This is a genomic window from Delftia sp. JD2, from assembly GCF_001682645.1.
Taxonomy (GTDB): domain Bacteria; phylum Pseudomonadota; class Gammaproteobacteria; order Burkholderiales; family Burkholderiaceae_C; genus Comamonas; species Comamonas acidovorans.
Window position 1 is genome coordinate 1 of sequence record NZ_LFJT01000029.1, and the last position, 56441, is coordinate 56441.

Consider the following 56441-nt stretch of genomic DNA (forward strand, 5'->3'; position numbering starts at 1 on the left):
CGGCGCGCGGCGCTTCGCGGGCGGCAGCCGCTGGCGGGTTGCTCCCGTAGACCGCCGGGAACATGGCCTTGAGTTGCTCCGCTTCACGCCAGGCGCGGCCGACACCGTCCATGGCCTCGCGATGGGCCGGGTCCTGCGCCAGCCACTCGTCGAGAGCGCGCTCGTCCGCGCCCGACCAGCCGGGCTGCTGGCGACGCACATACCACTCGCCCGCGCGATGGTTGAGCCCAAGCACCTGCTCGGGCGGGAGGTCCTGCAACCGGGAATGGCCTGGCTCTGCGCTCATGCTCTTTTGCCCTGCGCCGGTGGGGCGGCGCATTCGTCGTCGTTGTCTTCTTCGGCGTCCAGTGTGCCCTGCAGGGCCTGCAGGCGCCTCATCTGAGTGGCACTTGCGAACAGGATGCGCGTCTCGCAATAGCCGACGGCCCGGCCCAGGTGCTTCACCACCATCCGTGTACTGATCCCCATGCAATCGGCGGTTTCCTCAACGGTGCGCCCCTCGATCCGTTGAAGAATGAAGGCTTCGCGCTGCCGCGGCGGCAGTTCCTGGATCGCCTCGTGCAGCCGCGTCAGCCGCTGGCGGCTCTCGGCTTGACGCTCGGTGTCTCCGAAGCCCTCGGCAGAGATGGCAAGCAGCTCTTGCTGGCAGTCGTCATACGGAACACTCTGGAGCCCGTGCGCCTCCGGGCCCTTTTCCCAGTCGCGTGCCGCCACGCTGCGCACGGTCTGCCGCAGATAGGGCTGCTCCTGCCCGGGCTCGAGATTCCTGCCCGTGGCGGCCACCCGCGCGAACACTTCCTGCGCCGCGTCCTCGACCGCTGCAGTGGTTCGAAAGTGTCGGCGCAACATGCGCATCACAGGCGTGCGCCAAAGCGTATAGAGCGCAACCAGGGGAGCCTCTGGAGTCTGGCGCCCAGGTATCGGCTCACCCCGCGCTGCGGAGACCGGATTGCGTTTCATCCCCTGGCCTTTGCGCCCGGGAGGAATGCAGCAGCCGACCGTGAACCCGCAAGGGCACTGCATTCGTCAGTGATGAAAGTCTGGAGGTGAGGCACAACGCGCAGATGGGCAACCGATCCGTGGCGCCGGGGGCCCCACGCATCGGATGGACAACGACGGGGAGGGGCGCCCTGAACATGTGCGCAGATCGCATGAATTGATGAATGAGATTCATTCCCATTCTAGCGCCTGGACATCCCTCAACCAAGACTCTGGCCCCCAGCGGCGCGCCGCAGGAACTCCATCGGCGCGGGCTCCGCAGATGCCACGTCTTGCCATAGTGCTGGCCGAGCGATGAGCCAACACCCACCGGGAATCCGTGGCGCAAAAGCATGTGAGGCGTCGTTACACACTGCGGCACATCGACCCTACCCCTTGAATCCTGGCCGAATTGCCTTATTATTAGCACTCGTTGGGTATGAGTGCTAACAGTCCTCTGTCCCACATTGCTTCGAATGCCGGCCCGCCGGGCCGGCAAGTCTTTGTTTCAACTTTGTTGATGATTTAGGAGTTGGTATGAACCTGCGTCCCCTGCACGATCGCGTGATCGTGAAGCGCCTCGAGAACGAAACCAAGACGGCTTCGGGCATCGTGATCCCCGAGAATGCCGCCGAGAAGCCCGACCAGGGCGAAGTGCTGGCAGTGGGCCCCGGCAAGAAGAACGACAAGGGCGAAGTGATCGCTCTGAACGTGAAGGTCGGCGACCGCGTTCTGTTCGGCAAGTACAGCGGCCAGACCGTCAAGGTCCATGGCGACGAACTGCTGGTGATGAAGGAAGACGACCTGTTCGCAGTCGTCGAAAAGTAATCCGCGCTTCGAAACCGCACTTTCCAACTGAATCCGGAGAATTGAAATGGCAGCAAAAGACGTAGTTTTCGGCGGCGAAGCACGCGCCCGCATGGTTGAAGGCGTGAACATCCTGGCCAACGCGGTCAAGGTCACCCTGGGTCCCAAGGGCCGCAACGTGGTGCTGGAGCGCTCCTTCGGCGCCCCCACCGTGACCAAGGACGGTGTCTCGGTCGCCAAGGAAATCGAACTCAAGGACAAGCTGCAGAACATGGGCGCCCAGCTCGTGAAGGAAGTGGCCTCCAAGACCAACGACATCGCCGGTGACGGCACGACCACCGCCACCGTGCTGGCACAGGCCATCGTCCGCGAAGGCACCAAGTACGTGGCCGCCGGCCTGAACCCCATGGACCTCAAGCGCGGCATCGACAAGGCTGTCGCCGCCCTGGTGGAAGAGCTGAAGAAGCAATCCAAGGCCACCACCACCTCCAAGGAAATCGCCCAGGTCGGCTCGATCTCCGCCAATTCCGACGAATCCGTGGGCAGCATCATTGCCGAAGCCATGGACAAGGTCGGCAAGGAAGGCGTGATCACCGTTGAAGAAGGCAAGTCGCTGGCCAACGAACTCGACGTCGTCGAGGGCATGCAGTTCGACCGCGGCTACCTGTCGCCCTACTTCATCAACAACCCTGAAAAGCAGGTTGCCCTGCTGGACAACCCCTTCGTGCTGCTGTTCGACAAGAAGATCAGCAACATCCGTGACCTGCTGCCCACGCTGGAAGCCGTGGCAAAGGCCGGCCGTCCCCTGCTGATCATTGCAGAAGACGTCGAAGGCGAAGCCCTGGCAACGCTGGTGGTCAACACCATCCGCGGCATCCTGAAGGTTGTGGCTGTCAAGGCTCCTGGCTTCGGCGACCGCCGCAAGGCCATGCTGGAAGACATCGCCATCCTGACGGGCGGCAAGGTCATCGCTGAAGAAGTGGGCCTGGCGCTGGACAAGGTGACCCTGGAAGACCTGGGCCAGGCAGTGCGCATCGAAATCGGCAAGGAAAACACCACCATCATCGACGGTGCTGGCCAAGCTGCTGAAATCGAAGCCCGCGTCAAGCAGATCCGCATCCAGATCGAAGAAGCCACCAGCGACTACGACCGCGAAAAGCTGCAAGAGCGCGTGGCCAAGCTGGCTGGCGGCGTTGCCGTGATCAAGGTTGGCGCTGCCACCGAAGTCGAAATGAAGGAAAAGAAGGCCCGCGTTGAAGACGCCCTGCACGCTACCCGCGCTGCTGTGGAAGAAGGCATCGTGGCCGGCGGCGGCGTGGCTCTGCTGCGTGCCAAGCAAGCCGTGGGCGACCTGAAGACCGGCGATGCCGAGCAAGACGCCGGCATCAAGCTGATCATGAAGGCCATCGAAGCGCCCCTGCGCGAAATCGTGGCCAACGCCGGTGGCGAGCCCTCGGTGGTGGTCAACGCCGTGCTGAACGGCTCGGGCAACTACGGCTTCAACGCTGCCAACGACACCTACGGCGACATGCTGGAAATGGGTATCCTGGACCCGACCAAGGTGACGCGTACGGCCCTGCAGAACGCCGCTTCCGTGGCATCGCTGCTGCTGACGACCGAAGCCATGATCGCCGAGTCTCCCAAGGCTGAAGGCGGCCCTGCCATGCCCGACATGGGCGGCATGGGTGGCATGGGCGGCATGGGCATGTAATTGCCCGCCGCAACCGGGCAGGCCTTGCGCCATGCCCGGTTTGCCCAGCAAGACAAAGGCCGCCCTCGGGCGGCCTTTGTCATTGCATGAACGCTTTTGCCTATGTCTTTCAGGACACGGCCTGGCCCCAGGCCCGGCCCAGGCGTGCCACGGCCTCGGTGATCTGGGGCACGGTGGGCGCCGCATACGACAGGCGCATGCACAGGCCGGCCTTGTCTGCCGCATCGGCCGGGAAGAAGGCCTTGCCCGGCACATAGAGCACGCCCTGCTCCACCGCTGCCGTGAACAGCGCACGGGCCAGGGCCTGGGAATCGCCCGCAAGCCGCTGCGGCGGCAGCAGCTGGGCCCACACGAACATACCGCCCGCAGGCCGCACGAAGCGGATCTGATCGCCCAGCGCCGACTGCATGCCAGAGCACAGCGCATCCATGCGCGCCGCGTACTCGGCGCAGGCCTGGGCCAGCTGGGGCGCATAGCGGCCCGAGCGCAGATAGTGCGCGGCGATCATCTGCGCCAGCGGCGAGGTGCACAGATCGGCCGTCTGCTTGGCGATGGTGCAGCGGCGCAGCAGTTGGGCGTCGGCCAGCATCCAGCCGATGCGCAGCGCAGGCGCCACGGTCTTGGACAGGCTGGACAGGTAGACCACGGGATTGGCCTGGGCGCCGCACAGCGCCAGGCCCGTTTCGTAGATCGACGGTTCGCGCTGGCCAGTAAAGCGCAGCTCGCCATAGGGGTCGTCCTCGACGATGACAAAGCCATGCTGGCGCGCCAGCTCCACCAGGGCCGTGCGCCGCGCCGCGGGCAGCAGGGTGCCGCCCGGGTTGGAGAAGTTGGGCACGGTATAGAGCAGCTTGGGGGCACGCGCATGGGGCCACTGCGCCAGCAGGCGGGCCAGGGCCTCCGTGTCCAGGCCCTGCTCGTCCGTGGGCACGGCAACGACCTGTGCCTGGGCCAGCTTCAGGGTCTGCAGCGTGGCCGGGTAGGCGGGCACTTCGACCAGCACCGGATCGCCGGGCTCGACCAGCACCTTGACCAGCAGGTCGAAGGCCTGCTGCGAGCCCGTGGTCACGATCATGTCGGCCGGCGTGCAGGCAATGCCGCGCGTGGCGCACAGCGCTGCCAGGGCTTCACGCAGCGGCAGCTGGCCTTCGCTGGCGCCGTACTGCAGGCTGGTGGCAGCATCCTGCTGCAGCGCGGCCATGGCGGCCTGCTGCAAACCTTCGGCATCGAACAGGGTGGGCGATGGATAGCCTCCGGCCAGCGAGAGCATGCCGGGACGGCTCAGGTAGGGAAACAGCTCGCGGATCGGCGAGCCTTCGGGCTGTGCGAACAGCGGGTTGAACAGATGGGCGGTGGGCGACGACGCGCCCTGGTCTGCGGTGCTCATGAAGGCCTCCGGCAAATGGCAAAAACAAAGGGGCGCACGCGCAGGCCTGGCGCCTGTGCATGCGCCCCGGGGAAGGGGATCAACGGTGGCGGGCTCAGCCCGGGTCGGCGCCTATGCGGCGACCTTGGTGGCCTGGCCGCGCAGCGCGCTGCGCAGCTGGTCGATGGAGCGCTGCTGGGCCTGCTCGTACAGCGCGATCTCGTCATGCACGCGGGCACCCAGGTCGGCCTCGAAGGCCTGCTGGGCCGCATGGGCCGCGTACTGCTTTTGCTCTTCGCCGCCCAGGTTGGACTGGAAGATGCCGGCCGCGCTCACGGGCAGGAAGTCTTCGTAGACGATGGGCTCGGCCTGGGCCAGGCCGCGGGCGATCAGGGCGTCCAGGTCCGAGGCGGCGGCCGCTGCGGCCTCGCCTGCGGCCAGGGCGGCTCCCTCGTCGCTCAGCGTGAAGCGGTAGAAGGCCAGGTCTTGCCGGCGCAGCTGCTCATGGGTGTCGGGGAAAGCCTCGAAGACCTGGGCCAGGCGGCTGCCGTAGTCGGGCGCGGCACTGCCTGCGCTGCCCATGTCGCGCACCTGGGCCAGCAGCTGGTCGTAGAGCGCGCGGCCCTTGCGCGTGAGCGCCACGCCGCGCTGCTCGATCTCGCCGAAGCGCGCCGTGTGCGAGCCCGCGCCCGTGGCATCGCCCGCAAAACGCACGGTCTCCTTGAGCGCCTTGAAGCTGGTCTGGCGCAGCAGGATGGGGCAGGCGCGGCGCGGCGGGCCTTCGACCACGTCCTTGGCGTCCATGCCGCGTGCGGGCATGGCGGCCTGGGCCGCGTCGATGTCCAGCGTGCGCGGCGTCAGGTGGTTGATGTGCGGGCCCTTGAAGCAGACCACGTCGGCGATCAGGCGGTGGGCCTTGTGCAGCGCGTCGTAGGTGGTGCCGTCCACGGTGGACTCGCTATGCCAGCGGAAGGTCTCCAGTGCCTCGCGCACGAATGCGTCGGCATCGGCGTCGGCCAGGCCGCCATGGGCTTCGGCCTGGGCGATCAGCGCCAGCGCGCGTTCGGTGAAGATGCTGCGTTGCGCCAGGATGGCGCCCGCCTGGGCCCGCAGCGCCTCGTCGGCAATCAGGTCCAGGCGCAGCAGCGAGGTGAAGACGCGGAAAGGGTTGGCCAGCAGCGCCGCATCGCCCACGGGGCGGAAGGCCGTGGAGTGCACGGGCACGCCGGCCACCGACAGGTCGTAGTAGCCCACGGGCTCCATGCCCATGATGGCGAACAGGCGGCGCAGCATGGACAGCTCGGCCGCCGTGCCCACGCGGATGGCGCCGTGGCGCTCCACGCCCAGGCGCGCCAGCTCGCCGCTGCGCTGCATCCGGGCCAGCAGCGCGGGCTCGGCCTGCAGGGTGCGCTGGTTGATGTCGGCCACGAGTTCGATGAGCGTGCCGTACTGGGGCACTTCATCGCGGTACATCTCGGACATGGCGCTGGAAAACCGTGCGCGGATCTCGTCGGAGGGCACGAAGGTGTGGGCAGGCGTAGAGGACATGGTGCTCGTGGGGACTGAAGTTGGAGCCACAGGGCAGCCCTGCGGCGGGGTGGATTCCTGGCACGCATGCTAGGTCTGCGCCTTGAGCCTGGTCAAACGATAATCAGGCCCATAGGTCATTCCCAAACAGAATGCCCCTCCCACGATTGCCCCACCGCCCTCTGCCATGCTGCTGTCCCGCCGTTTCCTGCCCCCCATGTCCCTGCTGTGCGCCTTCGAGGCGGCGGCCCGGCACCAGAGCTTCACGGCAGCTGCGGCCGAGCTGCACCTGACGCAAAGCGCCGTCAGCCGCCAGATCCGAGCGCTGGAGGAGCGGCTGGAGGCGGAGCTCTTTGTGCGCGAGCGCCAGACCGTGCGGCTCAGTCCGGCCGGCCAAGCCTATGCCCAGGAGATACGCGGCGCGCTGATGCGCATCTCCACCGCCACGCTGGGCTTTCGGGCCAACCCGCGCGGCGGCAGCCTGAACCTGGCCATCCTGCCTACCTTCGGCACGCGCTGGCTGGCGCCGCGCCTGCCGCAGTTCTTCAGCGCCCACCCGGGCATCACCATCAACCTGACGACGCGGCTGTCCCAGTTCGACTTCCAGCTCGAAGCCGTGGACGCCGCCATCCATTTCGGCCTGCCGCACTGGCCGGGCGCCGAGCTGGCCTTTCTGATGAGCGAGACCGTGGTGCCTGCCTGCAGCCCCGCCCTGCTGGCCCAGCATGGCTTTGCCCAGCCCCAGGACCTGCTGCAGGCGCCGCTGCTGCACCTGGCCTCGCGCCCCGATGCCTGGCAGCGCTGGCTGTCCGTGCACCATGCGCCCATGGCCGAGGGCCAGGGCATGCTGTTCGACCAGTTCGCCACCGCCGCCCAGGCCGCCATCGCCGGCGTGGGCGTGGCCTTGCTGCCGCGTTTTCTGATCGAGCGGGAACTGGCCCAGGGCGATCTGGTGCGTGCCCTGCCCCATCTGCCCGAGATGGAAAGCGCCGAGCGCTACTACCTGGCCTGGCCCACGAGCCGCGGCAACTACCCGCCGCTGCAAAGCCTGCGCGAGTGGCTGCAGCAGGCGGCCCAGGATTTCATGCGGGACGGCCCGCAGCCCTGACGCCCGCAGCGCCTGCCACCAGCGCCTGCAGCGCGGCCACCGGCAACTGCCCGGCCAGGCCGATGGCCACGATGGCGGGCACCTGCTGCTGCACGGGCGCTGATGCGGCGCGCAGCCGGCCGCTGCGCCCGGCAAATTGAAGCTCGCTCCAATGGCCCGCCCCGGTCTGCACCACGCCCTTGAGCCGCAGCACGCCAGCCGGCATGGCCTGCAGCCACGCCTGCAGGGCCGTCTCGGACAACGTCCCGGGCGGCTGGCAGGACCAGGTCTCGAACTGCCGGCCATGCATGGGGCGCGCAGTGCCGGCACCCCATGAGACCTCCCGCACGCCACGCAGCAGGGCTGCGCCGCTGAGCAGCCCCACGGGCACCCGGGCTTCGTGCACATCGCAGCGTTGCGCGGCTGGCGCGTGGCTGGCTATCCAGCCGTGCACGCGCTCCAGGGTCCGGGCATCGGCCAGATCGGTCTTGTTGACGATGACCAGATCGGCCCGGGCCACCTGGCGCTGCAGCGTGTCGGCCAGCAGCGGATCGGCCGCCTGCCCGGGCAGGGCAGCGGCATCGACGACCACGATGACGCCGTCCAGCGCCAGTGCGGGATCGGCCAGGCCCAGTTGGGCAATGCGCCAGGGATCGGAGACGCCGCTGGCCTCGACCACCACGGCGTCGAAGCGCTCGCGCTGCTGCAGCACGCCGATCAGGGCCATGGACAGGTCATCGCCGATCTGGCAGCACACGCAGCCATTGGTCAGCGCGATGGTGTCGCCGCTGTGGGCCTTGATCAGGCCTGCATCGATGTTGAGCGCACCGAAGTCGTTGACCAGCACGGCCAGCCGCTGGCCATCCGCATGGCGCAGCCAGTGGTTGAGCAGCGTGGTCTTGCCGGCGCCCAGGAAGCCGCCGATGACCGTGAACGGCAGCCGCTGTCCCATGTCATGCCGCCTTGAAGACGCGCCCCGACAGCACCGTGCCCCAGACCCGGAGGTCCTTGAGCACCATGGGGTCCAGGGACAGCGGATCGTCCTCCAGCACGCAGAAGTCGGCGCGCTTGCCGCATTCGATGCTGCCGATCTCGTGGTCCATCTTCAGTGTCCAGGCCGCGCCCAGCGTGACGGCATGCAGGGCCTGGGCCACGGTCAGGCGCTCGGCCGCGCCCAGCACGCGGCCCTTGGGCGTGATCCGGTGGACCGCGCACCAGGCGGTGAACAGCGGCCCCAGCGGCGTGACGGGCGCATCCGAATGGATGGCCAGCGGCACGCCGGCGGCCAGCGCGCTGGCGCAGGCATCGAGCCGCATGGCCCGGTCCGGCCCCATGGTCATCTCGTAGTGCTGGTCGCCCCAGTACCAGAGGTGGTTGGCGAACAGGTTGGCGCACAGGCCCAGCGCCGCCATGCGGCGAAACAGCGGCGCATCGATCATCTGGCCATGCTGCAGCGTGTGGCGGTGGTCGGGCCGGGGCGCGCGGGCCAGCACGCGGCCTATGGCGTCGATGGCGGCTTCGCTGGCCTCGTCGCCATTGGTGTGCGTATGGATGAGCAGGCCTGCGCGGTGGTAGGTCTCGAAATCGGCCTCGTACTGCGCGGGCGCCGTGACCCAGATGCCGTTGGGCGCCCCGTTGTAGTGACCGGGCCAGCGCAGCCGCGCCGAAAAGCCCTGGATGGAGCCGTCCAGCATCATCTTGACCAGGCCGTAGCGCAGGCGGTCGGTGTTGCGCGCCATGAGCGTGCGCACATGCTCGGCACCGGCCTCGGCGCCATGCGTGCCGTGAAACGCCTGGAAGGCGGGCAGGATGCGGATGGGCACCTGGTCATCGGCCAGCGTGGCCTCCAGCACGCGGCAGTCCTGCTCGCCCAGCCTGTTGACCAGGTCGGTGGCCGTGGTCACGCCCTGGCGGCAGGCCAGGCGCGCAAAGGAGCGCACGCCCGCCTCGGTCATGGGAGCCAGCAGGCCGGCGTTGCCGATCTTGCGCAGCACCAGAAACATGGCGGCCGGCTCCTGCAGCTCGCCCGTGGGCTCGCCGGCCAGGGAGTGGCCGGGCGCAAAGCGCACCACGCCCTCGACCTCGTTGTCGCGCGTAATCTCGGCCAGGCGCAGCATGGCGCTGTTGACGTTCATCAAATGGCCGTTGGCGTGCGAGATCACGATGGGACGGCCTCCTGCGGCCCGGTCCAGGTGCTTCACCGTCATGCGCTCGCCGCCAAAGTAGATGGGATCGAACCCCCAGGCGATCAGCGGCTGGCCGGGCGGCAGGCCCTGCGCATCCATGCGCGCCGCCACCTCGGCCAGGCGGTCCACCACGGCATCCATGGAGCGCAGGCCGGGCCAGGTCTTTCCATCGGGGTCGCGCCGGTCGAACCAGCCCGTGTATGTCCAATCCCACATGCTGCCTTCCTTGAGGTGGCAGTGGCCCTCCACCAGCCCGGGCAGCAGCACCTGGTCGGCAAAGCGCTCGTCGATGCGGCATTCGCCCCAGGCCGTGCAGCGCGCCAGGTCCCCGACCGCGAGGATGCGCCCATCGCGCACGGCCACGTGCGTGGCCTCGGGCTGCATGGGGTTCATGGTGATGATCTTGCGGGCGGCGTAGACAGTGATGCTCATGGTGGCGGGTGCTCCGGGTTCACAGGGCCAGCGGCGCGCGCGGCACGCCATCGATGTGGTCCACGCGGATGCAGCGCACCCAGTGGCCGGGGGCGGCTTCGCGCAGCGGGGGTGCCTCGGCCGAGCACGCAGGCACGGCCACGGGGCAGCGCCCGGCGAAGCGGCAGCCCACAGGCGGGTTGATGGGACTGGGCGGGTCGCCGGCCAGCCGGATGCGCCGCGCCGCGCGCTCGCGCCCGCCGCGCACCGTGGGCACGGCCGACATCAGGGCCACGCTGTAGGGATGCAGCGGCCGCGCGAAGAAGGCCTGGCGCGGTGCGCGCTCCACGATCTGGCCCAGGTACATGACGGCGATGTCGTCGCAGATGTGCTCGACCACGGCCATGTCGTGCGAGATGAACAGGTAGCTCAGGCCCAGCTCGCGCTGCAGCCGCGCCAGCAGGTTGAGGATCTGGGCGCGGATGGCGATGTCCAGCGCCGACACGGGTTCGTCGCAGACCACCAGTTCGGGCCGCGTGGCCAGGGCGCGCGCGATGTTGATGCGCTGGCGCTGGCCGCCCGAGAACTGGTGCGGGAACAGCTGGCGCTGCTCGGGCCGCAGGCCGACCTGGGTGAACAGCTCGGCCACGCGCGCCTCGCGCTCGGCCGGCGTGCCCACGTCCATCAGGTCCAGCGGAGCGCGCACCGCATCGCCCGCGCGCTGGCGCGGATTCAGCGAGGAGAACGGGTCCTGGAACACGATCTGCATGCGCCGCCTCGCCTGGCGCAGGGCCTCGCCCGACAGGCCGCCCAGGTCGGTATCGCCCAGCTGCATGCGGCCTGCCGTCACGGGCGCCAGGCGCATCACGGCCAGCGCCGTGGTCGTCTTGCCCGATCCCGACTCGCCCACCACGGCCAGCGTGCTGCCGCGCCGCAGGCTGAAGGACACGCCGTCCACGGCCTTGACCACCTCGGGCCTGCCGAACAGGCCCTTGCCCGGGCGCGGAAAGTGGACCTGGAGATCGTCCACCTGCAAGAGGGTATCGTCCATGCGTGCGTTCATGCCAGGGCCTCCGTGTGGGCGCGGATGCGGGAAGCGGGAGCGTGCAGCCAGCAGGCCACGCCGTGGGATGGATCATCCAGCGCGGTCAGCGGCGGCGCCTCGCTGGCGCAGCGCGGCTGGGCCTCACGGCAGCGCGCACGAAAGGCGCAGCCGCTGCCCAACTCCCAGATCGAGGGCACGACGCCGGGGATCTCGGGCAGCTCGGTGCGCCCGCCTGCCTGGCTGCTGCCCAGCTCGGGCAGGCAGGCGATCAGGCCGCGCGTGTACGGATGGGCGGGCGCCGACAGCACCTGCTCGCAGCGGCCCTGCTCGATCACGCGGCCCGCATACATGACCATGACGCGGTCGGCCATCTCGGCCACGGCCCCCATGTCGTGCGTGATCAGCACGATGGCCGTGCCCTTGTCGCGCTGCAGCTCGCGCAGCAGGTCGAAGATCTGGGCCTGCACAGTCACGTCCAGCGCCGTGGTGGGCTCGTCGGCGATCAGGATGTCGGGCCGGCAGGCCAGGGCCATGGCGATCATCACGCGCTGGCGCATGCCACCCGACAGCTGGTGCGGGTACTCGTGCACGCGCCGCTCGGGCGCGGGGATGCCGACCTGCCGGAGCATTTCCACGGCGCGCTGGCGCGCGGCGCCCGCGTCCAGGCCGGCGTGCAGGCGCAGCGGCTCGGCGATCTGCTCGCCCACGGTGAGCACCGGGTTCAGCGAGGTCATCGGCTCCTGGAAGATCATGGAGATGCGGTTGCCGCGCACCTGGCGCATATGGGCCTCGCCGGCGGCCACCAGGTCCTCGCCCTGGAAGCGCACCTGCCCGCCCGTGATGCGGCCCGGAGGCGAGGGAATGAGGCGCAGCAGCGCCAGCGCCGTCATGCTCTTGCCGCAGCCGGATTCGCCGACCACGCACAGGGTCTCGCCCGCGCGCAGATCGAAATCCACGCCGTTGAGCACCGTCGCCTGGCCGCGCCGGCCCTGGAAGGCCACGCGCAGGCCGCTGACTTGCAACAGGGGGGTGTCGGTGTCCATCAGCGCTCCCTCAGCTTGGGGTTGAGTGCATCGTTGAGGCCATCGCCGATCAGGCTGACGGCCAGCACGGTGACGAAGATGGCGGCACCGGGAAAGGCCACGGCCCACCAGCACGACAGCAGGTACTGGCGGGCCGACCCGATCATCAGGCCCCAGCTCATCTGGTTGGGGTCCCCCAGGCCCAGGAAGGACAGGCCGGCCTCGAACAGGATGGCGGCGCCCACGGCCAGCGTGGCCGACACCACCAGCGGCGGCAGCGCATTGGGCAGGATCACCTTCCAGATGATGCGGCCGTGGCGCGCGCCGATGGCGCTCTCCGCGCGCACGAATTCAAGCTGGCGGATGCGCATGAACTCGGCCCGCGTCAACCGCGCCGTGGCCGGCCAGCTGACGCTGCCGATGGCCAGCGTGACCGTCACCAGCGAGGGCGAGAAAAGCGTCACCACGACCATGGCGAACAGCAGTGCGGGCAGCACCTGGAAGAACTCGGTCACGCGCATCAGCAGGGCATCGACGCGGCCGCCGTAGTAGCCCGCCATCGCCCCCAGCGTCACGCCGATGCACACCGACAGCAAAGCCGCGAAGGCGCCCACCATCAGCGTGGCGCGGCCGCCGTGGATGATGCCCGTGAGCACGTCGCGCCCCAGCTGGTCGCTGCCCAGCCAGGCCTCCTCGCTGAACGGCGGGCTCAGCGGCATGGTGCGGATCTCGAACGGGTCCGCAGGCCAGATCCAGGGGCCGGCGATGGCCACCAGCAGCACGATGAGCAGCATGGCCATGCCGGCAATGGCCGAGGGATTGCGCAGGAACATGCGCAGCGCTTCGCGCGCCGGGTGCTCGGCATGGGCTGCGGCCTGCGGCGCGGCGACGCTCGGCACGGACACGGAAGGTGGTGTGATGGCATTCATGGTCTCAGGCCGCCTTGATGCGGGGATCGATCAGCCGGTAGCACAGGTCGGTGACGAGGTTCATCACGACCACGACGATGGAGGAGAACAGCAGCACGCCCAGGATGGTCGGGTAGTCGCGCCGCAGCACCGAGTCGAAGGCCAGCCGGCCCAGGCCCGGCCAGTTGAAGACCGTCTCGACGATGATGGCGCCGGCCATGACGTTGCCGAACTGCAGGCCCAGCATGGTCACCACGGGCAGCAGCGCGTTGCGCAGCGCATGGCGGTAGAGCACCACATGCTCAGCCAGGCCCTTGGCGCGCGCCGTGCGGATGTAGTCGGCGCCCAGCACGTCCAGCATGGACGAGCGCGACAGCCGGCTGTACTGCGCCAGGTAGACCAGGGCCAGTGTCAGCGCAGGCAGCACCAGGTGCCGGGCCACGTCCAGCAGGTCGGCAAGGCCTGCGCCGCCTGCGGCATCGGCCGAGCGCATGCCCGACACCGGCAGCACGGGCCACCAGGAGGCAAAGGCCAGCACCAGCAGCATGCCGGTCCAGAACACGGGCGCCGCAAAGCCCACCAGGGACAGCACGGTGATGCACTGCGACAGCAGGCCGTTGGGCCGGCGCGAGGACAGCACGCCCAGCAGCGTGCCCACCACGAAGGCCGTGAGCACGGCGGCCAGCACCAGCAGCAAGGTGGCGGGCACGCGCTCGGCAATCATCTGCGCCACCGGCAGGTTGAAGAAGTAGGAGTAGCCCAGATCACCACTGGCCACGCGCGCCAGGTAGATGCCCAGCTGCACGGGCAGCGGCCGGTCCAGCCCGTAGCGTGTGCGCAGCTCGGCCATGAGCTCGGGCTCCATGCCGCCGCTGGCGCCGGCAATGGTCTCCACGGGATCGCCGGGCGCCGCATGCACCAGCATGAAGTTCAGCACCACCACGGCCAGCACCAGCGCCAGGCCCTGCAGCAGCCGCTTGAGGAGTGTGCGAAGAAAAGCCATGGACTGCACCTCCCCGACTACTTCAGAAAGATCTCGTCATAGGGCGAGGCCGGCCCCCAGACCGTGGTCGGCAGGTTGCCCACGTTCTTGCGCGCGGCCGTGTGGTAGGGCGAGTTGTTGATGAAGATCACCGGCAGCTCGTCGGTCACGGTCTTCTGGAAGGCCGCATAGAGCTTCTTGCGCTCGGCCGTGTCCAGCGTGCTGCTGGCCGTGTTCAGCAGCTCGTCCACCTTGGGATTGCGGTAGGACTGGGTGTTGGTCCAGACCACGGGCTTGATGTTGGTGGACAGGTAGCTGCGGTGCACGCCGATGACCGGATCACCCCAGTTGAAGACGATGTCCATGGACAGGTCGAAGTCGTGCGTGGCCAGCCGCCGGGACCAGGCCGGGAAGTCGGCCGAGGCCCGCACATCGACGGCGATGCCGACCTTCTTGAGCTGGGCACGCACGTACTCGGCCACGTTCTTTTGCTGCTCGTCCGTGCCCGGCAGGTAGTCGATGGTGATCTTGAAGCGCTCTCCGTTGGCGCCGGGCTTGAGACCGGCCTCGTCCAGCAGGGCCGCCGACTTCTTGAGGTCCAGCGGATAGCGCACCAGGTCGGCCGAGGCAAAGGGGCTGGCCGCCACGATGGGGCCGTCGGCCACGGTGGCAAAGCCGCCCATCAGCGCCTTGGTGATGAAGTTCTTGTCGATGGCATGCGCAATGGCCTTGCGCACGCGCACATCGTCCAGCGGCTTCCTGTCGGTGTTGATGGCCAGCCAGTTGATCGAGCCTATGCCCTCGAAGCCCTTGCCGGTCAGCGTGATCTGGGGGTTGGTGGACAGGCGCTTCAGGTCGATGGAGGCCTGCAGGTAGGGCACCATCTGCACGTCGCCGCGCTCCAGGCTCAGCAGCAGGCTGGAGGAGTCGGGCACGATGTTGAAGACCAGCTTGTCCAGGTAGGGGCGGCCCGGCAGGAAGAACTTGTCGAAGCGCTCCATCACGATGCGCTGGCCCGCGCGGAACTCGGTCAGCTTGAACGGCCCCGAGCCCACCACGTCGGCGCTGTTGCGCGCATGCGTCTTGAGGTCGGCACCGTCGCCATAGATGTGCCTGGGCAGTATGGGCGCCAGCGCCGGGCTCATGGCCAGCAGGATGGCCGGATGCGGCGCGTTCATGCGGATGATGGCCGTGTAAGGGTCGGGCGTGTCCACCTTCTCCACGGGCCCCAGCATGGTCTGGAACGGATGGTTGGCCTTGATGGCCATGATGGAGAAGGCCACGTCGGCCGAGGTGATGGGCTTGCCATCGTGGAACACGGCATTCCTGCGCAGGTTCAGGGTCAGCGACTTGCCGTCCTCGGCCAGCTTCCAGGACTCGGCCAGGTAGGGCTGGGGCTTCCACTGGTCATCGAAGCGCAGCGGGCTGGCGAACAGCTGGGTGGAAGGCATGGCCGTGGCAATGCCCGATTGCACGGCGCCGTTCAGGTGCCGTGGCACCTGGGTGCTGCCCACGATCAGGGTGCCGCCGCGCTGCGGCTCCTGAGCCTGGGCCTGCAGCGGCGTGGCCGCCAGGCCCGCCAGCGCGCCGGCCAGGGCCAGGGCCGCCAGGGCGCGGCGTCGGAAAGTGATGGTGTGCATGGACTGTCTCCCTCGTTGGATCGCCAGGCCGCGCGGCTCGCTGCCTTCAATCCAGAATACGCAACAAGGGCGCGGGCCGCGGGGGCCACAGCCGTCCAAACGTAGGAGCCAGAGGCCCGGTGTTTACCCGCGTCGGCCGGCCCAAACCTTTACTTGCCCGCACCCGCACCGCAACATGGCGCCGACCGCGCGCCCTCTGCCCGGCCGCGCCAAGAACGCCCCCCGATTGCCTCCGTTGCGCCATGAGCACCCCTTCCGCCACAGACCCACGCCACCAGTGGGCCCGCCTGTTCGCGCTGCCCGAGCAGCCCGGCCTTCCCCTGAAGGACCGCCTGCGCCTGGCCCTGGTCCAGCCCATCCTCGAAGGCCGCCTGCCGCCCGGCGCGGCCATGCCGCCCTCGCGCGAGCTGTCGCGCCTGCTGGAGGTGTCGCGCAATACCGTGACCACGGTCTACGAGCAGCTCGTGGATGAAGGCTTTCTGGAAGCCCGCCCGCGCAGCGGCGTGTTCGTGGCCCGGGATTCGCGCCTGGCTGGTGTGGACGGCGCCCTGGCCCTGCCTGCGACAAGTCCCGGGGAGCCCGCACCGGACTGGTCTGCACGCGTGCTGCGCTCGCTGACGGACAGGCATACGCTGTCCAAGCCGCTGCAGTGGCGCGAGTACCCCTACCCCTTCGTCTACGGCATGCACGATCCCGCGCTGTTTCCCACCGAAGGCTTCCGGGAATGCTGCACGCGCAGCCTGGCGCGCGCCCAGCTGCCCCACTGGACGCCGGACTTCGAGACCGACGACGTGCCCGACCTGATCGAGCAGATCCGCCTGCGCCTGCTGCCCCGGCGCGGCGTGTTCGCGCTCAAGGAAGAGATCCTGGTCACCGTGGGCGCGCAGCAGGCCTTCTACCTGCTGGCCGACGCGCTGCTGGACCCCTCGCAGCGCCTGGGCTTCGAGGAGCCCGGCCACCCGCATGCGCGCAACACCTTTTCGCTGCGCCGCCCCCATTGGGTGCCCGTGGCCGTGGACGAGGAAGGCGTGGTGGTCGATGGCCTGCCGCCGCTGGACTATCTGTTCGTCACGCCCTCGCACCAGAGCCCCACCACCGTGACGCTGAGCCTGCAGCGGCGCGAGCAGCTGCTGCGCCGCGCCGAGCAGGGCGATTTCGTGATCATCGAGGACGACTACGAGGCCGAGAACCTCTACCAGGGCACGCCCATGCCCGCGCTCAAGAGCCTGGACAAGAGCGGGCGTGTGATCTATGTGGGTTCGCTGTCCAAGAGCCTGTCGCCCGCGCTGCGGCTGGGCTATATCGTCGCGCCGCGCGCGCTGATCGACGAGTTGCGCGTGCTGCGCCATGCCATGGTGCGCCACCCCAGCGCCTTTCTGCAGCACGCCTATGCGCTGTTCCTGTCGCTGGGCCACCATGAGGCCCATGCGCGCCGCGTGAACCAGGCCATGCTGGAACGCGTGGCGCAGGTGGACCGCTCGCTGCGCGCGCACCTGCCGGATTTCATCTTCCGCCAGCCCCAGGGCGGCGCATCGCTGTGGGTGCAGGCACCGCCGTGGCTGGACGCCGATGCGCTGGCCGCCGTGGCGCGCCGCCACGGCGTGCTGATCGAGGCAGGCAGCGCGTTCTTTGCGACGCCGCGCCAGCCCTGCCCCTTTTTCCGGCTGCGCCTGTCCTCCATTGCCATCGATCAGATCGATGCCGGCATCCAGGCGCTGGCGCGGGCGGTGATGGAGCTGGACTCAGCCCGCAATCACTGCTGCGCGTAGGATTCCAGCGGCTTGTCGTTGGGCTTTTGCAGCAGCTGCTTGAGCAGGTCGCTCATGGGCAGGTTCAGCGGGGCATTCTTGGGCGGAATGGGCTGCACGAACCACTTGTCGTAGATCTTCGCCACTTCGCCCGAGGCCATCATGCCCACCAGCACGTCGTCCACGGCCTTCTTGAAGGCGGGGTCATCGCGGCGGAACAGGATGGCGATGGGCTCGGAGCCCAGCACCTCGCCCACGATCTTGAAGCCTGCAGGGTTCTTGGAGTTGGCGATGACGCCGGCCAGCAGGTTATCGTCCAGCACGAAGGCATCGGCACGGCCCGATTCGAGCATCAGAAAGCTCTCGAAATGGTCCTTGCCCAGCGAGGTGGGCAGGTTCACGCCATTGTCGCGCCCGTATTTGCGCAGCAGCTGCACGGCGGTCGTGCCGGCCGAGGCCGCCACGGGCTTGCCGTCGAGCTGCTTGAAGGAGGTGATGCCCGAGTCGGCGCGCACGGCCATGCGCACCTGGCTCACGTAGGTGGTCACGGCAAAGGCCACCTGCTTTTGGCGCGCGAGGTTGTTCGTGGTCGGGCCGCAGCCGATGTCCACGGTGCCGTTCTGCACCAGGGGCATGGTGTTCTGCGAGGTCAGGGCCATGTACTCGATCTTGGCCTTGGGCACGATCTGCGCCAGCACCTTCTCGCACAGCTCCACGTGGTAGCCCACGTACTTCTGCGTGGTCCCGAAGGCATAGGCCATGGGCGCCGAGCTTTCGCGCACGCCCATCACCACCTTGCCTGTGCTCTGGATCTTGTCCAGCGTGCCGGCCGCCTCCTGTGCATGGGCAGCGCCAGTTGCCGCCACCACACATGCCATCGCCACATGGGCCAGTACGAATCGCATCGAGGGTCTCCTTGGATAGTTGTTGCAGGTCCGAAGGCGCACTGCGCCTCCACCCTGCCGTGCCGCCGTCACCGGCTGCCTCCAGGCAGGGCCGCCGTCAAGGCGATTGCATCAACTATCGAGCAATCAGGCGCCTGTGCATAACGATGAAATGGAAGAAGGTCATGCTCCACCCACATGACCCGGCACCCTGCTGGTGCGCCGCGGTGGCCCCAGGCCCGCCGCGCCCAGTCAGCCGGCCGACCCTGCCGCAAGCCGGTGCATGAGGCCCTGCGTCGAGGCATCGACGCCCTGCCAGTCGCCACTGTCCTGGCGCGCATGCAGCTGGCGCGCCAGGTGCTTGCCCAGTTCCACGCCCCACTGGTCGAAGCTGTTGATGCCCCAGACCGCACCTGCGGAAAAGACACGGTGCTCGTACAGCGCGATCAGGGCGCCCAGCGATGCCGGGTCCAGCTGCTGCAGCAGCAGGAAGCTGCTGGGCCGGTTGCCCGCGCAATGGCGCTCTGCCCCTTCTTCGCCGTGGCGCCCCTCCATCAGGGCCTGGGCCTGGGCAATGGCGTTGACGACCAGGCTCTGGTGGTGGGCGCCCAGGTATTTGCCGCCGTCGCGCAGCGCGATGAACTCCACGGGAATCACGTCCTGGCCCTGGTGCAGCATCTGGAAGAAGGCATGCTGGCCATTGGTGCCGGGCTCGCCCCAGATCACGGGTGCCGTGCGCACGGGCAGTGTCTGCCCGTCGCGCGTCACGCCCTTGCCGTTGCTCTCCATCTCCAGCTGCTGCAGGTAGGCGGTCAGCCGCCGCAGGCCATGGCTGTAGGGGGCAATGCAGCGGCTGGACAAGCCGCAGAAATCGCGGTACCAGACGTCCAGCAGGCCCAGGCGCAGCGGCAGGTTGCCCTCCACGCCCGAGGAAAAGAAATGCGCATCCATGGCATGGGCGCCACCCAGCAGCGCACGGAACTGCGCCGCTCCGATGGCAATGGCCACGGGCAGGCCGATGGCCGACCACAGCGAAAAACGCCCGCCCACCCAGTCCCAGAATCCCAGCGTGCGGCGGATGCCGAAGTCGGCTGCGGCCTGCACATTGGTGGTGAGCGCCACGAAGTGCCGGTCGATGGAGCACGCGGCCTGCGGGTCCTCGCTACCGCCCTGCTCCAGGAACCACCGGCGCGCCGAGTGCGCGTTGAGCATGGTCTCGGCCGTGGTGAAGGATTTGGAGGCGATCAGGAACAGCGTGCTGTGCGGGCGCACGCGGCGCAGCACATGGCCGAGCTCATGGCCATCGACGTTGGAGACGAAATGGAAATTCTTGCCCGCATCGACCCAGTCCTCCAGCGCATTGACCACCACTTCGGGGCCCAGGTGCGAGCCGCCGATGCCGATGTTCACAATGTCGGTGATGCCCTCGTCGCCACGCACCTGCTCGGCCAGGGCCAGCATGGCGTCCAGCGTCTCGTGCACCTGGCCCAGCGCCTCGTGCATGGCCGGCTGCCACTGCTGCACGGTGGCACAGTGGCGCAGCTGGCCGCCGTCGCGCGGCATGCGCAGCAGCCAGTGCATGACGGCACGGCCCTCGGTGCAGTTGACGGGCTCGCCGGCCAGCATGGCGTCGCGCTGGGCCAGCACGCCGGCCTGCTGCGCCAGCTCGCGCAGCAGCTCTTCGGTGCGCTCGGTCCAGAGGTTCTTGGACAGGTCGGCAAAGACATGGGGCGCCTGCTGGCTCAGCGCGTCCAGCCGGCCCGCGTCCGCGGCAAAGGCCTGGCGCAGATCCAGGGTCTGGATGTCTTCGTGGAAATGGCTTTCAAGTGCCGGCCATGCCGGCAAGGTATTGCACAGAACGGGCAAGGTCTTCATCCAATCAGTCTGCGGCCTGCTGCATCAATGCTTCGAGCTTGCGCGTGTCGGCAGCAAAGGCGCGGATGCCTTCGGCCAGCTTTTCGGTTCCCATGGCGTCTTCGTTGAGGGCCAGGCGGAACCCGGCCTCGTCGTAGTGCACGGGATCGAGCTCCAGGGTCCGCGCCGCCTCGGGGTCCAGGGCGCGCGCCAGCGGCGCATCGCTGGCGCCCAGCTGGGCCAGCAGTTCGGGGGCGATGGTCAACAGGTCACAGCCGGCCAGTGCCACGATCTGGCCCGTGTTGCGAAAGCTCGCGCCCATGACCTCGGTGGCGATGCCGAAGTGCTTGTAGTGCTCGTAGATGGCGCGCACGGAACGCACGCCGGGGTCGTTGGCGCCGGCCATGGCGACCTCGTCCCACTGAGCGCCGGCCTGCTTCTTGTACCAGTCGTAGATGCGGCCCACGAAGGGAGAGATCAGCTGCACCTTGGCCTGTCCGCAGGCCACGGCCTGGCAGAACGAGAACAGCAGCGTGAGGTTGGTGTGAATGCCGCGCAGCTCCAGCTGGCGCGCCGCCTCGATGCCTTCCCAGGTGGAGGCGATCTTGATGAGCACGCGGTCGATGTGCACGCCTTCGGCCTGGTACAGCTCGATCAGGCGCTCGGCACGTGCCACGGTGGCCGAGGTATTGAAGGACAGGCGCGCATCGACTTCAGTGGAGACACGGCCCGGAATGGTGTTCAGGATCTCGCAGCCGAAGCGCACCAGCATGCGGTCCATGACCTCGTCGAGGCTGCGGCCCTTGTACTGGGCCACGGTGGCACGCATCAGCGGTGCGTACTCGGGCTTTTGCACCGCCTTGAGGATGAGCGAGGGATTGGTGGTCGCATCCCGCGGCTGGAACTGGGCCAGTTGGTGGAAGTCGCCGGTATCGGCCACCACGGTCGTGTACTGTCGAAGCGCATCAAGCTGGTTCATGGAACATCCTTTGGGCGGGAGCCTGGCGAGGGGCGGCATCGCACCAGGGCGGTGCGGTTGTACCGGCAAATCCTCCGAGTGTATGCGCGCGCATGGTTTGCATCGGCGTCAGGAAAGTAAGCGAAGGCTGCCGCTCATGCAAAATGCGCGCTGGACCTGCCTTGCGGCAACCGCTTCCCTTCACCCACAGAACAACGCCCACCGCCTAATGCTGGACCGCATCACCGCCTCGCTGCCCTCGCTTGCTCCCGCCGAACAACGCGTGGCCCGCCTGGTGCTGGCCGATCCACGGGCCTTCGCACGGCAGCCGGTGCGCGAACTGGCCGAGCGCGCCCATGTCAGCAAGCCGACGGTGGTGCGCTTTTGCCGCAGCATGGGCTACGACGGCCTGGCCGATTTCAAGCTCAAGCTGGCCGGCAGCGTCAGCGAGGGCGTGCCCTTCATCCACCGCAGCGTGGACACCGACGACAAGACCAGCGACGTGATGGTCAAGGTGGTGGACAACGCCGTGGCCGCCTTCCTGCAGTACCGCAATGCAGCCAGCACCACGGCCATAGAGCAGGCGGCGCAGGCCATCGCCTCGACCTGGCAGACGGGCCGGCGCATCGAGTTCTACGGCGCAGGCAACTCGGGCATCGTGGCGCAGGACGCGCAGCACAAGTTCTTTCGCCTGGGCGTGACCAGCCTGGCCACCAGCGACGGCCACATGCAGGTGATGAGCGCCACCCTGCTGGGGCCCGGCGACTGCGCGGTGATCATCTCCAACTCGGGCCGCACGCGCGACCTGATGGACGCCGCCGACATCGCGCGCAAGAACGGCGCCACCACGATTGCCATCACCGCCAGCGGCTCGCCCCTGGCCTCGGCCTGCCACATCCATCTGGCCGCCGACCATCCCGAGGGCTACGACCGCTACAGCCCCATGGTGTCGCGCCTGCTGCACCTGCTGGTCATCGACGTGCTGGCCACCTGCGTGGCGCTGCGCATCGGCCCGGCCCTGCAGCCTGCGCTGGAGCAGATGAAGAACAACCTGCGGGCCAAGCGCTACACGTAGCACCGGCCCCCAGACCCACCCTCCTCGCTCAGCCCTGCCAGCGCCTGAGCACCAGCGAGGCGTTGACGCCACCAAAGCCGAAACCGTTGACCAGGGCATGCTCCATGGCCCAGGGCCTTGCCGCGCCGGCGATCAGGTCCAGCCCCTGGGCCAGGGGATCGGGCTCCACGAGATTGCGCGTGGCCGGCGCCATCTGGTCGCGCAGCGCCAGCACCGTGAAGATGGCCGCCACCGCGCCCGCCGCGCCCAGCAAATGGCCCGTGGCCGACTTGGTGGAGCTGATCGCCACGCCGCTGCCCTCGCCAAACAGGGAGCGCATGGCCGCCAGCTCGCCGCGGTCGCCCACGGGCGTGGAGGTGGCGTGGGCATTGAGGTACTGCAGCTGATCCGGCGACAGCCCCGCCATGGCCAGCGCCTGCGCCATGCTGCGGCGCGCGCCGTCGCCATCCTCCGGGCCAGAGGTGATGTGATAGGCATCGGCGCTGGTGCCGTAGCCCACGACTTCGGCCAGCGGCACGGCGCCGCGCGCCAGGGCGTGGTCCAGCCCCTCCAGCACCAGGGCGCCCGCGCCCTCGCCCATGACAAAGCCGTCGCGGCCTGTGTCGAAGGGGCGCGAGGCCTCTTCGGGGCGGTCGTTGTATCCCGTGGAAAGGGCCTTGGCCGCCGCGAACGCACCCAGGCTCACGCGGTCGATGGCAGCCTCGGCGCCGCCGCACAGCGCCACATCGGCCTCGCCCGAACGGATCATGCGCAGGCCGTCGCCCATCGCCTGAACGCTGGCCGCGCAGGCCGTGACCGGCGCACCCAGCGGGCCCTTGAGTCCATGGCGTATCGACACATGGCCGGCCGCGAGATTCACCAGGAAAGACGGCACGGTGAAGGGCGACAGGCGCGACACCCCCCGGCTGTCCGTGGTGCGCACGGCCTGGGCAATGGCGCCAAAGCCGCCGATGCCCGAGGCAATGATGCAGGCCGTGCGCGTGCGTTCCTGCTCGCTGGCCGGCTGCCAGCCGGCCTGGGCCAGGGCCTGGTCCGAAGCGTCCAGCGCCAGCGGAATGAAGCGGTCCATCTTGCGCTGGTCCTTGGGCGAGACCACGGCATCGATGTCCCAGCCGCCTTCCGGGTCCCGGGCCAGGTCGGGCACCTGGCCTGCCACCTGGCCCGGCACATCGGGCGCCAGATCCTCGGGCAGCCGGCTCAGGCCCGATGCGCCGGACAGCAGCCGGCGCCAGGCCAATTCAGTGCCGCGCCCCAGCGGCGAGACCATGCCCATGCCCGTGATGACCACGCGGCGAGGCAGGTGGGCAGCCGTATGGGCCGTATTCATGAGCCGCTCCTGGCACACCGTACGGAGGTCGGAGCGGGCCCAGGCAGCAGGCTGCGCAGAAGTGAACAGGCATTCATCGGTTCTTCCCTGTAGAGTGCACAGCCCCTGCAGAACATGGCGCACAGGCCATGGCAGTGGCTGATTTATGATGATGGCCGTCATCATAAACGTGTTTTGATAACGACCACAATCATTGGACAGCGCACATGAAAGTCACGAAAGCCCAGGCCGCGCAGAACCGGCAGGACATCCTCGAAGCCGCCGCGCGGCTGTACCGCGAGCACGGGCTGGACGGCGTCGGCGTGGCCGAGGTGACGCGCGGCGCGGGGCTCACGCACGGCGGGCTCTATCGCCACTTCGAATCCAAGGATGCGCTGGTGCGCGAGGCCTGCGCACGCGCCTTCGACTGGTCCATCGCGCCGCTGGACGGCCTGCAGGGTGAACAGGCCGGCAGCCTTGCCGCGCGCGTGCAGTCCTATCTGTCGCCGCAGCACCGCGACAGCCCCGGCGAGGGCTGCCCCGCTGCCGCGCTGGCCGTGGACGTGGCCCGGGCAGGCGGCGATCTTTCAGCGGTGTTCGCCGAAGGGGTGGAACGCAACATCGGCAGATTTGCGCGCGTGATCGGCACACTTGGCGACGATCAGGCACCCGATGCCGCACAGCGCGCCCAGGCCATGGCCATGCTCAGCAGCATGGTGGGCGCCCTGGTCCTGGCACGCGCCACGGTCGCGGCCAATCCAGCCTTGTCCGACGAGATTCTGAAAACGGTGCAGGCCCACCTTCTTGCGCCCGAGGGCCAGGCCCGTTGACCCGCTCCGCCTGCGCTAGACGTCCTGCGAATGCAGCGGCATGGCCTGCTCGATCAGGCTGGCGTGCAGGGCAGCGCCCAGCGGCAGCACTTCGTCGTTGAAGTCATACCGGCTGCTGTGCAGCGGCACCCCGGGCTGGGCGCCCGTGGATTGCCCCAGGCGCAGGTAGGCACCGGGCTTGTGCTGCAGCATGAACGAAAAGTCCTCGGCCCCCATGCTGGGTTCCAGCTGCCGGTCCAGGTTCTCCACCCCCACCAGCGACTGGGCCACATCAGCAGCAAAGGCAGCCTCCGTGGGGGAGTTGATGGTGGCGGGATAGATGCGCTCGTAGTTGACCTTGGCCGTGGCACCCAGCCCCAGCGCCACCGCGCTGCACAACTCCTGCAGGCGCTGCTCGACACGGTCCTGCACGGCGGGGTCGAAGGTCCGCACGGTTCCCACCAGCGTTGCCGTGCCCGGCATCACGCTGAAGGCACCCAGGTCCCCGGCATGCACGGCGCACAGGCTGATGACGGCACTGTCGATGGCGCGCACATTGCGCGAGACGATGCTCTGCACCGCCGTGGTGATGTGCGCGGCCGCCAGCACCACGTCCACCGTCTGGTAGGGATGCGCACCATGGCCGCCGCGCCCCGTGATCTCGATGGTGATGCGGTCGGCAGCCGCCATCATCGCGCCCATGTTGATGCCCACCGTGCCCGCACGCATGGCGGGCCAGTTGTGCATGGCGTACACGGCCTGCATCGGAAAACGGTCGAAAAGACCATCGGCAATCATGGCCCGCGCGCCGCCGCGCCCTTCCTCGGCAGGCTGAAAGACCAGCACGGCCGAGCCGTCGAAGCGCCGCGTCGCTGCCAGGTAGCGGGCGGCGCCCACCAGCATGGTCGTATGGCCGTCATGCCCGCAGCCGTGCATCAGCCCCTGCTTGCCGGACTTCCAGGGAAATTCGTTGTGCTCGACCATGGGCAGTGCGTCCATGTCGGCACGCAGGCCCACCATGGCACCCGAACTGTGGCCCTGCCCGCGGATCACGGCCACCAGGCCCGTGGTGCCCAGGCCTTCATGGATCTCGTCCACACCGCACTGGCGCAAGGCCTCCTTGACGCGCGCCGCCGTGAAGCGCTCCTCGAATCCCAGTTCCGGATGCGCATGCAGCTCGCGGCGCAGCGCCGTCAGCTCCGGGTGGTACTGGGCGATCTGGGCAAAGGCCCGACCGCCTGCCTTGTATCGAGTGGCTTCCATAGCCTTGGTTCTTTCGCTTCGTTGGCCTGCGCATTACCTTAACGCAGGAAATCGCGCCCGCCCACCGTCAGCCCATCGACAGGAAGCAAAAAGGCCTCCCGAAGGAGGCCATTCGTTGCGCAGACGCCGCGTGCTCAGAAGCGATGGCGCAGGCCGACGGTGAAGCCCGTGCGCTTGGTAGCGCCATTGGCGTCCAGCATCACGCCCGAGCCACCGCTGGTCTTGGTGTGGTCCAGGGCCACATAGGCATCGGTACGCTTGGAGAAGGCGTAGTCGACCACCGCCACCAGGAAGTCTGCCTTGCCATTGAAATTACCCGTGCCCGAGCCCGACTGCTTGGCATGGTAGTAATGCGCGCCCACATTGATCTGGGGCGTGATCTGGTAGCCGAAGCCCATCTTGTACATCTGGCGCTTGTTGGCGTCGCCGGCCACGAAGCCGCCGTTGGACGAGCCTGTCCAGAAGGAGTTGAGGATGGCCTGGTCGAATCCACCGCCTGCGGTTGCCGCCGGGAACGCGTCCTTGCGCTTGTTCAGGCCGTAGCCCAGGTTGACGTACCAGGGGCCCACACGGTACGAGCCGCCCAGGGTATAGGCATCGACCTTGGTGCCGGCCGGCAGCGTGGTGCCCAGGTAGCCGGCGCCTGCGGAGATGCCGCTTTGCGAATAACGCAGATAGCCGCCGGCCGTCTTGATGGCGCCACCAGGGGCCACGCCGGTGCCGACCTTGTCGAAGGTGTTGTTCTCGTCGAACGAATACTGCAGGGCGCCGCGCACGGGGCCGAACTCGGCCAGGTACTTGACCATGTTGCTGGCGCGCGCGCCCATGGACATGCCGATTTCAGGCTTGTAGGCCTCCATGTACGGCGAGTACGGGAAGGAGGCATAGGTGGAGGTCACCAGGTCGAACAGCATGTTGTACTGGCGGCCCAGGGTGACCTGGCCAAAGCTCTTGCTGCGCAGGCCCACCCAGGATTGCTGGAAGTAGCTGGCTGCAGCCTGCTCGCCGGTGTCGGTGAGGAAACGGGCTTCCAGGTTGGCAATGGCTGCCAGACCGCCGCCCAGATCCTCGGTGATGTTGATGCCCCAGCGGCTTTGCGACATGCCGCCGCCGATCATCTGGGTCTTGCCGCTCTTGGTCGGGCCTTCATTGGTGGTGTGGCGCACGCCGGCATCGACGATGCCGTACAGCTGCACGCTGCTTTGCTGGGCGAATGCTGCCAAGGGTGCCGTTGCTGCCAACACCGCCAGTGCCACGCTCTTTTTCACGAATGAAGAATTCATTGTGTTGTCTCTCTCTTGTTAACGATTGGTTGGTGGAAATTTCATTCTAGAAACGCTTTTCCCGCCTCGTCACCGTTGGCACAAGCACAACACAGGTCTTTCCCTAGCACAAAACAAAAGAGCCAGTCCGAAGACTGGCTCTTTTTTGCTTCAAATGGCAACTGGCTTACGCCAGCCGTTCATTAGAAAGCGTGGCGGATGCCGACTTGCACGCCAGTCTGGCTTTCGCCAGCTTGCACGCCACCAGCGTACACGCCCTTGGCTTGCAGGCCCAGGGTCGACAGATCCTTGTTCTTCAGGAACGCCAGGTTGCCGTACAGAGCGGTGCGCTTGGACAGGTTGTGGACGTAGCCCAGAGTGATCTGGTGAGCCTTGGAGTCGATGGCCTTTTGGTCGTACAGAGCGTATTGCAGCTTGACTTCGCCCACGCCGCCGACGGGAGCCGAAGCACCCAGCATGTAGGAGTTGGTCTTGATGTCGCCGCCGATGTCACGCTTGAACTTGGTCTGTTGCAGCAGGCCGCTCAGCTTGGCAACGCCGAAGTTGTACGAAGCACCCAGGGTGATTTCGTCACGGTCGGTAGCCAGGCCGCCAACGGCAGTCTTTTGCTGGGCCAGGCCCAGGCTGGCGCTCAGGGGGCCGTTGTCGTATGCAACGTAACCGCCGATGTAACGGCCGACGCTGTCAGCAGTACCGATGGTTTGCTTTTCGTCGAAAGCGTAGCCAAAGCCGGCGTTGAAACCGCCGAAGTTGGGGGTGTAGTACGAGATCAGGTTGTTAGCGCGGATGCCGTTGTCGTCGGCGCCTTGGCCAGCTGCCCAGTTACGGAAGCCCATGAATTGGCCGATACCGGTGGCGCTGAACAGGTCGTAGGAGGTCAGCTTTTGGAAGGTCGGGACTTGGTCACGGCCCAGGCGCACTTCACCGAAGTTGCCCGACAGGCTCACGGTGGAACGACGCTTGAAGTTGAAGCCGCTGGCGTTGCCATCGTCACCGAAGATTTCGCCTTCCAGCCAGAAGCCAGCCTTCAGACCACCACCCAGGTCTTCCGTGCCGCGCAGGCCCAGACGGCTCGTGGAAGCGCCGCTGGTGCCCAGGCCGTAACGGCTGTCGCCAGCTGCGTCCTTGTTCACGTAGGCAACGCCAGTGTCGACGATACCGAACAGGGTCACGGAGGATTGAGCCATTGCGGCGCCGGAAGCAGCCAGCACTGCCAGGGCAATCAGAGATTTTTTCATTACGAGTTACTCCAAGGTTTAGAAGGGCGCCGGTCGTGAGGAAGAGAGGCTTGGCCTGATGCTCCACCGGTTTCCCGCGCCAACCTCCTGGTGGGGAAGTTAGGGCCTATTGCACCAGACCACCGCTGCCCATGCAAAGAAATTCACCCACAAACGGGCATTACCCCCCGTTTTTCGTTGCACTGCCGCAACAAACCTGCAAGCCAACACAATCAGGCCCAACCCGAACATCGCGCCGGCCTTGTTGCGCTTGCACAAAGAGAGGGCATGGCGTCCTGGTGTACCGTTCAGACCCTGAATTTGCCAAGATTTTCCGCTCTAGGGACCGCCCATGGACAAGATACTGACTGCCGCCGATGCGGCGCTTCGCACCCTGTTTGCACAGCCTTCCGCCGCCGAACGCTCCCCGGCCGCCGGCATCGCGGAGGGAGAGCTGACCGAGGCACAGCGTCGGCTGTCGGGCGCCTTGATGCGCGTCAATCACGTCGGAGAGGTCTGCGCCCAGGCGCTGTACAACGCCCAGGCCATGGTGACGCGCGACATGGTGCTGCGCGAGCACCTGCTGGAGGCGGCGCGCGAGGAGACCGACCACCTCGCATGGACCCGCGACCGGCTCAACGCCCTGGGCGACCGGCCCAGCCTGCTGAACCCGCTGTGGTTTGCCGGCGCCTTCGCCATTGGCGTGGTGGCGGCCAAGATCAGCGACGCGGCCAGCCTGGGGTTTGTAGTGGAGACGGAGGAGCAGGTGTCCGCCCATCTGGAAAGCCATCTGGGCCTGTTGCCCGAGGAAGACCGCGCCTCACTGGCCGTGGTGGCCCGCATGAAGTATGACGAGGAACGCCATGCCGCCGCTGCGCGCGAAGCTGGCGCCCTGCAATTGCCGCCCCCCGCCCGCGCCTTGATGCGCCTGGCAGCCAAGGTGATGACGACAACCGCCCACCGCATCTGAACCTTCAGAAACATCTGAAACAGCATTCCATCCAAAAAAAGCGGGCCTTGCCCGCTTTCTTCATTTCAGGAGGGCCGCGCCGAGGCGCAAGCCCGGCCATCGACGGCATCAGGCCTCGACGATGTCGAATCCCGTGGTGATCTCGGCCGTCTTGCCCAGCATGATGGTGGCCGAGCAGTATTTGTCATGGCTCATGGCGATGGCACGTTCCACCGCACCCGTGGGCAGACCCGTACCGCTGACGGTGAACTGCATGTGGATCTTGGTGAACACCTTGGGGTCCGCATCGGCGCGCTCCGAGGTGAGCTTGACGCTGCAGCCTTTGACGGCATGCCTGCCGCGCTTGAGGATCAGCACCACGTCATAGGCCGTGCAGCCACCGGCGCCGGCCAGCAGCATCTCCATGGGGCGGGGTGCCTGGTTCTGCCCTCCATTGGCGGGGTTGGCCGCATCCGGCGCCCCATCCATATTGACCACGTGGCCGCTGCCCGTTTCCGCCACGAAGCCCATGCCCGAGCGCATGCCGGTCGTGCCGCCTGTCCAACTCACTGTGCATTCCATTGTTGCGTCCTCAAAAAACTGTTGCTATTTTGCATCAACTACACAAAAACCCTGATTTTGTTGCAACGCAGCACCTGTCGTGCATACAATGCACCCAAGCGTTATCTGAAGGGTTAACCCGGACACCCCTCCAGATGGACTGCAGATTGTGAACCAACTTCGCTCTGCATCGCACCAGTTGTCTCCTCCACCTCCTCTATTGGTGGATTCAGCCCCCGGCTTTACAGCCTGGGGCTTTTTTTTGGTTTCGTCGCTCCCGGCCTGTGCAGGACGCTGCACTGCAGCATGATTCACAAGCGCCTATGATGGCCGCCTGACACCGACGGGCCGCCTCCCGGCCTGCTGCTCTCCAGCCTTTCGCCGACGATGAACCACCCCCTGACCCCTGCCGACTACCTGACCAAGATCCTTACCGCGCGCGTTTATGACGTGGCCGTGGAGTCGGACCTGGAGCCCGCCAAGGCGCTGAGCCGCCGCCTGCACAACAAGGTGCTGCTCAAGCGCGAGGACCAGCAGCCGGTGTTCAGCTTCAAACTGCGCGGCGCCTATAACAAGATGGCGCACCTGTCGGCCGAGCAGCTGGAAAAGGGCGTGATATGCGCCTCGGCCGGCAACCATGCGCAAGGCGTGGCCCTGGGCGCACGCAAGCTCGGCTGCCGTGCCGTGATCGTGATGCCGACCACCACGCCCCAGGTCAAGATCGATGCGGTGCAGGCGCTGGGCGGCGAGGTGGAACTGGCCGGTGAAAGCTATTCCGACGCCTACAAGCACGCCGTCAAGCTGCAAAAGGAAAAGGGCCTGACCTTTGTGCACCCCTTCGACGATCCCTACGTGATCGCCGGCCAGGGCACGATTGCCATGGAAATGCTGAGCCAGCTGCAAAAGCTGGGCAGCCCGCGCCTGGACGCGGTCTTTGTCGCCATCGGCGGCGGCGGCCTGATCTCGGGCGTGGCCAACTACATCAAGGCCGTGCGCCCCGACGTGAAGGTGATCGGCGTGCACACCAAGGATTCGGACGCCATGCTGCAGTCCGTGCGCGCCGGCCACCGCGTGGAACTGGCCGACGTGGGCCTGTTCGCCGACGGCACGGCCGTCAAGCTGGTGGGCGAGGAGACCTTCCGCATCGCCCAGGGCCTGGTGGACGACTACGTGGTGGTCGATACCGATGCCGTCTGCGCCGCGATCAAGGACATCTTCGTGGACACGCGCTCCATCGTCGAGCCGTCCGGCGCCCTGGCCGTGGCGGCCATCAAGCAGTACGTTGCCAAGCACAAGACCAAGGGCGAGACCTATGCCGCCATCCTGTGCGGCGCCAACATGAACTTCGACCGGCTGCGCTTCGTGGCCGAGCGGGCCGAGGTGGGCGAGGAGCGCGAGGCCCTGTTCGCCGTAACCATCCCAGAGGAACGCGGCAGCTTCAAGCGCTTTTGCGAAGCCGTGGGCAAGCTGCCCGGCGGCCCGCGCAACGTGACCGAATTCAACTACCGCATCAGCCACGAGAACAAGGCCCACGTCTTCGTGGGCCTGACCACGGCGGCACGCGGCGAGTCCGAGAAGATCGCCAGGAACTTCGAGAAGCAGGGCTTCGAGGCGCTGGACCTGACCTTCGACGACATGGCCAAGGAGCATCTGCGCCACATGGTCGGCGGCCATTCGCCGCTGGCGCAGGAAGAGCGCCTGCTGCGCTTCGTCTTCCCCGAACGCCCCGGCGCACTGTTCAAGTTCCTCAGCCTGATGGCGCCGACCTGGAACATCTCGCTGTTCCACTACCGCAACCAGGGCGCCGACTACGGCCGCATCCTGGTCGGCATGCAGGTGCCCGCCAAGGACGGCAAGAAATTCGACGCCTTCCTGAGCAATCTTGGCTACCCCTGGGTCGAGGAAACCGCCAACCCGGCCTACCAGCTTTTCCTCAAGTGACGGACCTGGCTGGCCGGCACTGACACGCCCATGCAGCCGCTTCGCCACTTTGTCCTGGCCGTCCAGTTCTTCAGCCGCATCCCGGTCACGGGGCGGCTGGCCGCCTGGGCTGGCTGGAGCCCCCAGCTGCAGCACGCCAGCGTTGCCCATCTGCCCGGCATCGGCTGGCTGGTGGGCGCATGGGGCGCAGCGTGCCTGATGGCAACGGGCTGGCTGCTGGCGCCCAGCCCCTGGATGCCGCTGGTTGCCGCCGTTCTTTCCACCGTGGCCACGCTGTGGCTGACCGGGGGACTGCACGAAGACGGATTGGCCGATGTGGCCGACGGCCTGGGCGGCTTTGTCCCGCCCGAGCGCGCGCTGGAAATCATGAAGGATTCGCGCCTGGGAGCCTACGGCGCCATGGCGCTGGTGATGACGCTGCTGGCCAAGCTATCCCTGGTCGCGCTGCTGGTCGACATCCGCGTGCAATGGGCGGCCTTGCTGCTGTGCAGCATCCATGTGCTGTCGCGCATGGCGCCGCTGGCCCTCATGCAATGCCTTCCCTATGTGGGCCAGGCCGCCCACTCCAAGGCCTTGCACGCCGCGGGTCGGCCATTGGCTGCCAGGGGCCTGGTCGCGGCAACCCTCTGGTGCCTGCCCGCCCTGGCGCTGACAGGCTGGCTGGCGGGCCTGCCGCTGGTCATCGGCCTGGTTCTGCCCGGAGCCCTGGCCACGGCCGCCATGGTGCGCTGGCTGCGCCGCCGGCTGGGCGGCATGACGGGGGATTGCCTGGGCGCTGCCCAGCAGGTCTGTGAACTGGCCATGCTGCTGGGGGCTGCCGCCGTACTGGTGCGCGTGCCATGAACTGCGCCTGCACCAACCCGGCACCACGCCTTTGGCTGGTACGCCATGCCCGCCCCCTGGTGGCGCCCGGCATCTGCTATGGCCGACTCGACATGCAAGCCGACGCCCAGGCCACGGCCGATGCGGCGCAGGCCCTGCATCTCGCCCTGCCTGCGGATTGCCTGCTGGTGCATTCGCCCCTGCGCCGATGCCGTCAATTGGCCCGGGCCCTGCAGGCACTGCGGCCCGGCCTGGCATCGGCAGTGGACAGCCGCCTGCTGGAGATGGATTTCGGCGAGTGGGAAGGCCAGCCCTGGGATGCGCTGGACCGCAGCGCCATCGATGCCTGGGCGGCAGACCTTGCCGGGCACGCGCCGGACCGGGGAGAGTCCCTGGCGACCATGCTGCGCAGGGTGGATGAGGCCTTGCAGCAGACGAGCAGGGGTTCGGTGGGCGATGGCGCCGCACGCGACACCGTCTGGATCACCCATGCCGGCGTGGCGCGCTGCGTGCAATGGCTGATGCGCGAAGGCAGCGCCCTGCCCCAGGCGGCCCAATGGACGCTGCCCGCGCCTGACTTTGGCGGCTGGCTGGCGCTGGACCTGCCGTTGCCGCGCTGACCGGAATCAGCGCTTGTCGGGCAGGGGAATCTGCAGCGTGATGGAAGCCGGGCCATCGACCCTGGGCCCCAGGCGCGCCTCGCGGCCCGACACCGACTGCAGCACCACGCCGTCCTCCACGGCGCGCCCCACGCGGAAGGGCTTTGCCGGCTGGTTGCCCACGGCGATGACCGCCGCGCCGCCGCCGCTGTCGCGCCCGGCCAGCACACCGACCAGCGCATAGCGCGAGACCACAGGCGCTGCAGCGGGGGCGACGGCGCCCTGCGCGGCCGCCACGCCTCCCAGGGCCTGCGCCAGCGCGGGCGCATCGACCTGCAAGGGCTCAGCGGGCGCGGGTGGCACGGGCGCTCCCGCGCCGCCATTGCCCAGGCGCATGGCCCAGAAAGCCACGACGCCGGCAGCCAGCAGCCAGAGCACGAATGTGGCCGCCTTGACATGCCAGGTCCGGGCCTGGCCGCGGTTCAATGAAAGTGTCACCATCGCGCGATTATGATGGAGCGATATGTCCAATTTGCTGCACCGTTCCATGACCAGCCTTCCCCGCCGTCCGTTGCCTGCCCTGCGCACTGCCGTCCAGCGCGGCTTCACGCTGATCGAGCTGATGGTGGTCCTGGTCATCATCGGCGTGCTGGCGGCCCTGATCGTGCCCAATGTGCTGGACCGCGCCGACGATGCCCGCGTCACGGCTGCACGCACCGACATCACCAACATCTCCCAGGCGCTCAAGCTCTATCGCCTGGACAACCAGCGCTACCCCACGGCGGAGCAGGGCCTGCAGGCCCTGATCGTCCGCCCCACGAGCGGGCCGCTGCCCAACAACTGGAAGCCCTACCTGGAAAAGCTGCCCAACGATCCCTGGGGCCGCCCCTACCAGTACCTGAATCCTGGCATCAAGGGCCCCATCGACATCATGTCCTTTGGCGCCGACGGCCAGGCCGGCGGAGAGGGCAAGGATGCCGACATCGGCAGCTGGCAATAAGTCGATGGCCCGGGCGACGGCCCGCAGGGGCCGCGCCGCACCGCACCACAGGCCCGCACTCCCGGCGGGCCTGCCTGCTCTCATGCCCCGCCAGACCGCTCCCTCCTCCCTGTCCACCCCTTCGCGCGGCTTCACCCTGCTGGAGCTGATGGTCGTCATCAGCATCATGGCGATTGCCGCCGCAGGCGTGAGCCTGTCGCTGCGCGACAGCGGACAGGCACAGCTGGAGCGCGAGGCCGAACGCCTGGCCGCGCTGCTGGAGTCGGCCCGCGCCCAGGCCCGTGCCAACGGCGTGCCCGTGCGCTGGCGGCCCATGCCGCAGGGCTTTCGCTTCGAGGGACTGCCGGCCAGCGCGCAATTGCCTTCCCAATGGCTGCAGCCCGGTGTGCAGGCGCAGCCGGCCACGCCGCTGGTGCTGGGCCCCGAGCCGCTGATTCCGCCCCAGTCCGTCACGCTGACGCTGCGCGACTCCACCAGCCCGCCGCTGCGCGTGGCCACGGATGGACTGCGCCCCTTTGCCGTGCAGTCCCTGCCATGACAGCCCTCCACGGAACGCGCCGAAAGCACGGTGCCCCCAGGCGCCCGGCACGCGGCTTCACGCTGATCGAGGTGCTGGTGGCCCTGGGCATCGTGGGCATTGCGCTCATGGCCGGTCTGCAGGCCACATCGGCCCTGACACTCAATGCCGAGCGCCAGTCCGAGGTGCTGCTGGCCCAGCTGTGCGCGCAAAACGAGCTGGTGCGCATGCGCCTGTCACGCCAGATGCCGCCCGTGGGCGACAACAGCCTGACTTGCGAGCAGGGCGGCCGGCAACTGCAGGTCCGGCTCAGCGTGCGGCCCACACCCAATCCCAGCTTCCGCCGTGTCGATGCCCTGGTGGTCACGGCAGAGCACCCCGTGCTGCGCGTATCCACCATCGTGGGACGCTTCTGAATGCGCTTGCGCCACCCCTCCCGCACGCACGGCTTCACCCTGGTGGAGCTGATGGTGGCCATCGCCGTCATGGCCCTTCTGGCCTTGGTGAGCTGGCGCGGGCTGGACAGCATGGTGCGCTCGCAGGAGACCATTCGTGCCCGCAACGAGCAGCAGATGGTGCTGCAGACCGTCATCTCCCAATGGAATGCCGACCTCGAAGCGCTGATGCCGCTTGAAAACACGCAGGTCATCGACTGGGACGGCCAGGTGCTGCGCATGACCCGCAAGAGCAGCGCCGCCGTGGACGACGGCGCCGTGGTCGTCGCCTGGGCGCGCCGCCAGACGGCCGGACGCGACCAGTGGCTGCGCTGGCAGTCGCCGCCGCTGCGCACGCGCGCACAGTGGCGCGATGCCTGGAACCAGGGATCGCAATGGGGGCGCAACCCTTCGGACGACCAGCGCCGGCGCGAAACCGTGCTGATGCCCCTGGACCAATGGCGCCTGTACTACTACCGCGACAACGCCTGGAGCAATCCGCAGTCCAGCGGCTCGGACAACGGCACGGGCACGCCCAATCCACCATCCGGCGGCACCAACAGCAGCGCACAGCTGCCCACGATTCCTGACGGCATCCGCGTCGAACTGACCCTGCCGCCCGACAGCGCCATTCCTGGCCGCGTCACCATGGACTGGGTCAACCCCTTGCGCTCCAACAGCCGATCATGATGCGCACACCCCGCCCCCTGCCCGGCCGCCGCCGCCACCGTGGCGTGGCTCTGCTGGCCGCCATGCTCACGGTGACCCTGGTGGCCACGTTCGCCGCCACCGCGCTGTGGCAGCAGTGGCGCAGCGTGGAGGTCGAGACCGCCGAGCGCAACCGCATGCAGGCCGCCTGGATCCTGCTGGGTGCGCTGGACTGGTCGCGCGTGGTGCTGGCCGAGGATGCGCGCACCAGCCTGCAGGTGGACCATCTGGCCGAACCCTGGGCCGTGCCGCTGCAGGAGGCGCGCCTGTCCACCTTCCTGGCGGCGCAGAACAACGTCAGCCAGGTCGATGACGGCATGGCCGACATGCAGGACGCCTTTCTCTCGGGCCAGATCATCGACCTGCAGTCGCGCCTGAACCTGCGCAACCTGCTGAGCGCCCCCGACAAGCCCGAAACCCTGCGCCCGCTGTCCCGCCTGCTGGAACGCCTGAATCTGCCCCCTGCCTATGCCACGCAGATCGTCCAGGCCCTGCGCGCAGCCGCCACCCCTGGCGAGGGCGCGCAGTTCCTGATGCCGCGCACGCTGGGCCAGTTCGGCTGGCTGGGCCTGCCGCCCGAGGTCGTCGCGCGCCTGGAGCCCTACATCACCCTGCTGCCCGAGAACACGCCCGTCAACCTCAACACCGCCAGCGCCGAAGTCATCTGGGCCAGCGTGGAGGACCTGACCTGGTCCCAGGCCAGCCAGCTGGTGCAGCTGCGCGCATCGCGCCCGCTGCGCAGCCTGGCCGATGCCTCCAACGCGCTGGGCCTGCCGCAGAAATTCGAAGGACAGAACCTGTCGGTGGCCACCAGCTTCTTCGAGGCGCGTGGCCGCATGCGCCTGGGCGAGATCGTGGCCAGCGAACGCTCCATGTTGCGTCGCAACAACATGACAGTCACTACCATCTGGCGTGAGAGGGGGGACTGGGGATTGCCCGAAGCTCCCGCGCCATGACAGATGGCTGTCACACTCGCCCCCTACAATGCCCGCTTCCGCCCATGAGCACCTTGATTCTTCATCTGCCTGCGGGCCCCGCTGGCGAATACGCCTACGCACTCAGCAGTGACGGCCTGCGCGCCGACCGGCATGGCCACGCTGCCGCAGGCCTGCTGCCCGATCCTGGCCGCACCGGCCAGACGGTTGCCGTGGTGCCGCACCAGGCCTTGTCCTGGCATCTGGTCAGCCTCCCCCATGGCGTGCCTACGGGAAGCCGGCGCGGACATGTGCGCCTGCGCGCCGTGCTCGACGGGCTGCTGGAAGAGCGCCTGCTCGACGAGCCCTCCCAATTGCACCTGGCCCTGCAGCCGCAGGCACGCGCAGGCGAGCCCTGCTGGGTTGCCGCCTGCAACAAGGCCTGGCTCCATGCCCACCTTCAGGCCCTGGAATCCGCAGGGCGGCCCGTGGGCCGCATCGTGCCGGAATGTCCGCCCCAGGCCACGCCCCAGCTCTGGGCCGTGGGCTCACCCGAATCGGCCTGGCTGCTGGCCACCGGCCTGAGCACCGCCCCGCAGGGCATGGACTCGCTGGCCTGCCTGCCGCTGCGCACCGACAGTGCCGACCCCGCCATGCTGGCCGCCCTGCTTCAGGCCCTGCCCCCCGACACCCCGATCCAGGCCGACCCGGCGCTGGCCCGCGCCGCCGAGGCCCTGCAGCGCCCAGTCAGCCTGCTGACGGACGCCCAGCGCGGCCTGGCGGCCCGCGCACAAAGCTGGGATCTGGCCCAGTTCGACCTGGATCTGGGCGGCGGCAGCCGCACACGGCGGCGCATGCTCGACGGCTGGCAAAGCTTTCTGCGCGCGCCGCAATGGAAGGCCGCGCGCTGGGGCGCCGTGCTCGCCCTGCTGGCCCAGGTAGTGGGCCTCAATGCCTGGGCCTGGACCGAGAACCGCGCCATCGCGGCCAAGCAGGTCCAGGTGCGCTCCACGCTGGCCACCAGCTTCCCCCGCGTGCCCGTCATCGTCGACGCGCCCGTTCAAATGCAGCGCGAAGTCGCCACACTGCGCCAGACCGCCGGCGCGCTGACGCAGGGCGACCTGGAGCCCCTGCTGGCCGCCGCATCCCGGGCCCTGCCCGCTGGACAGTTGCCCCAGGCCATGGACTACCAGGACCGGCAGTTGCGCCTCAAGGGCGTCTCGCTGGAGGCCGAGGCACTGGAGCAGGCACAACAACATCTGGCCGGCAGCGGCCTGCGACTGCAGCGTGACGGCGCCGACCTGCTGCTTGCCCAGGAGGCCCGGCCATGAACATGCGTGCATCCCGCCAAAGCCTGGCACCCCTGCGTGCGCGCTGGAATGCCCTGGCGCCGCGTGAACAGAACATGACCCTGCTGGCCGGTGGCGTGGTGGCACTGGCCCTGCTGTGGTGGGTAGCCCTGGCCCCCGCCCTGCACAGCCTGCGCACCGCGCCCGAACGCCATGCCCAGGCCGACCGCCAGTTGCGCCAGATGCAGCTGTTGCAGGCCGAGGCCGAGCAGTTGCGCGGCAACGCACGCCCTGTGGTCGGCGATGCCAAGGCGCTGCTGCAAAGCTCGCTGTCCGCCGAACTGGGCGCCTCCGCCCAATTGAACTGGATGGGCGACCGCGCACAGATCACGCTCAAGGCCGCACCCGCCGCCGCGCTGGCGCGCTGGCTGGCCCAGGTCCGCAGCAACACCCACGCCGTTCCGGCAGAGATGAAGCTGGCCCGCAGTGCATTTGCAAGCACTGCCGCCGCCTCCGGCGCAGCAGGCGCAGGCGCTGCCGATGCCGTGCGCTGGGATGGCAGCCTGGTGCTGGACCTGCCCGTCGATCCGTCGCGGACGCCTTGAGCATGCAACGCAAGCCCCGCTCCCAGCCGGCCCTGCGCGCACCGCGCGGCTGGGCGCTGGCCGGTGCCCTGTGCGGCCTGGTGGCCACCACCGTCGTCTGGGCGCCCGCCGCCTGGCTGGCGCGCGGCGTGGATTCGGCCACGCAGGGCCAGGTGCTGCTGCAGCAGCCGCGCGGCACGCTGTGGAATGGCTCGGCCTCCCTGGTCTTCACCGGAGGCGCCGGCAGCCGCGACCGCACGGCCCTGCCCACACGGCTGGAATGGACGCTGCGCCCGCGCCTGGACGGAGCCCGCATACAACTGCGCAGCGAATGCTGCACACCCACGCCCGTGGTGCTGGACCTGCTGCCCCGCTGGCAGGGCCTGAGCGCCGTGGTGCATGACAGCGACACGCGCTGGCCCGCCTCCCTGCTGTCCGGTCTGGGCACGCCATGGAACACGGTGGACCTGCAAGGCCAGCTGCGGCTGGCCACGCAGGCCCTGCAACTGCAGCTGCTGTGGCAATCGGGCCGCTGGCGCAGCGAAGGCAGCACGCGCCTGGAGGCGCTGGCCGTATCCTCACGCCTGTCACCGCTGCGCCCGCTGGGCAGCTACCGGCTGGACATCCTCGGGGGCGACAGTCCGCAGCTGCAGCTCAGTACCCTGACCGGCGACCTGCGCCTGAGCGGCCAGGGCCAATGGGTGGGCCAGCGGCTGCATTTCCAGGGCGAGGCCTCGGCCAGCCCGGAGCGCGAAACCGCGCTGTCCAACCTGCTCAACATTCTGGGACGGCGCCAGGGGCCCCGGTCCATCATTTCCTTTGGTTGATCCATGACTCAGCAGCACACGACCCCGTTCTGGCGCAACACCCTGCACACGCTGGCCGTCAGCGCCATGCTGGCCTGCACCGCTGGCACCGCCCAGGCCCAGCAGACCAATGCACCGGCCGGCACCACGCCCAGCCTGCGCCCCGGCGAGCCTGTGACACTGAATTTCTCGGGCGCCGACATCGAGGCCGTCTCGCGCGCCATCGGCGCCATCACCAATCGCAACGTGGTGGTCGATCCGCGCGTCAAGGGCCAGATCACGCTGCTGACCGACAGGCCCGTGCCGCCTGCCACCGCCTACCAGCAGTTCCTGGCCGCGCTGCGCCTGCAGGGCTTCACCATTGTCGAATCGGCCGGCCTGTACAAGGTCATCCCTGAAGCCGACGCCAAGCTGCAGGCCAGCGAAGTGGCCGTGGGCGCGAGCCGCAGCAGCGCGGGCAGCCAGATCGTCACCCAGATCTTCAAGCTCAACTACGAGAACGCGGCCAACCTGGTTCCCGTGCTGCGCCCGCTGATCAGCCCCAACAACACCATCAACGTCAACCCGGGCAACAACTCGCTGGTCATCACCGACTACGCTGACAACCTGCAGCGCATCTCGCGCATCGTGGCGACCATGGATGTGTCCAACGCCACCGATGTCGAAATCATCCCGCTGCGCCATGCCGTGGCCACCGACATGGTGGCCCTGGTCTCGCGCCTGATCGAAGGCGGCACGGCCAGCCCCGGCGGCCTCACCGTGACCGCCGGCGGCGCCAATATTCCGGGCCAGAGCGACAACGCCTTCAAGACCTCGCTGATGGCCGAGCCGCGCAGCAACTCCATCGTGCTGCGCGCGGCCAACCCCGCACGCCTGGCGCAGGTGCGCTCGCTGATCGCGCGGCTGGACCAGCCCGCCATGAACGGCGGCGGCGACCAGGGCAACATCCATGTGGTCTATCTGAAGAACGCCGACGCCGTGGCGCTGGCAGCCACCTTGCGCGCAGCCATAGGCGCCCAGGCCACGGCTGCGGGCACGGCCAGCGGCCAGCCCGGTGCGGGCGGCACCACGCCGCAGGGTGGCGGCATGTCCTCCATTCCCACCTCGCAGCCCGTGGTCTCGCGCGACTCCAGCGGCACGGCATCCATGGGCATGGGCTCGTCCTCGGGCCTGGGCAGCGGCGGGGGCGGCGCGCTGGGCGTGGCCCAGCAACCCTCCACGGGCGGCATGATCCAGGCCGATCCTTCGACCAACTCGCTGATCATCACGGCCCCGCCGCCCGTCTATCGCCAACTGCGTGCCGTGATCGACAAGCTCGACGGCCGCCGCGCCCAGGTGCTGATCGAAAGCCTGATCGTCGAAATCAAGGACAACCGGCTGGCCCAGTTCGGCATCCAGTGGCAGGCCATGCTCAGCAACAACGGCCGCGTGATCGGCACCCTGGGCACGAACTCCAATGTGGCGGGCGCCAACATCCTGAACCTGCTCGGCCTGGTCAAGGATGGAGGCCTCGACGGCAGTGCCATCACGGGCGACACGCTGACCAGCCTGAGGGGCACCAACCTCGGCTTCACGCAGCGCGTCAACGGCAAGGACACTCTGGGCTTCCTGGCCAACTTCCTGCAAAACAGCGGTGACGCCAACATCCTGTCCACGCCCAACCTGATGACGCTGGACAACGAGGAGGCGCGCATCATCGTGGGCCAGAACGTGCCCATGGTCACGGGCTCCTACGCCAGCAACTCCACGGGCGGCACGGTCAACCCGTTCACCACGGTGGAGCGCAAGGACGTGGGTCTGATGCTGCGCGTGCGCCCGCAGATCAACGAGAACGGCACGGTGAAGCTGGCCGTGTTCCAGGAGGTCTCCTCGGTGGACGAGTCCACGCGCAAGGACACCAACGGCCTGACCACCAACAAGCGCTCCATCGAGTCCAACGTGCTGGTCGAGGACGGCAACATCGTCGTGCTCGGCGGCCTGATCGACGACAACTACTCCCAGGCCGAGGACCGGGTGCCTCTGCTGGGCGACATCCCCGTGGTCGGCAACCTGTTCCGCAACACCAACCGCAAGCGCAACAAGACCAACCTGATGGTCTTCCTGCGCCCCGTGGTGATGCGCGATGCGACTGCGACCAATCAGGTCTCTTCCGAGCGCTACGAAGCCATTCGCGCGCAGCAACAGAGCCTGCAGCCCGAGCCCAGCGCCCTGCTGCGCTCGGTCAACGCCGCGCCCGTGCTGCCCACGCTGACGCCGCAGCCGGACCCCGGCTCGTTCACCAATCCGGCCGCCATCGTCAACGTGCCGGGCGCCAAGCCCGAGCTGATCGACTTCACCCAGCCGCAGCCCGCCGCTCCCGCCGTGCCGGCAGCCCCCGGCGCGCTCTGAGGCAGGAAGGCCCCATGCGTTATCCCCTGCCCTATTCGTTTGCGCGCACCAGCCAGCTGCTGATCGAGGACGACGGCCACGAGCCCCTGCTCTGGCACGGCCCCTCGCCCGACTGGCAGGCACTGTCCGAAGTCCAGCGCAAGCATGCGGTGCAGCGCTGGCAGATGCTGGATGCGGGCACGCTGGCGCACCGCATCAGCGCCGCCTATTCGCAGGGCGAGTCCAGCGCGGCCCTGGTGGTCAGCGAGGTCGAGTCCGACGCCGACCTCTCGCGCATGATGCAGGAGCTGCCCGCCGTCGAGGACTTGCTGGAGACTGCGGACGACGCGCCCATCATCCGCATGCTCAACGCCCTGCTCACGCAGGCCGCGCGCGACGGCGCCAGCGACATCCACATCGAGCCCTATGAGCGCCACTCCAGCGTGCGCTTTCGCGTGGACGGCGACCTGCGCGAGGTCGTGCAGCCCAACCGGGCCCTGCACGCGGCGCTGATCTCGCGCCTGAAAATCATGGCCGACCTGGACATCGCCGAAAAGCGGCTGCCCCAGGACGGCCGCATCAGCCTGCGCCTGGGCACGCGCGCCATCGACGTGCGCGTCTCCACCCTGCCCAGCGCCCATGGCGAGCGCGCCGTGCTGCGCCTGCTGGACAAGAGCGAGAGCAAGCTCAGCCTGGAGGCCGTGGGCATGCAGGGCGAGACGCTGAGGCGGTTCACCCACATGACGGCCCAGCCCCACGGCATCGTGCTGGTCACTGGCCCCACGGGCTCGGGCAAGACCACCACGCTGTACGCGGCGCTGTCGCGCATGGACGCCAGCCACAGCAACATCATGACGGTGGAAGACCCCATCGAGTACGAGCTGGCCGGCGTGGGGCAGACGCAGGTGAACGCCAAGATCGAGCTGACCTTCGCCAAGGCCCTGCGCGCCATCCTGCGCCAGGACCCGGACGTGATCATGATCGGCGAAATCCGCGACTTCGAGACCGCGCAGATCGCCATCCAGGCCTCGCTGACGGGCCACCTGGTGCTGGCCACGCTGCACACCAACGATGCATCCAGCGCCGTCACCCGCCTGATCGACATGGGCGTGGAGCCGTTCCTGCTGTCGTCCTCCCTGCTGGGCGTGCTGGCACAGCGCCTGGTGCGCAAGATCGACACCACCGAGCCCAGCGGCTACCGGGGGCGCACCGGCATCTTCGAGATGCTGGTGGTGGACGACACCATCCGCGCGCAGATCCACCGCCAGGCCAGCGAGGCCGAGATCCGCGACACCGCGCTGGCCTCGGGCATGCGCCTGATGCGCGACGATGGCGAGCGGCTGGTGCGCGAGGGCATCACCACGCCCGAGGAAGTGCTGCGCGTCACGCGCGACTAGGCGCAGGCGGCCACGCCCGACCCTGCGCAGCACGGGGCATCCCCGTTTGCCACAATGGTCGGCATGTTGGAATCCCTACGCGCCTGGAGCGCTCCCTATGGCGGCGACCTGTTCCTGTGGGTCGCCACGCTGAGCCTGATCAGCTACATCGCCCTGTGGTGGTTCAAGTCCCGGCTGTCCACCAGCCAGCTGCGCCGCGTCATCCGCCTGTCGGCGCTGGTGGCGCTGCCGCTGTCCTGGCTGGCCATCCAGCAGGGCGAGAACCATCTGGCGGCTGCCATCCTCCCCCTGGTCTGGTGCGTGGTGCTGGGCATCACCTGCGCGCGGGAAATGTCCAGAAGAAACTGAGTGCGCGAACGCGCACCAGGAATGCCCTGGCGCGGCAAGGCCCGCGCCGCCCCCACCCACCGTGAACTGGAAGTTGGAACCTGCCATGACATCATTCAATGAAGTCCGTCTGTCCATGCTCGACCTCGTGGCCGTGCGCGAAGGCGGCACCGTCGCCGAGGCCCTGGACATTGCGCTGGCCACGGCCCGCAAGGCCGAGGAACTGGGATTCGAGCGCTACTGGCTGGCCGAGCACCACAACATGCCCGGCATCGCCAGCTCGGCCACGGCCGTGCTGATCGGCCATATCGCAGGCGGCACCTCGAAGATCCGCGTGGGCTCGGGCGGCATCATGCTGCCCAACCATGCCCCCCTGGTGGTCGCCGAAGCCTTCGGCACGCTGGCCGAGCTGTACCCGGGCCGCATCGACCTGGGCCTGGGCCGTGCGCCAGGCACCGATGGCGCCACCATGCGCGCGCTGCGCCGCGACCGCGTCGAGACCGAGGAAGACTTTCCCCGCGACGTGACGGAGCTGCAGCGCCTGCTGGGCCCGGCCACGCCCGAGCAAAAGCTGGTGGCCACGCCTGGCGCGGGCACCAACGTGCCGATCTGGCTGCTGGGCTCCAGCCTGTTCTCGGCCCAGCTGGCTGCCCACCTGGGCCTGCCCTACGCCTTTGCCTCGCACTTCGCGCCGCGCATGCTCTACCAGGCCGTGCAGCTGTACCGCAGCCTGTTCAAGCCGTCGGCCCAACTGGCCAAGCCCTATGTGATCGTCGGCGCCCCCGTGATCGCCGCGCCCACCGATGACGAGGCCGAGTACCTGGCCAGCAGCACCTACCAGCGAGTGCTGGGCATCATCACGGGCCGGCGCGGACTGCTGCCGCGCCCCATCGAGAACTATGCAGCCCAGCTCGGCGAGCAGGAGCGCCGCGCCATCGGCGACTTCCTGGCCGTGGCCTCCATCGGCGGCCCGGACAAGGTGCGCACGCGCCTGCAGAAGCTGCAGGCCGACACCGAGGCCGACGAGCTGATCCTGGTCAGCGACGTGTATGACCGCGACCTGCGCCTGCGCTCGCTGGAGATCACGGCCGGCGTCATGGGCCGCTGAAGGCATGAGCCGCTCCGCCCGGCTGCTGCAGCTGATTGACCTGCTGCGCCGCGCGCGCCTGCCCCAGGCCGGGCCGGTGCTGGCCCGGCAGCTGGACGTGAGCCTGCGCACCCTGTACCGCGACATTGCCACCCTGCGCGAGCAGGGTGCCGCGATTGCGGGCGACCCGGGCGTGGGCTACGAGATGCGGCCCGGCTTTCTGCTGCCGCCGCTGATGTTCACGCCCGATGAGCTGGAAGCCCTGCTGCTGGGCGCGCGCTGGGCCAGCCGCCAGGCCGACCCCGAGCTCGCCCAGGCCGCCACTGCCGCGCTGGACCGCATACGCAGCGCGCTGCCGCTGGAACTGCGCATCGAGGTGGACACCAGCGGCCTGCTGGTGCCGCCCATCTGCCACGAGTCCGTGACCGAGCCCTGGCAGACCGCGCTGCGCCTGGCGATACGGCGCCAGCACCGGGTGCTGCTGCACTACACGGATGAGAAGGGCCAGCCGACCGAGCGCCAGATCTGGCCTTTTGCCATGGCTTTCTTCGATCAGCGGCGCATTCTTGCGGCCTGGTGCGAACTGCGCCAGGACTTCCGCCATTTCCGCGCCGACCGCGTGCGCTCCGTCACCGATCTGCAGGAACGCTATCCCGACCACCGCAGCGGCCTGATCGAACGCTGGTCGCGGCAACTGGGCTACACGGTCCACTGACACCACTGCTGACACCACTGCTGACAAAAACTGTCAGCATAGCCTCCTACAGTCGCTCCCATGGCCTTCTCGCCATGCATTCAAACCACTGGGAGCCTTCATGAACGACTCGATCAAGCCGCTGCGCTTTTACTTCCACCCCCGCTCGCGCGCCGTCATCGCGCGCTGGATGCTGGAGGAATGCGGCGCCCGCTATGAGCCCGTGCGGCTGGAATACGGCAGCACCATGAAGGCTGCCGACTACCTGGCCATCAACCCCATGGGCAAGGTCCCCGCCCTGGTGCACGGCGAGACCGTGATCACCGAACAGGCCGCCATCCTTGCCTATCTGGCCGACATCTTCCCCGAACGAAGGCTCGCGCCGGCCGTGGACAGCCCGCTGCGCGGGGTCTACCATCGCTGGATGTTCTTCCTGGCCGGCCCCGTCGACGCCTTGATGACTGCCAAGAGCCAGGGCCACCTGGAGCAGCAGACGGCCGACCAGGCCATGTCGGCCGGCTATGGCCGCTATGACGACGTGGTGCAGACGCTGCGCCAGGCCGTGGCCGGCAGGCGCTACCTGTGCGGCGACCAGTTCACCGCGGCCGACGTGCTCATGGCCAGCTACCTGCGCTGGGGCACGATGATGAAACTGCTGCCCGCGCTGCCCGAGTTCAGCGACTACGGCCAGCCGCTGATGGAACGCCCGGCCTCGCTGCGCTCCATCCAGCTCAACGAAGCGGACCTCGCGGCCCAGCCGGCATAAGGACCAGGCAGGGGCTGCCGCCGACCGCGGCGGCGGCCTCGCCATCCAGCCGTCACCGGCAGCGGCTACCATCGGGGGTTGGATCGCCGCCTGGCGTTTCCTGAACGCCATCCCTTTCCCAGCCCTTCCCGACTCCCGCCGCGCATGCCTGCCTTTTCCTTCGAAGCCCTGGATGCACAAGGTCAGACCCGCAAGGGCACGATCGAAGCCGACAACGCGCGCGCCGCGCGCAGCCAGCTGCGGGCCCAGGCCCTGGTGCCCATGGCCGTGGAGATCGTGGCCTCGGGTTCCGCGTCCAGCCCGCAGGGCGGCGCCTCGCGCTGGCTGACCCGCCCCGTCCTTGGCTCCACAGGGCTCACCGTTTGGACACGCCAGATGGCGGGTCTGGTCGGATCAGGCCTGCCCATAGAGCGCGCCCTGGCCGCGCTGTCCGAAGAAGCCGACGACCCGCGCCAGCACCACCTCGTGGCCGCGCTGCGCGCCGAGGTCAACGCGGGCTCCACCTTTGCCCGCGCCCTGGCCCAGCACCCGCGCGAGTTCTCCGACATCTACTGCGCCGTGATCGGCGCCGGCGAGGCCAGCGGCAGCCTGGGCCCGGTGCTGGGGCGGCTGGCCGACGACCTGGAATCGCGCCAGGCCCTGCAGTCCAAGCTTATCGGCGCAGCCCTGTACCCGGCCATCGTGACCCTGGTGGCCATCGTCATCGTGCTGTTCCTGGTCAGCTACGTGGTGCCCCAGGTGGCCAGCGTGTTCGCCGGCACCAAGCGCGCCCTGCCCTGGCTCACCGTGGCCATGCTGGCGCTCAGCGACTTCGTGCGCAGCTATGGCTGGGCCGCGCTGATCGCCCTGGTGCTGGGCGCCGTGGGATTCCGGCTGTCCATGAAGAACCCCGCGCTGCGCGAGCGCTTCGACGCCTGGTGGCTGCGCCTGCCGCTGATCGGCCGGCTGGCGCGCAACTACAACGCGGCACGCTTTGCCGGCACGCTGGCCATGCTGGCGGGCGCGGGCGTGCCCATTCTCAAGGCCTTGCAGGCCGCAGCCGAAACGCTGGGCAACCGCGCGCTGCGCGCCGACGCCATGGACGCGCTGGCCCTGGTGCGCGAGGGCGCGCCGCTGGCCTCGGCGCTGGCGCAGAAAAAGCGCTTCCCGGGACTGATCTCCATGTTTGCCCGCCTGGGCGAGCAGACCGGCCAGCTGCCCGTGATGCTGCAGCGCGCGGCCAACCAGCTGTCCACCGAGGTGCAGCGCCGTGCCATGCACCTGGCCACCATCCTGGAGCCGCTGCTGATCGTGGCCATGGGCATGGTCGTGGCCCTGATCGTGCTGGCCGTGCTCATGCCCATCATCCAGCTCAACCAGTTCGTCAAATAGCGAAAAGCGCCAAGCCATGTCCGTGACCCTGCAAGACAAGCTGGTCGTCGCCATCTCCTCGCGGGCGCTGTTCGACTTCGAGGAGGAGAACCGGCTGTTCGACGCCGGTGACGAGCAGGCCTACATGCGCCGCCAGCTGGACCTGGTGCACCAGCCCGCACGCCCGGGCATCGCCTTCCCGCTGGTGCGCAAGCTGCTGGCCTTCAATACGCCCGAGGTGCAGCGCGTGGAGGTGATGATGCTGTCGCGCAACGACCCGGCCAGCGGCATGCGGGTCTTCGCCTCGGCCAAGGCGGCCGACATGCACATAGAGCGCGGCGTGTTCACGCGCGGGCGCGATCCGTTTTCCTACCTGCGGCCGCTGGGCGCGCACCTGTTTCTCTCGGCCAACGAGGTCGATGTGCGCAGGGCCCTGTCCATCGGCTTTCCTGCGGCGCGCGTGATGGTCGACTCCACGCCCGCAGGCGACCGCTACCCGCAGGAAGTGCGCATTGCCTTCGACGGCGATGCCGTGCTGTTCTCCGACGAGGCCGAGCGCATCTACCAGCAAGGCGGGCTGCCGGCCTTTCTGCGCCATGAGGTCTCCCATGCCGCCACGCCCCTGGGAGAAGGGCCGTTCAAACCCCTGCTGCAAGCCCTTCACCGGCTTCAGCAGCAGGCGGACTCGTCCCAGACCATGCGCATTCGCACGGCCCTGGTGACGGCGCGCAGCGCACCGGCGCACGAGCGTGCCATCCGCACGCTGCTGGAATGGGGCATTGCGGTGGACGAGGCCATGTTCCTCGGCGGCCTGGAAAAGGGCCCGTTCCTGCGCGAGTTCGAGCCGGACTTCTTCTTCGACGACCAGACCGGCCACGTCAACTCGGCCGCGCGCCATGTGCCGGCAGGCCATGTGAGCAGCGGCATCTCCAATCCGGACGCCGATCCGCCGAAGTAAACAATTGCAAAGGGCGGGCCGTCCGTGCTTGCAAATGCCGGTTCCGTGCCCAAATAAAGCCAATGCATTTTCCCCTCATGAACCGCTCTGCCCTGCTGCGCCGGCCACCGCTGCTGCAGGCCGCCGTCGTCGTGCTGCTGACCAGCGCCTTCATGCTGCCCGCCGCGCGCGCGCAGGCGGCAGAAAACGCAGCCACCGAGCAGGCAACGGCCAGCCCTGCGCCGCTGACCAAGGGGGAGATCAAGGCCCAGCGCGAATTCAAGATGCTGGACTTCAACAAGGACGGCAAGCTCAGCCGTGCCGAAGTGGCGCTGTTCCCGCGCCTGTCGGCGGCCTTCGACGAGGCCGACACCGACAAGGACGGCTACGTCTCCTATGCGGAGGTGCAGGCCTTTGCCGTCAAGTACCGCGCCGAACGCGACAAGGCAAAGGCCAAGGCGCAGGCCGAAGAGGCAAAGGCCGCCGAGCGTGCGGCAGCCGAGCATGCTGCAGCCGCACCCGCTGCCAGGGACAAGAAGGAAGGCGAAGGCTCAAAGGACTGAGCCTTCTTGCCGCGCCCCTGACACTCAAAGACCGCCGGTACGCTTGACCTTGGGTTCCGAATAGGTCAACGGTTCGTCGCGCACCTGCATCTTGTTGCGAGCCACATCGTCGGCCTTGCTGACCTCCTGGGCCTGCTCCACCGCCATGGCGCTGGCACGCCACATGGACTGGATGAACTCGATGAGCTGCTTGGAGATCGGCTCCTTGGGCGGCTCCTCGACCTCTTCCTTCTGCTTGATCTCCTCGGCCAGCGTCCAGTCGCGGTTTTCCTGGTCCACCACGGACGGCTTTTCAGGATCGCGCACCACCCGGCCTTCGCCGATGCGGTCCGTGGATTCGACGGCGTTGGTGGCGTTCACAGGACGCACGGGCACCGCGCCCGACGCACCGGTGGAGTACAGATCGGCGCTTTGCGGGCGCCACGGTATGGGTGATCGGTCAACAGGTGGAATTGGCATGGCTCGACCCTCTTGCTGGATGTGTGCTGTGGGCGGGAATTTCCCGCCGTCGCCTCATCATCGACAGAAGCTGAAAGAACTGAAGCGCTTTTTTTGAAAGACGCTTCGGCCTGCCTCAAACCAAGGGTAAACCCCTTATTCACCCCGACCAGGCGCTAGAGGAAGCGCTCCAGCAGCTTGCGCGAGGTGCGGTCCAGCGCCGTGCTGTCGGGCACGCTGAACTGCACGCCGTCCTGGCTGGTGATCATCAGATGCGTGCGGCCCGACAGGCGCCGGATGTCCTCTTCGGCCTTGAGCACGAGCTGCACGGGGCCCCGGTCGGTCTCCAGGTCCCAGGTGCTGGGCGTGGAAAAGCCGGACACCTTGTGGATGCGCTGGATGACGGGCACGAACTCGCGCACGGCCAGGTCTTCCTCGATCAGCGTGCGGGCCTGCGCCGGCAGATGGTCCATGTGGTCCACCCACAGCGCCTCCTTGCCATCGACGGAGACCAGGGACAGGCCTTCCAGCGGTGCGGCAATGGGAAAGGCGCGCACGGGCACCACGGATTCGTGGCGCGTGCCGTCGGCCAGGATCAGCACCAGGCGGCCATGGGCGTTGCGCTCCATGCGCACGCCGCTCAGATCGGCGCCGGCAGCGGAATGTTGGGCGTTGGACATGGCTTATTCCTCGATGGTGGTTGCGGCCAGGGTCAGGCCTGCGGCCTGGGCATCCTCTTCGGCGCGCCGCGCCTGGGCCTGGTACAGGCGCCAGTAGGCGCCCTGCTTTTCCATCAGCTCGTCGTGCGGACCCACTTCCACGATCTCGCCCCGGTCCATGACCACGAGGCGGTCGGCCTTGCGCAGCGTGGACAGGCGGTGGGCAATGGCAATCGTCGTGCGGCCCTGCACCAGATTGTCCAGCGCCTTCTGGATTTCCTTCTCGGTCTCGGTGTCCACGGCCGAGGTGGCCTCGTCCAGGATCAGGATGCGCGGGTCGATCAGCAGTGCGCGCGCGATGGAGATGCGCTGGCGCTCGCCGCCCGACAGGCCCTGGCCGCGCTCGCCCACCAGGGAGTCGTAGCCATGCGGCAGGCGCAGGATGAATTCATGGGCGTGGGCCGCACGGGCCGCCGCCACGATTTCCTCGCGCGTGGCATCGGGCTTGCCGTAGGCGATGTTCTCGGCAATGGTGCCGAAGAACAGGAAGGGCTCCTGCAGCACCAGACCGATGTTGCTGCGGAAGTCCGAGACCTTGAGCCGGCGGATGTCCACGCCGTCGAGCTGGATGGAGCCCTCGCTCACGTCATAGAAACGGCTGATCAGGTTGACCAGGGTGCTCTTGCCCGAGCCGCTGTGGCCGACCAGGCCGATCATTTCACCCGGGCGAATCTGCAGATCCAGGTTCTTGATCACGGCGCGGCTGCCGTAGCGGAAGCTCAGGTTGTCCAGCGTGATGGCGCCCTGCACGCGCGGCAGCTTGACCGGGTTGACCGGGTCGGGCACGTTGCTCACGTGGTCGAGGATGTCGAAGATGCGCTTGGCGCCGGCCGCCGCCTTCTGCGTGACCGAGACGATGCGGCTCATCGAATCCAGGCGGCTGTAGAAGCGGCCGATGTAGGCGATGAAGGCCGTCAGGATACCGACCGTGATCTGGCCACCCGCCACCAGCCAGATGCCGAAGCCCCAGACCACCAGCAGGCCGATCTCGGTCAGCAGCGTCACCGTGGGTGTGAACAGCGACCAGGTCTTGTTGACCTTGTCGTTGGCCTGCAGGTTGACCAGGTTGGCCTGGGCGAAGCGGTCGGCCTCGCGCTTTTCCTGGGCGAAGGCCTTGACCACGCGGATGCCGGGGATGGTGTCGGCCAGCACATTGGTCACTTCGGACCAGACGCGGTCGATCTTCTCGAAGCCCGTGCGCAGGCGGTCGCGCACCAGATGGATCATCCAGGCGATGAAGGGCAGCGGCACCAGGGTGACCAGGGCCAGCCACGGATTGATGGAGAACAGGATGACCGAGGTCATCACGATCATCAGCACGTCGGTCGCGAAATCCAGCGCATTCAAGGATAGAAACAAATTGATGCGATCTGTTTCCGCCCCGATGCGCGCCATCAGGTCGCCCGTGCGCTTGCTGCCGTAGTAGTCCAGCGACAGCGTCAACAGGTGGTTGTAGGTGGTGGTGCGCAGATCCGACCCTATGCGCTCGGACACCTTGGCCAGCACGAAGGTGCGCGCCCAGCCCAGGCCCCAGGCCACCAGCGCCGCCGCCAGCAGCCCGCTCAGGTAGAAGACCACGAGGCTGCTGTCGATCTGCTGCCCGTTCTGGAACGGGATCAGGATCTTGTCCACGATGGGAATCGTCAGGTAAGGCGCCACCAGGGTGGCGCCCGTGGAGGCCAGGGTCAGCAGAAAGCCCAGCAGCAGCTGGTGCCGGTAGGGATGGGCAAAGCGCCACAGTCGCAGCAGCACCCAGGTGGAGGTCTGCGGACCCTGCTGGCGCGCGCAGGCCGGGCATTCGTCGGCCTCGGGCGGCAGCTCGGCCTGGCAGGCCGGGCAGCGGGGCACGTCGTCCTCGGGCTCGGCAAAGTCCTCGCCGCGCGCCAGGCGCTCGCGCTCATGGTCGAACTGCTGCAGCAGGCGCAGCACGGCCGCCTGGTGGCGCAGCGTGAAGCGCCACAGCGCCAGCCGCGCAGCAGGGCCATGCAGTTCGAGGTTGCCCACGCCGCCGTGGTCCAGCGTGCGCAGATTCTGATCAATGGATAGTACCCACTCACTCCACTGCTGGTCTGCAGGATCACAGGCGAGGAGCCGCTGGTTGGTCAGCACAACCCAGCCTTCGCCGAAGCGCATATCGAGGGTCAGGTCAACCGGGACGAGGGCCAGCACGTTTTCATTGGAAGCGAGCCTGGCTCGCAGCCCAGCCCCGCGGGGGCTGGCAAGGAAGGCCGAAACGTCCACAGAATGGTGTTCTTGCATGTTGAGTTGTTTTTCCCGCCCCTGGCGGCTCCTGGTGTCATGCGGGCAACCGCAGCTCCCCGGTGGATATCCCGCGCTTTGCACGGCATACCCTGCTCAACGCGCCAACCCTGGTTTAGGCTGACAGCACTGCGCATGGGCTTTCTGAGCGCACAATCCTCTCCCATTCTCCGGCGATCCGCACCCGGGTCGTCGCTCACGCTTACCCGTTGATCGACATGGCGAAATTCAAAGACATCCAACTCTTGCGCACCACCTACCTGCGTGGACCCAGCGTCTGGACCTACCGTCCCGTGCTGGAGGTCTGGCTGGATCTTGGTGAGCTGGAGGACTATCCCTCGAACAAGCTTGACGGTTTCAACGAGCGCCTGACGGCCTGGCTGCCCGACCTGATCGAGCACCACTGCGGCGTGGGCGAGCGCGGCGGCTTCATCCAGCGCCTGGAAGGCGGCACCTGGTGCGGCCATGTGCTGGAGCACATCATCATCGAGCTGCTGAACCTGGCGGGCATGCCGGCCGAGTTCGGCCAGACGCGAGAGATTTCCCAGCGCGGCATCTACCGCATGGTCTTCCGCTGCCCCGAGGAAACCGTGGCGCGCACGGCCCTGGCCTACGGCCACCGGCTGATCATGGCCGCCATCAACGACGAGCCCTTCGACCTGAAGGCCGCCGTCAAGGCCATCAAGACCGAGATCAACGACCGCTACCTGGGCCCGAGCACGGGCTGCATCGTCGATGCTGCAGGCGAGCGCCGCATTCCCCACATCCGCCTCAATGACGGCAACCTCGTGCAGCTCGGCTATGGCGCCGCGCAGCGCCGAATCTGGACCGCCGAGAGCGACCAGACCAGCGCCATTGCCGAAGGCATTGCCCAGGACAAGGACTTCACCAAGCGCCTGCTGGCCGCCTGCGGCGTGCCTGTGCCCGAAGGCCAGATCGTCAACAGTCCCGAAGAAGCCTGGGAAGTGGCGCAGGACATCGGCTTTCCCGTCACCGTCAAGCCCTCGGACGGCAACCACGCGCGTGGCGTGACGCTGGACCTGCGCGACGAGGCCGACATCAAGACCGCCTTTGCGCTGGCCCAGCCCGAAGGCTCCGACGTGATCGTCGAGCGCTTCATCGACGGCACCGAGCACCGCATCCTGGTGGTGGGCGGCAAGGTCGTGGCGGCCTGCCGTGGCGAGACCGTGAGCGTGGCCGGCAACGGCAAGTCCACGCTGCGCGAGCTGGTCGCCGTGGTCAACCAGGACCCGCGCCGCGGCCCCGAGCAGGAATACCCGCTGGACTGGATCAACCTCGAAGCCCCGGCCGTGAAGCTGGAGCTCAAGCGCCAGAACGTCACGCCCGACACCATTCCCGCCCAGGGCACCAGCGTGCTGCTGCAGCGCAACGGCAACATGGCCATCGACTGCACGGATGAAGTCCACCCCGAAGTGGCCTACATGGCCACGCTGGCCGCCAAGATCGTGGGCCTGGACATCGCGGGCATGGACATGATCCTGCAGGACGTCTCGCGCCCCATGAAGGAGCAGGGCGGCGCCATCCTCGAAGTCAACGCCGGCCCCGGCCTGCTGATGCACCTGAAGCCCACCAGCGGCGCGCCGCGCCCCGTGGGCATGGCCATCGCCGACCACCTGTTCCCGCGCACCGAAGAGGGCACGGGTGCAGGCCGCATCCCCCTGGTGGGCATTGCCGGCACGCGCAACAACGGCTTCACGGCCCGCCTGGTGGGCTGGCTGCTGCAGCTGTCGGGCAAGCTCACGGGCGTGGCCAGCAGCGAGGGCATGTTCCTGTCCAACCGCCAGACCCAGAAGACCAACACCGCCAACTGGGCCGGTGCCCACCGCCTGCTGACCAACCGCCTGGCCCAGGCCGCCGTCATCCAGACCACGGCCCGCTCCATCCTGGAGGAAGGCCTGGCCTACGACCGCTGCCTGGTCGGCGTGGTCACCGACATGGACGGCTTCGAGCAGTTGCCTGACCATGACGTGCACGAGCAGTCGCAGATGACGCGCGTGATGCGCACCCAGATCGACGTGGTGCTGGACGAAGGCGCGGGCGTCCTCAATGCCGACATCGAGCAGGTGGCCGACCTGGCCCGCCTGTGCGACGGCGAGGTGCTGTTCTATTCGATGCAGGCAGACAGCCCCGTGGTCGCGGCCCACCGTTCCGAGAGCGAGGGCCGTGCCGTCTTCGTGCGCGGCAACCAGGTGATCCTGGCCACGGGCGCTGCCGAGCGCGTGCTGGGCACGCTGGACGCACTGAGCCTGCCCGGAGGCCTGCGCCCGGACACGCCGGCCCTGCTGGCCGCCATTGCCGCCGCGTGGTCCATGGACATTGCCCCCGACCTCATCGTCGCCGGCATCAAGACCTTCGACTACACGCCGGCCGCCGCAGCCACCGCCGCCTGAGCCCGACCACACGATGACATGCAGGCAGGCCCGGCGACGCGGGCCTGCCCTCCGAAAGAAGACACTATGCAGATCACCCGCATCCGAGCCCTGCGCGGCCCCAATCTCTGGACCCGCAGCACCGCCATCGAAGCCATCGTGCAATGCGAGCCCGGCGAGTGCGACTACTCGGCCCTGCCCGGCTTCGAGGACCGGCTGCGCGCGCGCTTTCCCAAGATCGGCACGCTGCAGCCGCACGGCGCCGACCAGCGCCTGTCGCTGGCCCAGGTGCTGGAAGTCGCGGCCCTGTCGCTGCAGGCCCAGGCCGGCTGCCCGGTGACCTTCAGCCGCACGCATGAAACCGTGGAAACCGGCACCTACCAGGTGGTGGTGGAGTACACCGAAGAGGCCGTGGGCCGCCTGGCCATGGAACAGGCCGGCGAGCTGCTGCAGTCGGCCCTGGCCGACACGCCCTTCGACGCCGACAAGGTGGTCGCCCAGCTGCGCGAACTCGACGAGGACGAGCGCATCGGTCCCTCCACCGGCTCCATCGTCGATGCGGCCGTGGCGCGTGGCATTCCCATCCGCCGCCTGACCTCGGGCTCGCTGGTACAGCTGGGCTGGGGCTCCAAGGCGCGCCGCATCCAGGCTGCCGAGCTGGACCAGACCAGCGCCGTGGCCGAATCCATCGCCCAGGACAAGGACCTGACCAAGCGCCTGCTGCACGCCGCCGGCGTGCCCGTGCCGCTGGGCCGCCCCGTCAAGGATGTGGAAGAAGCCTGGCTCGTGGCCCAGGAAGTGGGCCTGCCCGTGGTGGTCAAGCCCCAGGACGGCAACCAGGGCAAGGGCGTGGTGGTCAACATCACCACGCACGAGCAGCTCAAGGCCGCCTTCGCCACCGCCTCGGAATTCGGCGACGACATCATGGTCGAGCGTTTCCTGCCCGGCCATGACTTCCGCCTGCTGGTGGTCGGCGGCCAGCTGGTGGCCGCTGCGCGCCGCGAGCCGCCCCAGGTGCTGGGCGACGGCCAGCACACCATCCGCGAGCTGGTGGACATCGTCAACCAGGACCCGCGCCGCGGCTCGGGCCACGGCACGGCGCTGACCAAGATCCGCCTGGACGACATCGCCATCGCGCGCATCGCCACCGAAGGGCTCACGCCCGAATCCGTGCCGGCCCAAGGCCAGCGCGTGGTGCTGCGCAACAACGCCAACCTGTCCACCGGCGGCAGCGCCACCGATGTGACGGACGACGTGCACCCCGACATCGCCGCGCGCGCCGTGGAGGCCGCCCAGACCATCGGCCTGCACATCTGCGGTGTGGACGTGGTCTGCGAGACCATGCTGCGCCCGCTGGAAGAGCAAAACGGCGGCATCGTCGAAGTCAACGCCGCACCGGGCCTGCGCATGCACCTGGCGCCGTCCTTCGGCAAGCCCCGCAACGTGGGCGTGCCCATGGTCGATGAGCTGTTCGCGCCGGGCCAGGACGGCCGCATCCCGCTGGTGGCCGTCACCGGCACCAATGGCAAGACCACGACCACGCGCCTGATCGCCCACCTGTTCACCTCGCATGGCTGGCGCACGGCCATGACCAACACGGACGGCGTCTACGTCAACGGCCGCCAGATCGACAGCGGCGACTGCTCGGGCCCGCGCAGCGCGCGCAACGCCCTGGCCCACCCCGAGACCGATGCGGCCGTGCTCGAATGCGCACGCGGCGGCATCCTGCGCGAAGGCCTGGGCTTCGACCGCTGCCAGGTGGCCGTGGTCACCAACGTGGGCGCGGGTGACCACCTGGGCCTGAACTACATCACCACGGTGGAAGACGTGGCCGTGCTCAAGCGCGTCATCGTGCAGAACGTTGCCACCGACGGCTATGCCGTGCTCAACGCGGCCGATCCGCTGGTCGCCGCCATGGCCTCCACCTCGCCGGGCAAGGTCATCTATTTCGCGGCC

Annotated in this window: 52 protein-coding genes (1 of these 52 running past the window's edge); 29 read left to right on the top strand and 23 right to left on the bottom strand. The window is 68.2% G+C overall.

Annotation, left to right across the window (positions count from 1 at the left end; all coding sequences use genetic code 11):
- On the bottom strand, positions 1-286 hold a 286-nt coding region (locus ACM14_RS16615; protein ID WP_175403281.1), incomplete at its 3' end, for a FecR/PupR family sigma factor regulator.
- A complete protein-coding gene (locus tag ACM14_RS16620) occupies positions 283-960 on the bottom strand; it encodes an RNA polymerase sigma factor (RefSeq protein ID WP_065346770.1) in 678 nt (225 codons plus the stop codon). The genes ACM14_RS16620 and ACM14_RS16615, both read right to left, overlap by 4 nt.
- Positions 961-1515: 555 nt before the next feature.
- On the opposite strand from ACM14_RS16620, the gene ACM14_RS16625 reads away from it, so the two are divergent.
- Both ACM14_RS16625 and groL read left to right on the top strand, forming a co-directional pair.
- Positions 1516-1806: a co-chaperone GroES gene (locus tag ACM14_RS16625; protein WP_012207457.1), complete on the top strand. Its 291-nt coding sequence runs from the start codon at positions 1516-1518 to the stop codon at positions 1804-1806.
- A gap of 46 nt (positions 1807-1852) precedes the next feature.
- A complete protein-coding gene (gene groL, locus ACM14_RS16630; protein WP_013800679.1) occupies positions 1853-3496 on the top strand; it encodes a chaperonin GroEL in 1644 nt (547 codons plus the stop codon).
- Positions 3497-3605: 109 nt separating this feature from the next.
- On the opposite strand, the gene ACM14_RS16635 is transcribed toward groL, so the two are convergent.
- Both ACM14_RS16635 and ACM14_RS16640 read right to left on the bottom strand, forming a co-directional pair.
- Positions 3606-4883, bottom strand: a complete 1278-nt coding sequence (locus ACM14_RS16635) for a PLP-dependent aminotransferase family protein (RefSeq protein WP_065346806.1) — start codon at positions 4881-4883, stop codon at positions 3606-3608.
- Positions 4884-4994: 111 nt separating this feature from the next.
- Entirely contained in the window at positions 4995-6410 is a 1416-nt protein-coding gene (locus tag ACM14_RS16640; protein WP_034397069.1) for a VOC family protein, read from the bottom strand.
- A 166-nt stretch (positions 6411-6576) separates the two neighbouring features.
- Between ACM14_RS16640 and ACM14_RS16645 the strand changes: the two genes are divergently transcribed.
- Complete coding sequence (locus tag ACM14_RS16645; protein ID WP_012207461.1) at positions 6577-7497, top strand: LysR family transcriptional regulator; 921 nt, start codon at positions 6577-6579, stop codon at positions 7495-7497.
- Here ACM14_RS16645 and ACM14_RS16650 read toward each other — a convergent pair.
- From ACM14_RS16650 to ACM14_RS16680, 7 genes are read right to left on the bottom strand one after another with little or no spacing between them, the layout of a single operon-like run.
- A complete protein-coding gene (locus tag ACM14_RS16650) occupies positions 7472-8428 on the bottom strand; it encodes a GTP-binding protein (RefSeq protein WP_065346771.1) in 957 nt (318 codons plus the stop codon). The two genes, ACM14_RS16645 and ACM14_RS16650, sit on opposite strands and share 26 nt — an antisense overlap.
- 1 nt (position 8429) lies before the next feature.
- Positions 8430-10094 (bottom strand): amidohydrolase, encoded by a 1665-nt coding sequence (locus tag ACM14_RS16655; protein WP_065346772.1) that lies wholly within the window; start codon positions 10092-10094, stop codon positions 8430-8432.
- Between the two features lie 19 nt (positions 10095-10113).
- Positions 10114-11136, bottom strand: a complete 1023-nt coding sequence (locus tag ACM14_RS16660) for an ABC transporter ATP-binding protein (RefSeq protein ID WP_065346773.1) — start codon at positions 11134-11136, stop codon at positions 10114-10116.
- Positions 11133-12161: an ABC transporter ATP-binding protein gene (locus ACM14_RS16665; protein WP_065346774.1), complete on the bottom strand. Its 1029-nt coding sequence runs from the start codon at positions 12159-12161 to the stop codon at positions 11133-11135. Before ACM14_RS16665 ends, ACM14_RS16660 begins: the two co-directional genes overlap by 4 nt.
- The gene (locus ACM14_RS16670) at positions 12161-13069 is read right to left on the bottom strand and encodes an ABC transporter permease (protein ID WP_043790046.1); all 909 of its coding nucleotides are present in this window, start codon (positions 13067-13069) and stop codon (positions 12161-12163) included. The genes ACM14_RS16665 and ACM14_RS16670 overlap by 1 nt, the downstream gene beginning before the upstream one ends.
- A 4-nt stretch (positions 13070-13073) precedes the next feature.
- Positions 13074-14051: an ABC transporter permease gene (locus ACM14_RS16675; RefSeq protein WP_012207467.1), complete on the bottom strand. Its 978-nt coding sequence runs from the start codon at positions 14049-14051 to the stop codon at positions 13074-13076.
- A 17-nt stretch (positions 14052-14068) separates the two neighbouring features.
- Positions 14069-15670: an ABC transporter substrate-binding protein gene (locus tag ACM14_RS16680; RefSeq protein ID WP_017406085.1), complete on the bottom strand. Its 1602-nt coding sequence runs from the start codon at positions 15668-15670 to the stop codon at positions 14069-14071.
- Between the two features lie 242 nt (positions 15671-15912).
- Between ACM14_RS16680 and ACM14_RS16685 the strand changes: the two genes are divergently transcribed.
- Entirely contained in the window at positions 15913-17439 is a 1527-nt protein-coding gene (locus ACM14_RS16685) for a PLP-dependent aminotransferase family protein (protein WP_065346775.1), read from the top strand.
- On the opposite strand, the gene ACM14_RS16690 is transcribed toward ACM14_RS16685, so the two are convergent.
- The 3 genes from ACM14_RS16690 to tal all read right to left on the bottom strand — a co-directional run bounded on the left by ACM14_RS16690 (position 17424) and on the right by tal (position 21135).
- Complete coding sequence (locus tag ACM14_RS16690) at positions 17424-18323, bottom strand: transporter substrate-binding domain-containing protein (protein ID WP_012207470.1); 900 nt, start codon at positions 18321-18323, stop codon at positions 17424-17426. The genes ACM14_RS16685 and ACM14_RS16690 overlap by 16 nt on opposite strands.
- 231 nt (positions 18324-18554) lie before the next feature.
- Positions 18555-20177: a glucose-6-phosphate isomerase gene (pgi, locus tag ACM14_RS16695; protein ID WP_065346776.1), complete on the bottom strand. Its 1623-nt coding sequence runs from the start codon at positions 20175-20177 to the stop codon at positions 18555-18557.
- Positions 20178-20181: 4 nt separating this feature from the next.
- Positions 20182-21135, bottom strand: coding sequence for a transaldolase (tal, locus tag ACM14_RS16700; RefSeq protein ID WP_065346777.1), 954 nt, complete (start codon positions 21133-21135; stop codon positions 20182-20184).
- 208 nt (positions 21136-21343) lie between these two features.
- Between tal and ACM14_RS16705 the strand changes: the two genes are divergently transcribed.
- Positions 21344-22189, top strand: coding sequence for a MurR/RpiR family transcriptional regulator (locus ACM14_RS16705; protein ID WP_016448717.1), 846 nt, complete (start codon positions 21344-21346; stop codon positions 22187-22189).
- A 28-nt stretch (positions 22190-22217) separates the two neighbouring features.
- On the opposite strand, the gene fabF is transcribed toward ACM14_RS16705, so the two are convergent.
- Positions 22218-23516 carry a beta-ketoacyl-ACP synthase II gene (gene fabF, locus ACM14_RS16710; RefSeq protein ID WP_065346778.1) on the bottom strand — a complete coding sequence of 433 codons (1299 nt, stop codon included), beginning with the start codon at positions 23514-23516 and terminating at the stop codon, positions 22218-22220.
- Positions 23517-23722: 206 nt separating this feature from the next.
- Here fabF and ACM14_RS16715 point away from each other — a divergent pair, with 206 nt between their 5' ends.
- The gene (locus ACM14_RS16715; RefSeq protein WP_065346779.1) at positions 23723-24325 is read left to right on the top strand and encodes a TetR/AcrR family transcriptional regulator; all 603 of its coding nucleotides are present in this window, start codon (positions 23723-23725) and stop codon (positions 24323-24325) included.
- 15 nt (positions 24326-24340) lie between these two features.
- Here the strand turns inward: ACM14_RS16715 and ACM14_RS16720 are convergent, their stop codons facing one another.
- The 3 genes from ACM14_RS16720 to ACM14_RS16730 all read right to left on the bottom strand — a co-directional run bounded on the left by ACM14_RS16720 (position 24341) and on the right by ACM14_RS16730 (position 28088).
- On the bottom strand, positions 24341-25567 hold the full coding sequence (locus tag ACM14_RS16720; RefSeq protein WP_065346780.1) for a M20 aminoacylase family protein: 1227 nt from the start codon (positions 25565-25567) through the stop codon (positions 24341-24343).
- Between the two features lie 134 nt (positions 25568-25701).
- A complete protein-coding gene (locus tag ACM14_RS16725) occupies positions 25702-26850 on the bottom strand; it encodes a porin (protein ID WP_013800664.1) in 1149 nt (382 codons plus the stop codon).
- A gap of 182 nt (positions 26851-27032) precedes the next feature.
- Positions 27033-28088 (bottom strand): porin, encoded by a 1056-nt coding sequence (locus ACM14_RS16730; RefSeq protein WP_013800663.1) that lies wholly within the window; start codon positions 28086-28088, stop codon positions 27033-27035.
- A gap of 331 nt (positions 28089-28419) precedes the next feature.
- Here ACM14_RS16730 and coq7 point away from each other — a divergent pair, with 331 nt between their 5' ends.
- A complete protein-coding gene (gene coq7 / locus ACM14_RS16735) occupies positions 28420-29037 on the top strand; it encodes a 2-polyprenyl-3-methyl-6-methoxy-1,4-benzoquinone monooxygenase (RefSeq protein WP_065346781.1) in 618 nt (205 codons plus the stop codon).
- A gap of 108 nt (positions 29038-29145) precedes the next feature.
- On the opposite strand, the gene ACM14_RS16740 is transcribed toward coq7, so the two are convergent.
- Positions 29146-29598: an OsmC family protein gene (locus ACM14_RS16740; protein ID WP_012207481.1), complete on the bottom strand. Its 453-nt coding sequence runs from the start codon at positions 29596-29598 to the stop codon at positions 29146-29148.
- A gap of 366 nt (positions 29599-29964) precedes the next feature.
- On the opposite strand from ACM14_RS16740, the gene ilvA reads away from it, so the two are divergent.
- Genes ilvA through ACM14_RS16755 form a run of 3 tightly spaced genes read left to right on the top strand, consistent with a single transcriptional unit; the run spans position 29965 to position 32960 of the window.
- Complete coding sequence (gene ilvA, locus ACM14_RS16745) at positions 29965-31518, top strand: threonine ammonia-lyase, biosynthetic (protein WP_013800662.1); 1554 nt, start codon at positions 29965-29967, stop codon at positions 31516-31518.
- A gap of 30 nt (positions 31519-31548) precedes the next feature.
- The gene (locus ACM14_RS16750; protein WP_065346782.1) at positions 31549-32361 is read left to right on the top strand and encodes an adenosylcobinamide-GDP ribazoletransferase; all 813 of its coding nucleotides are present in this window, start codon (positions 31549-31551) and stop codon (positions 32359-32361) included.
- Positions 32358-32960, top strand: a complete 603-nt coding sequence (locus ACM14_RS16755) for a histidine phosphatase family protein (protein WP_065346783.1) — start codon at positions 32358-32360, stop codon at positions 32958-32960. Before ACM14_RS16750 ends, ACM14_RS16755 begins: the two co-directional genes overlap by 4 nt.
- 6 nt (positions 32961-32966) lie before the next feature.
- On the opposite strand, the gene ACM14_RS16760 is transcribed toward ACM14_RS16755, so the two are convergent.
- Positions 32967-33440, bottom strand: coding sequence for a type II secretion system protein N (locus tag ACM14_RS16760; protein WP_034397087.1), 474 nt, complete (start codon positions 33438-33440; stop codon positions 32967-32969).
- Positions 33441-33486: 46 nt separating this feature from the next.
- On the opposite strand from ACM14_RS16760, the gene gspG reads away from it, so the two are divergent.
- The 17 genes from gspG to ACM14_RS16845 all read left to right on the top strand — a co-directional run bounded on the left by gspG (position 33487) and on the right by ACM14_RS16845 (position 48679).
- Positions 33487-33939, top strand: coding sequence for a type II secretion system major pseudopilin GspG (gene gspG, locus ACM14_RS16765; RefSeq protein WP_170961998.1), 453 nt, complete (start codon positions 33487-33489; stop codon positions 33937-33939).
- An 82-nt stretch (positions 33940-34021) separates the two neighbouring features.
- Positions 34022-34477 carry a GspH/FimT family pseudopilin gene (locus tag ACM14_RS16770; RefSeq protein WP_034397088.1) on the top strand — a complete coding sequence of 152 codons (456 nt, stop codon included), beginning with the start codon at positions 34022-34024 and terminating at the stop codon, positions 34475-34477.
- Positions 34474-34872: a type II secretion system minor pseudopilin GspI gene (gene gspI / locus ACM14_RS16775; RefSeq protein WP_065346784.1), complete on the top strand. Its 399-nt coding sequence runs from the start codon at positions 34474-34476 to the stop codon at positions 34870-34872. Before ACM14_RS16770 ends, gspI begins: the two co-directional genes overlap by 4 nt.
- Positions 34873-35580 carry a prepilin-type N-terminal cleavage/methylation domain-containing protein gene (locus ACM14_RS16780; RefSeq protein WP_065346785.1) on the top strand — a complete coding sequence of 236 codons (708 nt, stop codon included), beginning with the start codon at positions 34873-34875 and terminating at the stop codon, positions 35578-35580.
- The gene (gene gspK, locus ACM14_RS16785; protein ID WP_065346786.1) at positions 35577-36554 is read left to right on the top strand and encodes a type II secretion system minor pseudopilin GspK; all 978 of its coding nucleotides are present in this window, start codon (positions 35577-35579) and stop codon (positions 36552-36554) included. Before ACM14_RS16780 ends, gspK begins: the two co-directional genes overlap by 4 nt.
- Positions 36555-36598: 44 nt before the next feature.
- Positions 36599-37843: a type II secretion system protein GspL gene (gene gspL / locus ACM14_RS16790; RefSeq protein ID WP_013800654.1), complete on the top strand. Its 1245-nt coding sequence runs from the start codon at positions 36599-36601 to the stop codon at positions 37841-37843.
- Positions 37840-38406: a type II secretion system protein GspM gene (gene gspM / locus ACM14_RS16795; protein WP_065346787.1), complete on the top strand. Its 567-nt coding sequence runs from the start codon at positions 37840-37842 to the stop codon at positions 38404-38406. Before gspL ends, gspM begins: the two co-directional genes overlap by 4 nt.
- Before the next feature lie 2 nt (positions 38407-38408).
- Positions 38409-39212, top strand: a complete 804-nt coding sequence (gene gspN, locus ACM14_RS16800; protein WP_065346788.1) for a type II secretion system protein N — start codon at positions 38409-38411, stop codon at positions 39210-39212.
- Between the two features lie 3 nt (positions 39213-39215).
- Positions 39216-41579, top strand: coding sequence for a type II secretion system secretin GspD (gene gspD / locus ACM14_RS16805; RefSeq protein WP_065346789.1), 2364 nt, complete (start codon positions 39216-39218; stop codon positions 41577-41579).
- Between the two features lie 14 nt (positions 41580-41593).
- Entirely contained in the window at positions 41594-42955 is a 1362-nt protein-coding gene (locus ACM14_RS16810) for a GspE/PulE family protein (RefSeq protein WP_013800651.1), read from the top strand.
- Positions 42956-43018: 63 nt separating this feature from the next.
- On the top strand, positions 43019-43303 hold the full coding sequence (locus ACM14_RS16815; RefSeq protein ID WP_223275171.1) for a hypothetical protein: 285 nt from the start codon (positions 43019-43021) through the stop codon (positions 43301-43303).
- 85 nt (positions 43304-43388) lie between these two features.
- Complete coding sequence (locus ACM14_RS16820) at positions 43389-44390, top strand: LLM class flavin-dependent oxidoreductase (protein ID WP_065346790.1); 1002 nt, start codon at positions 43389-43391, stop codon at positions 44388-44390.
- Between the two features lie 4 nt (positions 44391-44394).
- On the top strand, positions 44395-45084 hold the full coding sequence (locus ACM14_RS16825; RefSeq protein WP_065346791.1) for a YafY family protein: 690 nt from the start codon (positions 44395-44397) through the stop codon (positions 45082-45084).
- Between the two features lie 100 nt (positions 45085-45184).
- Entirely contained in the window at positions 45185-45829 is a 645-nt protein-coding gene (locus ACM14_RS16830) for a glutathione S-transferase family protein (RefSeq protein ID WP_013800647.1), read from the top strand.
- Between the two features lie 144 nt (positions 45830-45973).
- Positions 45974-47200 (top strand): type II secretion system inner membrane protein GspF, encoded by a 1227-nt coding sequence (gene gspF, locus ACM14_RS16835; protein ID WP_065346792.1) that lies wholly within the window; start codon positions 45974-45976, stop codon positions 47198-47200.
- 16 nt (positions 47201-47216) lie between these two features.
- Positions 47217-48137 (top strand): 5'-nucleotidase, encoded by a 921-nt coding sequence (locus tag ACM14_RS16840; protein ID WP_065346793.1) that lies wholly within the window; start codon positions 47217-47219, stop codon positions 48135-48137.
- A 62-nt stretch (positions 48138-48199) separates the two neighbouring features.
- Positions 48200-48679 carry an EF-hand domain-containing protein gene (locus ACM14_RS16845; protein WP_013800644.1) on the top strand — a complete coding sequence of 160 codons (480 nt, stop codon included), beginning with the start codon at positions 48200-48202 and terminating at the stop codon, positions 48677-48679.
- 24 nt (positions 48680-48703) lie between these two features.
- On the opposite strand, the gene ACM14_RS16850 is transcribed toward ACM14_RS16845, so the two are convergent.
- From ACM14_RS16850 to ACM14_RS16860, 3 genes are all read right to left on the bottom strand, one after another.
- Complete coding sequence (locus tag ACM14_RS16850; RefSeq protein WP_012207503.1) at positions 48704-49138, bottom strand: hypothetical protein; 435 nt, start codon at positions 49136-49138, stop codon at positions 48704-48706.
- 155 nt (positions 49139-49293) lie between these two features.
- Positions 49294-49797: a DUF1854 domain-containing protein gene (locus ACM14_RS16855; protein WP_013800643.1), complete on the bottom strand. Its 504-nt coding sequence runs from the start codon at positions 49795-49797 to the stop codon at positions 49294-49296.
- A gap of 3 nt (positions 49798-49800) precedes the next feature.
- Positions 49801-52095: an ABC transporter transmembrane domain-containing protein gene (locus tag ACM14_RS16860; protein ID WP_013800642.1), complete on the bottom strand. Its 2295-nt coding sequence runs from the start codon at positions 52093-52095 to the stop codon at positions 49801-49803.
- Between the two features lie 218 nt (positions 52096-52313).
- Here ACM14_RS16860 and cphA (ACM14_RS16865) point away from each other — a divergent pair, with 218 nt between their 5' ends.
- Positions 52314-54506, top strand: coding sequence for a cyanophycin synthetase (cphA, locus tag ACM14_RS16865; RefSeq protein ID WP_063328613.1), 2193 nt, complete (start codon positions 52314-52316; stop codon positions 54504-54506).
- Between the two features lie 66 nt (positions 54507-54572).
- Positions 54573-56441, top strand: the 5' portion of a protein-coding gene (cphA, locus tag ACM14_RS16870) for a cyanophycin synthetase (protein WP_065346794.1). Its footprint extends 711 nt past the window's final position; only the first 1869 of its 2580 coding nucleotides appear in the window; it begins with the start codon at positions 54573-54575; the stop codon falls past the right edge of the window.

Coding starts and splice junctions, on each gene's coding strand:
- ACM14_RS16620 (WP_065346770.1), bottom strand. CDS start 960: ATGAAACGCAATCCGGTCTCCGCAGCGCGGGGTGAGCCGATACCTGGG.
- ACM14_RS16625 (WP_012207457.1), top strand. CDS start 1,516: ATGAACCTGCGTCCCCTGCACGATCGCGTGATCGTGAAGCGCCTCGAG.
- groL (WP_013800679.1), top strand. CDS start 1,853: ATGGCAGCAAAAGACGTAGTTTTCGGCGGCGAAGCACGCGCCCGCATG.
- ACM14_RS16635 (WP_065346806.1), bottom strand. CDS start 4,883: ATGAGCACCGCAGACCAGGGCGCGTCGTCGCCCACCGCCCATCTGTTC.
- ACM14_RS16640 (WP_034397069.1), bottom strand. CDS start 6,410: ATGTCCTCTACGCCTGCCCACACCTTCGTGCCCTCCGACGAGATCCGC.
- ACM14_RS16645 (WP_012207461.1), top strand. CDS start 6,577: ATGCTGCTGTCCCGCCGTTTCCTGCCCCCCATGTCCCTGCTGTGCGCC.
- ACM14_RS16650 (WP_065346771.1), bottom strand. CDS start 8,428: ATGGGACAGCGGCTGCCGTTCACGGTCATCGGCGGCTTCCTGGGCGCC.
- ACM14_RS16655 (WP_065346772.1), bottom strand. CDS start 10,094: ATGAGCATCACTGTCTACGCCGCCCGCAAGATCATCACCATGAACCCC.
- ACM14_RS16660 (WP_065346773.1), bottom strand. CDS start 11,136: ATGAACGCACGCATGGACGATACCCTCTTGCAGGTGGACGATCTCCAG.
- ACM14_RS16665 (WP_065346774.1), bottom strand. CDS start 12,161: ATGGACACCGACACCCCCCTGTTGCAAGTCAGCGGCCTGCGCGTGGCC.
- ACM14_RS16670 (WP_043790046.1), bottom strand. CDS start 13,069: ATGAATGCCATCACACCACCTTCCGTGTCCGTGCCGAGCGTCGCCGCG.
- ACM14_RS16675 (WP_012207467.1), bottom strand. CDS start 14,051: ATGGCTTTTCTTCGCACACTCCTCAAGCGGCTGCTGCAGGGCCTGGCG.
- ACM14_RS16680 (WP_017406085.1), bottom strand. CDS start 15,670: ATGCACACCATCACTTTCCGACGCCGCGCCCTGGCGGCCCTGGCCCTG.
- ACM14_RS16685 (WP_065346775.1), top strand. CDS start 15,913: ATGAGCACCCCTTCCGCCACAGACCCACGCCACCAGTGGGCCCGCCTG.
- ACM14_RS16690 (WP_012207470.1), bottom strand. CDS start 18,323: ATGCGATTCGTACTGGCCCATGTGGCGATGGCATGTGTGGTGGCGGCA.
- pgi (WP_065346776.1), bottom strand. CDS start 20,177: ATGAAGACCTTGCCCGTTCTGTGCAATACCTTGCCGGCATGGCCGGCA.
- tal (WP_065346777.1), bottom strand. CDS start 21,135: ATGAACCAGCTTGATGCGCTTCGACAGTACACGACCGTGGTGGCCGAT.
- ACM14_RS16705 (WP_016448717.1), top strand. CDS start 21,344: ATGCTGGACCGCATCACCGCCTCGCTGCCCTCGCTTGCTCCCGCCGAA.
- fabF (WP_065346778.1), bottom strand. CDS start 23,516: ATGAATACGGCCCATACGGCTGCCCACCTGCCTCGCCGCGTGGTCATC.
- ACM14_RS16715 (WP_065346779.1), top strand. CDS start 23,723: ATGAAAGTCACGAAAGCCCAGGCCGCGCAGAACCGGCAGGACATCCTC.
- ACM14_RS16720 (WP_065346780.1), bottom strand. CDS start 25,567: ATGGAAGCCACTCGATACAAGGCAGGCGGTCGGGCCTTTGCCCAGATC.
- ACM14_RS16725 (WP_013800664.1), bottom strand. CDS start 26,850: ATGAATTCTTCATTCGTGAAAAAGAGCGTGGCACTGGCGGTGTTGGCA.
- ACM14_RS16730 (WP_013800663.1), bottom strand. CDS start 28,088: ATGAAAAAATCTCTGATTGCCCTGGCAGTGCTGGCTGCTTCCGGCGCC.
- coq7 (WP_065346781.1), top strand. CDS start 28,420: ATGGACAAGATACTGACTGCCGCCGATGCGGCGCTTCGCACCCTGTTT.
- ACM14_RS16740 (WP_012207481.1), bottom strand. CDS start 29,598: ATGGAATGCACAGTGAGTTGGACAGGCGGCACGACCGGCATGCGCTCG.
- ilvA (WP_013800662.1), top strand. CDS start 29,965: ATGAACCACCCCCTGACCCCTGCCGACTACCTGACCAAGATCCTTACC.
- ACM14_RS16750 (WP_065346782.1), top strand. CDS start 31,549: ATGCAGCCGCTTCGCCACTTTGTCCTGGCCGTCCAGTTCTTCAGCCGC.
- ACM14_RS16755 (WP_065346783.1), top strand. CDS start 32,358: ATGAACTGCGCCTGCACCAACCCGGCACCACGCCTTTGGCTGGTACGC.
- ACM14_RS16760 (WP_034397087.1), bottom strand. CDS start 33,440: ATGGTGACACTTTCATTGAACCGCGGCCAGGCCCGGACCTGGCATGTC.
- gspG (WP_170961998.1), top strand. CDS start 33,487: ATGACCAGCCTTCCCCGCCGTCCGTTGCCTGCCCTGCGCACTGCCGTC.
- ACM14_RS16770 (WP_034397088.1), top strand. CDS start 34,022: ATGCCCCGCCAGACCGCTCCCTCCTCCCTGTCCACCCCTTCGCGCGGC.
- gspI (WP_065346784.1), top strand. CDS start 34,474: ATGACAGCCCTCCACGGAACGCGCCGAAAGCACGGTGCCCCCAGGCGC.
- ACM14_RS16780 (WP_065346785.1), top strand. CDS start 34,873: ATGCGCTTGCGCCACCCCTCCCGCACGCACGGCTTCACCCTGGTGGAG.
- gspK (WP_065346786.1), top strand. CDS start 35,577: ATGATGCGCACACCCCGCCCCCTGCCCGGCCGCCGCCGCCACCGTGGC.
- gspL (WP_013800654.1), top strand. CDS start 36,599: ATGAGCACCTTGATTCTTCATCTGCCTGCGGGCCCCGCTGGCGAATAC.
- gspM (WP_065346787.1), top strand. CDS start 37,840: ATGAACATGCGTGCATCCCGCCAAAGCCTGGCACCCCTGCGTGCGCGC.
- gspN (WP_065346788.1), top strand. CDS start 38,409: ATGCAACGCAAGCCCCGCTCCCAGCCGGCCCTGCGCGCACCGCGCGGC.
- gspD (WP_065346789.1), top strand. CDS start 39,216: ATGACTCAGCAGCACACGACCCCGTTCTGGCGCAACACCCTGCACACG.
- ACM14_RS16810 (WP_013800651.1), top strand. CDS start 41,594: ATGCGTTATCCCCTGCCCTATTCGTTTGCGCGCACCAGCCAGCTGCTG.
- ACM14_RS16815 (WP_223275171.1), top strand. CDS start 43,019: ATGTTGGAATCCCTACGCGCCTGGAGCGCTCCCTATGGCGGCGACCTG.
- ACM14_RS16820 (WP_065346790.1), top strand. CDS start 43,389: ATGACATCATTCAATGAAGTCCGTCTGTCCATGCTCGACCTCGTGGCC.
- ACM14_RS16825 (WP_065346791.1), top strand. CDS start 44,395: ATGAGCCGCTCCGCCCGGCTGCTGCAGCTGATTGACCTGCTGCGCCGC.
- ACM14_RS16830 (WP_013800647.1), top strand. CDS start 45,185: ATGAACGACTCGATCAAGCCGCTGCGCTTTTACTTCCACCCCCGCTCG.
- gspF (WP_065346792.1), top strand. CDS start 45,974: ATGCCTGCCTTTTCCTTCGAAGCCCTGGATGCACAAGGTCAGACCCGC.
- ACM14_RS16840 (WP_065346793.1), top strand. CDS start 47,217: ATGTCCGTGACCCTGCAAGACAAGCTGGTCGTCGCCATCTCCTCGCGG.
- ACM14_RS16845 (WP_013800644.1), top strand. CDS start 48,200: ATGCATTTTCCCCTCATGAACCGCTCTGCCCTGCTGCGCCGGCCACCG.
- ACM14_RS16850 (WP_012207503.1), bottom strand. CDS start 49,138: ATGCCAATTCCACCTGTTGACCGATCACCCATACCGTGGCGCCCGCAA.
- ACM14_RS16855 (WP_013800643.1), bottom strand. CDS start 49,797: ATGTCCAACGCCCAACATTCCGCTGCCGGCGCCGATCTGAGCGGCGTG.
- ACM14_RS16860 (WP_013800642.1), bottom strand. CDS start 52,095: ATGCAAGAACACCATTCTGTGGACGTTTCGGCCTTCCTTGCCAGCCCC.
- cphA (WP_063328613.1), top strand. CDS start 52,314: ATGGCGAAATTCAAAGACATCCAACTCTTGCGCACCACCTACCTGCGT.